We start from the raw sequence: 57671 nt of genomic DNA on the forward strand, positions 1-57671 counted from the left end.
CTGCGTTGGATTCGAACCAACGGCCCCCTCATTAAAAGTGAGATGCTCTACCGACTGAGCTAGCAAGACATGATTATTTAAAAAAGAATTGAGATTATACAAAAAACATTATTATATGTCAAGAAAAAATTAAATTTTAAATCAAATTAAAGCTATTTTGTCCGATATTTCTAAGCAAAAAATATAAAATTTTATTTTTAAATCTTCTAAATTTAAAGCCAAAATTTCTTAGAAATTCAAATCATTTTTACTTTATAATCCAACAAACAAAAACACAATAAAGCACACAATCCGCTTAGTGGCAAATTTAATCCCTGCCTAAAAATCTTACCACCATTTTTCTTGCTTTTTCTATCTTTTCAGAGTCTTGATTTTGGGCTGCGCTAGATGATATCCACTTTTTACCAAATAAATTTTGAGCCGCTTCTATCATAATTGCGCAGGCGTATGGCTCTTTTTCACTAGAGATGCCTTGCAAAAATGCAGCTTTTGTTTTATCTCGCAAGATTGCTTGGCTGACCCTGTGAAACGACATCTGCATAAGGCTAGCTGCCGCCCATGCTCTGCAAAGGCTATCCTTGCTTTCTAGCATCTCGCTTGTCAAAATTTCTACCTCGCTTAAAGTGCCAACCCAACCAAGCGCTATTATAAGCTTGCGGCGAAGTGCATCATTTGTCCCCAAAAAAGAGGTTATTTGAGGGATAAGGCGGTCACAAAACGCGGCATAAAAATCTCTATGCTTAGACTTAGAAAGAATTTGCGCTATAAGATAGATGGTTTCTATTTTTAGTTTTTGATCGCTCTCTTTGGCTAAGCGCTCAAACAAAAACTCCAGTCCAGCGCCTCCATGCCCATCAAAACTGCTTTCTAAATTTAGTTGCCTGCCCTCTTGCCACTCTTTGCAAATGAGCTCATAGTGATATGCTATCTCGTTACTAGCGCCTAAATTTGCTATAAATTTGATCCTTTTGCCATCCTGAAAATTCTCTTTTTTAAGCTCTAGATACTCTTTTTCAAGATCATTTAAACTTAGCACTAAATTTTACTTTATCATCTCAAGTTTGGCTTTGCAGGCATCTTTGTAAGCACTTGTGAAATTTGAGCCAACGCATTCGTTTAGATAGGGCTTAGCTAGCTTATACTGCTTTTGTCTGATGTAAATTTCACTTGCTAAATTTAGAGCATGCAAGCGGTCTTCTGGCTCAAGCTTCATATTTAGTATAAATTTCGCCTCATCAAGCGCCTCGTCAAGATTATCTGTCTTTAGCGAAGCCTCCGAGTAGTCAAAATTTAGCTTTGGTGAAAAGGTATTTATCTTGGCTCTAGTTTGCAGCTCAAGCGCCTTTTTAGCGTAGGTTGCAGCGATAGCATAGTCGTTGCTCTTCATCGCATAGTCACTTATAGCTGAGTATGCCTCGATGATCTTAAAGTCCTGCCCCCTTAGCTGCTCGATCGCACTGATCGTAGAGACCGCCTCGGTAAAGCGCTTTAGCGCAAGCAACGAGTAAAATCTATCAAAAAGCGATGGCGTAGGATCTGAGTACTCGACCGCTGAGCCAAGCGAGAGCGCGTCATTTGCCGCAGTGATCGCATGCTCGTAGTCTTTATTTTTATATAAAATTTTGCTCAAATTTACCAGCCACTCGACTCTATCTTCTAAATTTTCATCCTTTACATGCGCCTTGGCAAGCTCTAGCGCCTCATTGTAACGTGCCGTTCTAAAGTAGCAGTTAAATAGCTTAAACTGCGGCAAAGAGACCTTGCTCACATCGTAGTTTTCGAGTAAATTTACAACTGCCGTGCAGTCATCTTTGATGAAAAATTCTTTTGTTAGCTCAAGCGCAGCCTCATTTACTAGCTCCATCGCCCGGCTTAAATTTTCATCTTTTGCGAGGTTGTTATAAGCTAGAGCATCGGCAAATTTACGCTCTTTTAGATCAAGCTCGAGCTCGCTAATTAATGCCTTTTGGCTGATATTTGTGCCAGCATATTTTTCGATTAGATCTTTATATCTTGCGTGAAGTGCGGTGGCGTTTTTGTCGTCCTCTTCAAAAAATAGCCCATCCTTTGCCTTAGCGACCTCATCGATATAATCGCCATATTTAAACTCTTTTTCGTATCTATTTAGATACTCATACGCCTTTTTTTCATCTTTGGTCTTGGCTAAATTTAGCGCTAAATTTTTTAATGCTGCCTCGTAAAAGTCCTTTGTCCTGTCGCTATTGTTTACCAAAATTTCATAAATTTTAGCAGCCACGTCTGGCATATCTTTGCTGGCAAATGTATAGGCTAAATTCATCGATTTTGTAGGATCGTTCATGAAAAATTTTTCATTTGCATTTGCGATCTTTAGTACAAATTTCTTCGCCTCGTCAAATTTCTCTTTATCGATATTTGCGTCTGCTAGACTTAGTGCTGCCCTACTTGCAAGGTCAATGTCGTTTGTAGAGTAGAGCACCTTTTCATAGTCGCTTAGCGCCTCTTTTTGCCTGCCTATTTTATATAGGTAGTCAGCATAGTCAAGTGTGGCAAGCTTTGTAAATTTAGACTCCGCGTGCTCTTCGCTTAGTATGTCAAGCATATATTTTGCATCACTTGCGATGCTATCTTTGAGGTAAGCTCTAGCGATGAGATATAGCACCTCTGGGTAGTTTTCATCAGAAGGGAATTTTCTTATCCAAGCTCTGCCCTCGCTTACGATATCTTTTGGCTCCAGCCCCTCAAACTCGCTCTTTGTCTCAAAAATTTTATCAAGCGCTCTTAGTCTAAAAAGTAAAAACTCACTTGAGAAAAGACTAGCTGGGTGCCTTTTCATCGCTGTTTGCGTATCTTTTACCACGCTTTCATAAGCGCCCTTTTCGTAAGCTCTTTTTATATTTATGTAGATATCTATATCGTTGCTATCAAGCCCAGCGATAGGCGCTTTGTTAAGATCAAGCGCTCCGATGCTTGGGCTTAGCATATCTCTAAAATCAGGCGAGAAATTTAGCCCAGATACTCTTTTGTTATTTTCGCTAAGCGAAGTGTCGATGATGATGCTAAAGTGCTTTGAGATGGTCGTCTTTGGCGTATCTTGCACGCTTGAGCTGCTGTAAAGCTCGGTTTGAACATTTAGAAGTTTTGAAGGCGCCTTTGGCATGATGACGATGAAGAGTTTGCCGTCTTGCTTTTTATATTTTATGTCCATTAAAGGCAGCGTCGTATCTTCGATCTTTGGCAAGATCCCATCATCGAGCATACAAACGTAGCGCTTCGTGTCATAGGCTAAAATTTGCTCCACACATTCAAATTCTTTCTCGTCGCTTAGCTGAAGGACGCTATAAGGCTTATTTGCGTTTGCGCCGCTGTTTAGGCTAAGGCTAAAGGCGGATAGATAAAGCGGTAAAAATAAGATGGTTAAGAGCTTTTTCATGCCGCCATTATAGTTAAATTTTCTAAAATCCTGAAGCAAAGACAAAATGCTCGATAAATTCCAAAATCGCTCCAGAAAATAAAAAGGCAAAGACCGTGCCAGCAACGGCAACTCCAACGATCACTTTTAGCGCCATCGAGACGTTTGAGATGTAGATATTTTTATCTTTTACGATAGGCTCTTTTAAAAACATAAAGACGATGAGCTTTAGGTAGTAATAAATAGCAATCGCAGAGTTTATCATGATGATGAGGCTAAGCACGACGTAATCAGACTTTATGAGCGATGAGATAAGCACCATCTTGCCCCAAAATACGCTAAAAGGCGGTATGCCAGCAAGGGCGATCATGAAAATTCCCATTATCACGGCGTAACTTGGCAAAATTTTAATAAGCCCTGAAAATTTCTCATACGGATGTTTAAAGCGCTTGTCCCAGCAGACGACGTCGTCGCACCTTGCCACCCAAAGCATAGAAAATGCGCCCAAATTTGCAAACAAAAACATGATCCAGTAGAAAAACAAGGCGACATTTGCCTCGTGAGAATTTGCCACAAGCGCGCAAAGCACGACACCAGCGTGAGCTATCGAGCTAAAAGCGAGCATCCTTTTAACGTCTTTTTGCACTAGCGCCATGATGTTTGCAAGGCTCATCGTAAGCACGGCGATGATGTAGAGCATATCTTTTATCCATGAAATTCCAGAGCCCTCAAGCATCACAAAAATTCTTAACGCGACGATAAATCCCGCAACCTTTGGTACGATCGACATATAGCCAGCAAGCGGGGCATTTGAGCCCTCATAAACGTCTGGTATCCATGTGTGAAATGGTATGAGCGAGAGCTTAAAACCAATGGCAGAAGCTATGAAAACGCAGCCAAGAAGGATTATTAAATTTTGATTTAGGCTAAGATCTTTTATGACAACGCCTATACGAGCGATGTCTATTGAGTTTGTTGCTAGATAAAACATCGCTATCGCCATCGCAAAAAAGCCAGCTGAGAGCGAACCCATCGCGAAGTATTTGATAGCAGCCTCGACGCTTTTTGCCTTGTTGTGAAGGGCGATTAGGGTGTAGAGGCAAAGCGAGCTGATCTCAAGGCCTAAAAAGATGATAAGTAGGTTGTTTGAGCTCACCATAAATAAAAATCCAGCGATCATAAACAAAAATAGCGCGTAATACTCGTAAATTTTATACTCAAAATACTCTTTTGTGCTAAGTGCCAGTGGGATGAAAAGGGCTGAGGCGATTAGGATAATGATCTGCGAGATGATAGAAATTCCATCGACTAAAAGCATATCCCAAAAGCTTAGGCTAAGACCGTTAAAATCAAGCGTAATGCCTAAATTTACAAATATAGCGATGATGCAAAATACGCAGTAGAAATTCCTCGAAAGATCCTTTTTTATCGCTCCAACTATGAGGATAAAAAGCGCAAAAACCATCATGCTAAGCATCGGTGAGAGCGATTGCAAAGAGATCTCGTTTAGGTCTAAAAAGGCTATTTCGTTCATAGTTTGCTCCCGCCATTTAAAGATGAAATTTTATCTTTTGTGCTGCTATTTACAGCTCTAGTTTGCATTTTGCTTATGATATTTTGCACGCTTGGCTCAAGCGGTTTTAGTATCAAATTTGGTGCGATACCAAGAGCGATTATGAGCAAACAAAGTGGCGCAAGAGCTGCTAACTCTTTAAAATTTAGATCTTTTAGGTTTAAATTTTTCTCCTTGCACTCGCTAAAAAAGACCCTTTTATAAAGTACCAGCATATAAACAGCGCCCACGATGATACTAAAGCCACCAAGTAGCGCAAAGAGCTTGTTTAGCTTAAAGACGCCAAGCAGGCTCAAAAACTCGCCCACAAAGCCGATCGTTAGTGGCAGGCCGATACTTGCAAGCGTTGCTATAAAAAATATAAGTGCGTATTTTGGCATCACCTTGGCAAGGCCGCCAAATTCGCAAATTTCTTTGGTGTGAGCTCTCTCATAGATGACGCCAACTAACAAAAATAGCGCGCCACTTACGATGCCGTGGCTTATCATCAAAAATATCGAGCCGCCAAGGCCTATTAAATTTAGTGAAAAGATGCCAAGCATGATGACGCCCATGTGCGAGATTGAACTATAAGCGATCACTTGCTTCATATCGCTTTGCGCATAGGCAACAAGGGCTGCGTAGATGATCATGATGATGGCTATGACGCAGACAAAGCCGCTTAAAAGCAGGCTTGCGTCTGGAAAAAGTGGGAGTGAAAATCTCACAAATCCGTAAGTGCCCATCTTTAAAAGCACGCTAGCAAGCAGCACTGAGCCGATAGTCGGAGCCTGTCCGTGCGCGTAAGGTAGCCATGTGTGAAATGGAAACAGCGGAGTTTTCACGCCAAAAGCGAAGAAAAATGCTAAAAATAGCCAAATTTGAGCATTTTCTCCGATGCCAAGCTTGTACCAATCAAGCAGATTAAAGCTAAATACGCCGCTTTTTTGATAGCACAGATATCCGATAAAGATGATCGCCACTAGCATAAAGACAGAGCCTAAAAATGTGTAGATGAAAAATTTAATCGCAGCGTAAATTCTATTTTTACTGCCAAATGCGCCGATGATGTAAAGTAGCGGTATGAGGCTAAGCTCCCAAAAGCTGTAAAATAAGATCATATCAAGCGCGCTAAAGACGCCCATCATCGTGCTCTCTAAAAATAGTACGCTAATAACCAAGTGCTTTAAATTTCCATCATCGCTAAGGGCTGCGATAGAGATGAAGCTCATAAATGCGCTAAGGACTATAAGCACAAGCGAAATGGTATCGATGCCCACAAAATAGCTGATATTTAGGCTAGGTATGAGCGAGACTTGATGCGTTAAAACAAAGTCATAACCCTGAAAATCGACATTTACACAGATAAAAATGGCAAGCAAAAGCTCTATGAGAGCGATGCTTGCTCCATAAAATTTGATGCTTTTATTTTCTATCAAAAAGCCAAGTATTGCGCTTATTGCTGGGAAAAATATTATGACACTTAGCATTATTTGGCTCCGTTTAATAAAAATATAAAGCTTAAAAGCAAGGCAAATCCTGCGACCATAAAGCGAAGCATGACGCTAAGATCGCCACTTTGCATTTTGTTTGCAAGATATGCAAATTTAGTAACCAAAAGTGCGACAAAATCGACACTTTTATCAACTATCATCTCATCAAATTTTTTACAAATTTTAGAGATAAAAGCGTAGCCATTTATAAAAAATTTCTCATAAAATTTTGGTATAAAGTAGGCATTTTGCAAAATTTTGTAAATTTTACTTTCGCAAATGCTCTCTTTAAAAATTTCTTTTTTATAAGCAAATACAGCAAAGCCAGCGCTTGCAAGCACTAAACTAAGCGTTAAAACGAGTAAGAAAATTTCACTGCTGTGAGATAAATTTAGCTTAAAATCCCCAAGGCTAGCACCCAAAAACTCGCTAAAGTTACTCCAAAAAAAGCCGCTGATGACTGATAGAACGCCGAGCACACTCATGCCAACAAGCATGTAGTTTTTGGCTTCATGTGCGTGAGTATCGCTCTTTGGCTTTGCAAAAAAGACTAGCATGACAAGTCTAAAGCTATAAAATGCCGTAAGCACCGCGCCAAATAGCAAAACAAGCCACAAAATTTGATCTTCACTAAAGGCAACCTCTAAAATTTTATCTTTTGAAAAAAAGCCAGCAAATGGATAAAATCCAGCCAGCGCGCAGCTTGCGATGATAGAAAGTAGCGCAGTTGGCTTCATAAATTTATAAAGTCCGCCCATTTTTTTGATATTTAGCTCGTCATTCATCGCGTGCATAACGTTGCCAGCGCACAAAAAGAGAAGTGACTTAAAAAATGCGTGCGTGACAAGGTGAAAAAGTGCGATCTTGTACGCCCCAAGACCAGCTGCTACAAACATATAGCCAAGCTGCGAAAGCGTCGAGTAGGCGACTATCTTTTTAAGGTCGTTATGCACAAGTGCGATGCTTGCGGCAAATATCGCTACAAATGCGCCAAGGCAGGCGATAAAGTGCGAGACTTCAGGCACGTTTGCAAATATGAAATTTGCGCGTATGACTAGATAGACGCCAGCTGTTACCATGGTCGCAGCGTGTATGAGCGCAGAAACTGGAGTTGGACCCTCCATGGCGTTTGCAAGCCAAGTGTGAAATGGAAACTGCGCGCTTTTACCCATTGCGCCTATAAAAAGAAGCGTGGCGATGATGCCTAAATTTAGCCCAGAAAGGTCGCTTCTAGCGCTAAAAACCTCGCTAAATTTAAGCGAGCCAAAGCTATAAAATATATAAAAGATGCCAACAAGCATGGCAAGATCTGCCACTCTGTTCATCACGAAAGCCTCGTTTGCAGCGACATTTGCGCTAGGCCTTTTATACCAAAAGCCTATGAGCAGCCACGAGCAAAGCCCAACGCCCTCCCAGCCGATAAAGAGCCCTATGAAGTTATCGCTTGATACAAGGACGTTCATGCAAAAGACAAAGAGCCCAAGGTAGCTAAAAAAGCGGTTAAAGCTCGCGTCATCTCTCATGTAGCCAATGGAGTAGATATGCACGATGCTAGCGACCACGCCCACGGTGCTAAGCATCACAAGGCTAATCGCGTCAAGGTAGAAGCTAAAGCTAAGATCGAGCGAGCCTAAGTTTATAAACTCTTTTAGGGTTAAATTTAGTGGCTCATCTACGCTAAGACTAGCCGTTAGCATGAGTGAAGCTGTGGCGCTAACGATCATGAGAAGCGAGCAAAAAAGACCGATAAATAAATTCTTACTGCTATGCGAAAAGATGCCAGCTATGATGAAGCTAAGAAGCGGGAAAAATAGCGAAATACAAAATAAAATCATCTCTTAGCCTTTCATATTTGTCATCGAATCTAAACTGATGCTGCCAGTCTTTTTATACCAAAGCACGAGCAGCCCAAGCCCCACAGCGACCTCGCTAGCAGCGATGGCTACTATAAAAAAGGCGATGATCTGCCCAGTTAGATCAAAGTAGTATTTCGAGATAGCTGCAAGCGCGATGTTTGCTGAGTTTAGTAAAATTTCGCTTGAGAAAAATAGCATTATCAAATTTCTTCTTCTCATTATGCCAACAAGCCCTATGACAAAGACCAGACTTGCTAGGATGAGGTAGTGAGTAAGACCTATCATAGCATCTCCTCAACGCTGCTTTGTGCGTTCATATCTTTGTGTATCAAGATAATGCCAGCTACCATCGCCACAAGCAGCATGATGGCGCACATCTCAAAGGCTAACAGATACTTGCTAAAGAGCAAAATTCCAACCGCTTCGATGTTGCCAAGGCTAGCGAGGGTAGAATTTACCACCTCTTGCTTAGCGCTATAGATCGGCGCTAAAAAGATAAATATCAAAAGAAGCGCTATGAAGCTACTTAGAAGATAGATAATGATCTTTGCTTTTTTACCGCTTTTTGGCTCGCACTCCTTGCTGGTGTCAAAAAACATCATCGCAAATGCGTATAAAACGACCACGGCACCTGTATAGACGACGATTTGCACCACACCTAAAAACTCAGCCCCAAGCAAGAAAAATATAGCTGATATAAAAACCATGCCAGCAGCTAGCGCAGAGACCGCATTTAGGGCATTCTTGCAAAGCACGCTAAAAGAAAAACTAACCAATATAAGGGCGCTAAAAAGATAAAATGCAAAGCTCTCATACATCGCTTGACCCTTTTAAATTTATATCCATCGTTTCTGCCTTATCTTCATTTGTAAGCGCATTTGGCGTCTTTTTCACTAGGCTATCAGCATTTTTAGGTAGTGCGCCATAGCCCTCAAACTCGGTTTGATCTTTTAAAAATTTATCATCTGTTAAAAACTCAGCCTTTGTGCCAAAGAGGATTTTGTTTTCACTTGCGACCTCGTACTCTTGCCCGCAGACGATAGCGAGCTCAGGGCAGACATCAGCGCAAAATCCGCAATAGACGCACCTGCTTAAATTTATCGTATAGCTTGCGACCTTTTTACGACCATCTTCGCCAATAGAAGTCTTCATCGAGATGCAGTTGCTAACGCAAATTTTCTCGCATAATCCACAGCCTATGCAGCGCTCATTTTCGCTTTCAACAAATTTTAAAAGCCTATGAATTCCCCTATATCTGGCGTTTAGCTGCATCTTTTGCATAGGGTACTTTAGAGTGTGCGACTTGCTAAAGAGCATCTGCTTTAGCGTGATCTTTAGCCCCACCAAAAGATCAAGCTTAAAAGTAGCGGCGATAAAGTGCTTAAATTTATCAAATGCCCCTTTTGGCTCTATCTTTTCGTCTATCAAAATATATCTTTTCTCGCTCATTTTACGCCTTAGATAAGTAGTGCAAAGCCGGTGATTACGACATTTAAGATGCCAAGCGGAAGTAAAATTTTCCAGCAAAGCATACTAAGCTGATCGACCCTTAGATGCGGCCACGACGCCCTCGTCCAGAGAAAAAAGAAAAAGACTAGGCTTGATTTTAAAATGATCATCAAAGCACCAGGGATAAATAAAAACTCGTTAAAACCACCCAAAAACAGAAGCGTTATGATGATGCTAGCTGCGATCATGTTGGTGTATTCGCCGATGAAAAACATCGCCCATCTCATGCCGCTATACTCGGTGCCATAACCTGCTACGATCTCGGTCTCGTTTTCTGTTAGGCAAAACGGCGTTCTGTTGCACTCAACAAAGCTTGCCATCACGAAAAGCACGAAGGCTAGGGGCTGCTTGAAAATAAGCCAGTTAAATATGCCTTTTTGGTAGTTGTTTATATCAACTAACGAGAGTGAGCTAGTCACCATGACAACGCTTAAAAGCGCCATGCCAGCGACCACTTCGAAGCTAAGAAGCGCCACGACTGCGCGAGCAGCGCTGATTAGTGCAAATTTATTGTAGCTTGCAAGACCTGCTGCAAGTGGGGAAAAGACGCAAACTGCTGCCACACCAGCGATATATAAAACGCCCACGTTTATATCTGCAAGTATCGGTCTAATCGTATGCCCAAAAATTTCAAACTCAGGCAAAAATGGCACGGGCGCAAGCGCTGCAAATGCCGCGATAGCAGAGATTAGAGGGGCTATTAGAAAGATAAATTTATTTGCATTTGCTGGGACGATGTCCTCTTTTGTAAAGAGCTTTATCATATCAGCCACGATCTGAAGCACGCCAGCAGGCCCAACCATATCAGGTCCCACGCGGCGCTGCATGTAGGCTAGCACCTTTCTTTCGGCGTAGGTCGCAAGCCCTGCGAGGCTAGCCATGACGGCCAAGATGACGACTGCTTTAACAATAGTTGTTATCACAAAAAATAGCATTTCACTCATTCTCTGCCTTTATTATTTTTACGCTAGCGTAACTCTTGCCCTCAAAAATGGCGCTTACATCAAGCTTATCATCGTAGTCGCCAAGATAGGCTGCCACGCCTCCTAGCTCGCTATCAAGCTCCACGCAAATGGCAAGCTTTTGCCCATTTTTTTCTAAAATGACAGCTTCGTTTTGTGAAATTTCAAATTTAGCCATAAACTCGCCACTTGCGTAAAGCACTGCGCGTTTAGCTGTCTGGCTAGCATAGTTTGCAAAAAACGATGGCAAATTTATAGGATTTGCAAGGCTTATTAGCGCTTCGTTCTCTTTTAAATTTAGCCCATTTTGCTCTTTAAAAAGTGACTCTATGTCCTCTTTTGGCGCGAAATTTGAAATTTCAAGCTTGTAGCCTCTATGGCTTGTGCCGTCATTTGCGTAAAAATTTTCTAAATCATCAAATTTAACGCCCCTGTAGCCCTTCTCTTTTGGTAGCTGCGCGGTGTAATCGATCGTATTTTTAGCCGCTAGCCCAAGCGCATTTGCGATATCGTTTAAGAAGTAGCCGCTATGTGTCAAAGCCGCATTTGTCGGCACTACTTCGTTATTTATGCTTGTAAATGTGCCCTCTTGCTGATTTAGCGCACCAGCGTCAAGATCGCCCTCAAAAATGCTAAATTTAAACTCGCCCATTTCATTGTATCCTAGCGTCTTGCCAGGCTTTTTCTCGTGTGAAAGCGTGCAAATTTTAGCCACGCCAAGCGAGTTTGTGCGAGGCGGTATGAGCATCACAGCAAAAGGCGTAGCTTTTGCGATCACTCCAGCAAGGGCTGCAAGTAAATTTGCATTTTCATGAGCGTAAAAGTCACTACCTAAAATGAGCGTAAATTTAGCCTTGCCATCGCAGAGGGCAGCTACTTCTAAGTCAAAGTTTTCATCAAATTTTTCAACTCTTGCCTGAAGTGCTGCTGGTAAATTTTCGCCCCAGTTTTTAAGCAAAAAGAGTAAAATTTGCTCCAATTTGCCAGCCTCATAGCTCACACAGGCAAAATTCTTTGAAAATTTCTTCACCACCTCATCAGCGATGTGATGAAAGTAAATTCCAGCCGCTTTATTCATCTTAAGGGCGCTATTTAGCTTATAGCTAGTTACTGGGCTCTCGTGGCGCAAGAAGCTACCAGCCGTGATGATAAAGTCGCTATTTTTTAGGCTCTCATAGTCTGCGTTATATGAGCTAAGACCGCTAAATTCGCTAAAAATATTTAAGAAATTTTGAAATTTAAAAGCCTCATCGTTTAATAAATTTAGATCAAATTTCTCTCTTAAACGCTCCAAAATAAGCGCCTCCTCGTTTGTTATGAAGCTATTAAATTTTATATTTTTTATGTTGCCGTTTTTAAAATTTGAAATGAGCTCGTTAAATTTCGCCTCATTTTTGCGGGCATTTTCGTTGTGAAAGTCGTAGCCAAACCTTGCAACGCCGCTTATCTCACCAAAGTGAAAGTCGTTGCTAACGCGGTAAATTTGCTTGCTTCTATCGCTAGTGCTTTTTTCTTTTACGTCATAAAAAATGAGCTCGCAGTCGCTTTGGTGCGGATTTGCCGCTGGGACACGGCTTAGCTCCCAGACGTTTGAGCTATACTGAAAATTTGAGCTGACAAGCGCACCAACAGGGCAGACGCTGATGCACTCGCCGCAAAACGAGCAGTCCAAATTTTCGCCAGTGCTTGGGCCAATTAGGCTCTTTTGCATCTTGCTAAAGACGGCGTAGGCATCTTTTGGCATGCTCTCTTTTAGCTCTTTTGGCACTTCAACGCCCCTTGGCACCGTTTTTAGCGCGCTCTCGCCGATCTTATCTTTACAAACCGTCACGCACCTCTCGCAGACCACGCAAAGGGCTGGGTCGTAGTTTATTAGCCCCCATTTTTTGTGCGGTTTGTGCGTATCTGTAATGGCAAATTTTTGCTCATTTACATTTAAATGCGTCGTTAAATTTTGCAATTCGCACTCGCCGCTTTTGTCACAAACGCCGCATTGAAGGGGGTGATTGACGCAGTAGGTCTGCATGATTGCATTTCGCTCGGCAGCGATCTCTGGCGTATTTGTGTAAATTTGCATATCCTCTTTGGCTTTGGCGTTGCAGCTATAGACCACTTTGCCGTTTGCCTCGACCATGCAAAGCCTGCAAGCAAGCGTTGGCGAACAGCCGCTAAGGTAGCAAAGTGCAGGGATGTAGATGCCATTTGCCCTTGCGATGTTTAGGATACTCTCGCCCTCGTTTGCCTCTAAAATTTGATCGTTTATGGTGATTTTCATTTGCTAACTACTACTTGTTTAAATGCATATCCATCAAAATTTTTTGCGCCAAGCACGGCAACCGTGCCTTTTAGCGTTGGATCAAGCCTAAATTTAGCCCTCACGCTAAAGTCTTTTGCCTTTAAATTTAAAATTTCGCCATTCTTTGCCTTTGCCACGATGCCAAACTGCACGCCGCCAACGATCTCATCGCTTGCGTTTTTATTTAGATAGACGACCGCTCCGTCAAAATTGTCAAGCTCCCTTAGCTCGCCAACTTCGCCACCTGCTGTAAATTCTTTGACATTGCAGCCTGCTAAGACGACATTTTTACCTAAAATTTCAAGAAGCCAAAAGATCGCATCTTTATCTGGATGAGTAAAAAAAGAGTCATCAATGATCACGTTTTTTACGTCCTTTATCCACTCGCCAAGCTCTTCAAACTCCTCCTCGCCCACGTTGCACTCGCCACTTATGAGCCCATCATCAAGCTCGTCGAAAAACTCATTTTGCACCAAATTTGCATACTTGCAAAGAAGCGCTAAGACGTAACTTATCGATCCTATCTCGCAGCGGATCAAATTTTTATTGCCAAGTTCGTTATCTTCAAAGCATGAGATGTATTTAAACTCGTGCTCTTTTATCTTTTTTGCTAAATTTTTGTCGCTCAAACTTAGTAAATTTGCGATACTTAGGCTCTTGCCTGCTATTAGATCATTAAATTTCATATCTTGCCCTTTTTTATCGTTAATGCCCAATCGACTTGGTTAAATTTAAGCGAGTTCATCACCTCGCAGTTTAGGTTATAAGCCAAATTTACAGCCTTCTCCACGCCGCTGTAATCACCTATCTCAAACAAAAATATCACCACTTCACCTGGCTCGCTAGCCTTTATCTGCTGTCCAAGAGCGCTCAAAAACTCGTCCCTTAGATGCCTAAGATCGACCCTTCTCATCTATCAACCTCGCCTAAGATGATATTTGTGCTGCCAATTATTGCAGCCACGTCTGCCACATACTGCCCAACTAGCATATCTTCATAAATAGCGCAGTGCCAAAAGCTTGGCGTGCGAATTTTTAGGCGGTACGGGCTTGCGCTGCCGTCTGAGTTTATATAAATTCCAAGCTCGCCCTTTGGTGACTCGCTAGCAAAGTAAATTTCGCCCTTTGGTGGCTTTAGACCCTGAGTTATCAGCACAAAATGCTGCATTAGTGAGTAGTTTTGGCTCATTATCTGCTCTTTTGAAGCGCTAACATACTCTGGCGCGTCGGCGATGATAGCGGGGCTACTTGTCTGATACTTGCTAACGCACTGCTTTAAAATTTTCACGCACTCGCGCATCTCTTTCATATAAAGTAGGTATCTCGCGTAGCAGTCGCCCTTGGTAGCGTAAGGCACGTCAAATTCTAGCTCGTCGTAGATGAGATATGGCTCTTCTTTTCTGATGTCGCGCGCGATGCCACTTGCTCTTAGCATGACGCCAGAGCAGCCGCTACTAAGGGCTAGCTCTTTGCTAACTACGCCCACGTCTATTAGCCTTGCTTGCCAAATTCTATTTTCACTTAGCAGATCTTCGTAAAGCGTGATGTCGCTTGGAAATTTCTCGCAAAATTTAAGCAGCTCCTCGCACCAGCCATCAGGCAGATCAAGCGGCACGCCACCGATCCTTATGGAGCTATGCGTTAGCCTTGCACCGCAGTATTTTTCTATGAGATCAAGGACATATTCGCGCTCTCTAAATGCGTATAAAAAGACGCTCATAGCCCCCACGTCAAGGGCGTGCGTGGCTAAAAATAAAAGGTGCGAGCTGATGCGGTTTAGCTCCAAAAGCATCACTCTAATGATCTGCGCACGGCGAGGCACTTCTATAGCACAAAGCTTCTCCACGGCCGCGCAAAATGCGTAGTTATTCGCACTTGATGCGATGTAATCGACCCTATCAGTCACTGGGATAAATTCCTGATAGGTCATATTTTCAGCCATCTTTTCAACGCCTCGGTGCATAAAGCCAACCTCTGGCATAGCATGCACGACCTTTTCTCCGTCAAGCTCAAGCACAAGCTTTAGCTGTCCATGTGCGCTTGGGTGCTGTGGGCCAAAATTTAGTATCATCTTGCCGTCATTTTGCTCAAATTCTAAATTTTCAAAAAATGGTTTTAAGCGGTTTGGTGACTGGCTCAAGGTCTTTCCTTTACTATCTGGCTTTGGTTAAATTTAGCCTTTTTGACAAATCTCACGCCGCCTTCTTCTTGATACTCGTAGTCTTCATTTTCGTCAAATACTCTTGAAAATCCAAAGGTATCTTTCTCATCGACAAAGGCTGGGTCGCGGTTCTCTTCGCCGATCTGCTCTCTAAACTCACTCCCAAAAATTTTATCCACCTCGTACCATTTAGCAGCCTCGTCGCCAACTAGCGGATAGCTCTTTAAGAGTGGGTGCGAGTGCCAGTCATCAGGCATTATAAGACGCTTTAAATTTGGATGATCTTTGATGAGAACGCCACTTAGATCATACATCTCGCGCTCAGCCCAGTTTGCGCTTTTGTAAAGCTTGCAAACGCTTTTTAGCATTTCGTCCTTTTTGACAAAGCATTTTACTCGTGCGCGCCTATTTTTGCTAACACTTAAAAGCTGATAAAAGACCTCGTATCCGCCTTTTTGAGCTATATAATCAATCGCTGCTAGCTCACAAAGCTGCTCGTAGCCAAAGTTTTTTAACGCTTCAAGCGCTTTAAAATTTTCACTTGAATTTACGTAGAGAACAAGTTGGTCAAACTCCACATAGCTAGATAAAATTTGCACTCCGCTTTGCTCTAAAACAGCTAGCTCTTTGTCAAATTTAGAACCACTTGCCACTTCTTTTGGCGTCTGCTTGGCGATATAAAATTTCTCGCTGTAGTACTGCTTTTTTTGCAGGTCGTTTTTTGGTTTATACTCTCTCATATATCTAGCTTTCTTGGCTTTTGCACCCTAAATGCGCTCTGTTTTCTTATCTTTTTTTGAAGCATCATAAGTGCGTACTGAAGCGTCTCTGGGCGCGGGGCACAGCCTGGGATGTAGATATCAACAGGGATTATGCGATCGACACCTTGAACGGTTGAGTAGGTGTTAAACATGCCGCCAGTGTTTGCGCAGCTGCCCATCGAGATGACCCACTTTGGCTCAGGCATCTGATCGTAAAGGCGCCTTGTAAATTCAGCGTGCTTTTTAGTTAACGTGCCAGCTATGATCATCACCTCTGAGTGCCTTGGACTAGCGCGAAAAATGGTGCCAAATCTATCAAAGTCATATCTGCTCGCCCCACTTGCCATCATCTCGATCGCACAGCATGCAAGCCCGTAGCTAAGCGCCCAAAGCGAGTTGCTTCTGCCCCACTGCACGAGCTTATCAACGGTTGTCAAAACAACTGGCAGACCGCCATTTGCAGCGTAGTTTATCTGATGCTTTGCCATTTAAAGACTCCTTTTTGCCATGCGTAAGCAAAGCCGATGAGTAAGATCGCCACAAAAAGTAGCATCTCAATGAGCCCAAATAGCTCAAGCAGCCTAAAATCCACCGCCCACGGATACATAAAGATGACCTCAACGTCAAATAAAATAAATAAAATTCCATAAAAAAAGTAGTGGATATTTATCTTATTTGGCTGTTTTACAGTTGTCGGTCCGCACTCGTAAAAGCCCACTTTTAGGCGCTCGGTGTTGCGGTTGGCTAGCTTTTTGCTTATCTTTGAGGATAAAAATGTTATCAGACTAAATGAACAAGTAGCTAACAAAAGTATGATAAAAGCGCCAAGATAGGTGCTGTCAAGCTCTGAGTGTGACATACTTCGCCTTTTTTAATTTTTCAAAATTCTACTAAATTTAAATTTATTTGATCTTGAAATAGCTCAAGAGTGGCACACTCAAATCTCTTTTTGTGTAAAAAATACTCTTATTTTATCTTCTCAACGGCGTCTTTTGCGGCGCTGGCACGCTCACTCTCATCAAGCTCACGCACAAAGCCATCTTTTACTAAAATGATCCTAGTCGCAACGTCAAAGTAGCTATCATCATGGCTAACTGCGATGACGCTTATGCCCTTGCTTTGTAAAAACGGCAAAATTTCTTTGTAAAATTTACGCTTAAATAATGGGTCTTGATCGGCTGCCCACTCATCAAGGATAAGGATAGAGCGGTGCTCTAAGATGGCTATTAGCAGGCTTAGTCGCTTTCGCTGACCGGTTGAGAGCTGCGTGGTGCTAAGTTTATTATCCACCACACTTACCTTTTTATCTATCTCAAGCAGAGCCAAGAGCCCCTCTATATCGCTTTGGCTGGCAAAGCCATCACGAGATAGCGTTTGCGAAAATAGATAAAAATCAGCAAAAATAGCGCTTATTTTGGCTTGATAGCTTTGTAAATTTGCATCATCTATCTTTGTGCTATCAAGGTAAATTTCGCCGCTACTTGGGCGGATAAGTCCGCAAAGAATATTTATAAGCGTGCTTTTGCCGCTACCATTTTTACCGATGATAAATGTTATCTCGCCGCGTTTGATCTCTAAATTTACATCTTTTAGGCTAAATTTGCCATGAGCGTAGTTGAAATTTATATCTTTTAGCCTAATACTTTGCCACTCGCCACTTAGACTATCATCAAATTTAAAGCCTTGCTTAAATTCGTTTAGATTTAAACTCATGATCTTTTCTAAGCTCACCTTTGCGCTAAGTGCGGCTGGTATGGAGCCAACCATGCTCATAAATGAGCCTCTTAAAAATAGTATCGTAAGGCTGATACTTAGTGCTGTTTGCAGGCTCGCCCAGCCAAATGCCACGCACAAAAATACGCAAAGACCGACTGAGCCAAGTAGCATCACGTTTGTGAAATTATCACTTAGCGCGTGAAATACGTCGGCTTTTACCATGCTTTGGCGCTTCTTGTCGCCTGTCAAATTTAGCTCATCAAAGCAGATGCTTGCTCTTGCCCTGTTTAGACTAAGCTCTCTGTGTCCTTCAACGATGTCATCATAGTGCCTTTGCAGCGCGTCATCTTGCGTTCTTGAGTCTTTAAAATAAAAGTGGATCTTTTTCATCAAAAGCGTGTTTATAAAAAGCGTCACACCGATCCAAACGGCTAGAAATATAAAAACTTTTGGTGCGATGTAGGCTAAATAAAAGCTCGCGCAGATGATGAAAACTAGGCTTTGTATGAAGCCAGTAGCGCTCATAAAGGCAAATGTGATCGTTTTTATGTCGTTGTTTAGACTTGCTATGATCTTTGCCTTGCCGATCTCGTTTATCACGCTGTTTGGCGTGTCTAAAATTTGCTTTACGCTTTGATATCTAAGCTCGTAGATAAATTTATGTCCGAAATTTGTAAGTGAGATGTTTGCAGCGATGGCGCTTAGAAAAAAGAGGAGCAAAACAACTATAAATTTAGCTGCCAAGGGAGCGTTAAATTCTTTTAAATTTACAAGTTCATTGTTTATAAAAGAGAGCGTCCAGACGCCAAGCCCGCTAAAGGCAAGCGTCAGGATCACTATTTTGATTATTGAAAAAAGATTGCTTTTTATTAAATTTACAAGCATTACATCGCAGCACGTGGCTGAATGATGTTTTGATCAAATTTTTGCTCGGTATTTTCACTCATAATGTGAAGTACCTTGCTGCGTTTGATCTTCGCGTCATCCTTAAATATCGCGCGCACCTTGTCCATGCCAGCGTAGAAGTCGCGCATGAGCACGACGCAGATGTATTTGCCAAAAAATGTTGGCTTGATAACGCCATTTTCTTCGTAGATCGCATTTACAAGTTTTAGCAAGCTAAGCTCGACAAATAGGTCTTTGTTGATGTTTGCGTTGTTTTGCTCGTTGTAGGTTTTGATATCCACGGCACCGTCAAAAAGCCTTGTTAAAAATGTATATTTTAGTCTCTCTTTTTTGCTAAATGCGCATTTTGCGATGACTGGGCTTTGTCTTTCTTTGACCTTTCTGCCGTAGTCAAGTAGGTTAAAGGCATTTATCACAAGCTCGCCATTTAAGAAGCTAAACGCCCCGCTACCAACGCCCACGTACTCTAAATTTGAGCCTACATATTCGTCGCGAAGGTCTGCGCTTTTTTCATTTGAAAATGCCCAAGCGTTGCTTTGTCTATATCCGCCTTTGGCAAATTCGCTCACGATGATCTCGTAAAATTCGCGCTCATTATCGACGTTTGAGACGCCTAGTGCGCGAGCGATGTTCTCTCTTGTTAGCTCTGATTTCATGAGCGGATAGAAGGTTATTTGCTGCGGAGAGATCGATTTTGCGACGTTTATGTCGTTTATTAGCTGCTCTTTTGTTTGATTTGGTAGGTTAAAGATGAGATCTAGGCTGATAACTGGGATCTTGCCCAGAGCCTTCTCGAGCTTTCTTTTAGTCTCTTCAGCGGAGCCGAATTTCTCATACCTGCCGACTCTTTTTAGTGTCTCATCATCAAAGCTTTGCACGCCTACGCTTAAGCGGTTGATGAGCCCATCAAAACGGCTTAGGCTCTCTGGCGAGATGTGATTTGGGTCGCTCTCTGCTGAGATGTCCTCTATGCTAAAGAGATCTTTTGCTAGTTTTAGCGTCTTTTCAAGCTCTGGCTCGTTTATAAGCGTCGTGCCGCCACCCACATAAAGCGATGTAAAGTCAAAGCCAGCCTCTTTTATCTGCCTCATCTCCTCGCGTAAATTTTCAAAGTAAATTTTGGCAAGCTCATGCTCGTAGTGGTACTTGTGAAACGAGCAATACGGGCAAAATGTGTGACAAAATGGCACGTGAGCGTAAAGCATATACTTTTTGTCTTTTTTTGGAGTTTTGGTGTAAGTCGTGTTTAAAATGTCTATGTTAAATTCGTTATATAGCGATTTTTGTATAGAATTATGAGCGTAATTTACAGCAAAACTCTCAATGATATTTTTAAAAATCATAATTAATCGCCTTAAATAAGTTAATTTTAATTTAGTCCATTAGGATAGCCAAATTTTAATAAATTTAGCCTTGCATTAACGTAAATTTTGAGTAAAAAATGCAATCATTTTTTAAATTTTCTATTTTTACAAACCTGCTATTTTTACATATCTAGCTCGCTTTTGCTCTATAAATTTAAGCTTAGCCTACTTACTCTTTTACTCTTGAGATGACCTTGCTTGAGTCAAGCTCAAATTTCACTCCGTCTTTTGTCTGCAAGTAGTAAAATTTACCGATATTGCAAAGTGACTTCACATCATAAATTTTAACCGCCTTTTCATCTATCTCGCAAGGCGTTTGCTCTTTGCCTTTTGTCTCGCAAAGTGAGCTAGGTAGCGCTTTTAACGCACTTTTATCTACAAGCAAAAATTTATAATCCACATCGCCTATGTTAAAGGTTTTTGCTGTGTATTTGATAAACAAAAGTGAGTTTGAAACGATCATAAGCGAAAGCGCAGCGTAAAAAATAAATAAAAAGTCCCTTGTCTCTTTGATGCTCGCAACGCCCAGCATAAAAGAGAGCATAAACGAGCAAAAGAGTATCCAAAGTGCCAAAAATCCACCATCTTTTAAGACAACAACCGAAATGATAAAAAGCAAAAGCATGATAAGCGATAAAAGATAGATGATGAAATTTGATCTATCTTTAAAGAAAACTGCCAAATTTACCCCAGCATAAGAGAGCAAAAGTAGCGATAAAATGGCGCCCCAGCCGTAGTTTAGCTTGAATGCCGCAAAGGCTAAAATGGCAAATGAGATGAGCGTTAAAAAATAGATGAAATTTGAGCTATAAAAAAATAGAAATTTTGGCTTTTTAAATTTATATTTTTTATCATCATTTTGATAAAGGTAGGAGACAAAGACCAAGATAGCGATCTCAAAAGCTGTCACGATCGCGGTCGCACAAAAGAGCAAAATGCCTGTAAATATCATCTCAGCGCTATCTAAACTCGGAAAATAGCCGATCTCAAAGCCAAAATACAAAAAGTAGCAAAGCATGCTAACGACTGGAACGATGAAATTTGAGTGTTTAAAGAAAAAAGCAACACACTCTTTTATGAAATTTGCCTTTAAATTTGCCGAGTGCTCGCCAAGACGGCTCTCAAAATACGAATTAGAAAGCAGCTCATTTTTTATCTTTTCAAGGCGCTCCTCCTCGCTATCTGCTGCGCCTTTATAAATTTCATAGTTTTTGTCTTCAAAGTCCTTTGTGATCTCATCTTTGATATCTAAAATGACAAGAGTGATCTGCCCTTTTATCTCGCCAAGCCTTTTTGAAACTTCAGCAAAATTTGTCCTATTTAGCTTTAAATAAAGCTCGCATTCGCTTTCTAAAAGCGCTATTAGCCTACCTTGTTTGCTGCTTATGATATGAGAGTTTAAAAACCTAGCCTTAATAAAATTTATAAATTTACTAGCCTCTTTTACGCTCTCATCTTTTTCATCTAAAATGTCTTGATAACTCAAATTTAAATCCTAAAAATTTACACGAAATGCTATTTAAGCACCTTTGCGATTTCGCTCCAGCCTATTTGCTTAGCAAGTTCAGCTGCGGTTTTGCCACTTTTTGTGCGGGCGTTTTTGCTAGCGCCGTTTTCTAGCAAGAGATTTACGATCGTTAAATTCCCAGCAAGTGCCTCGTGGTGAAGCTGCGTAAAGCCAAGCTCGTCGGTGTCTGCGACCATGCTTGGATGCGCTTTTATATACTGCTCCACCTGGCCGCGCATATTTTTGCTCATCGGATGCTCTATCAAATTTTCTGGATGCTCTTTTTGCTCGAAAACTACCAAAATATCTTTAAAATCGCCAAAATCAAGCCCCCAAGCCGCGTCATGCTCGGCTAGCTCATCTTTTTGCATGCGTGAGCGCATCGCCTGCACGCTAAAGACGCCATAAGCGCGTCCGCCAATGGCAAAGAGCCAGTCGCTCATCTCGTCTATCTTCGCGCTTACTTGATCGCCAACTTTGACGTTTTGCACGCTATCAGGCTCATTTACGAGCGTGCCATATATCATCTCTCCGTCAAATTCCACATCATTTACCCACATGTGCTCGCCAACTTCTTCGCCGTTTATGACGTCTAAAAAGCAAATTTTTACCATCGCATAATCAAGCATAGGCACGATCCTGCGGCGCTCCCAGTAAAGCTCACGCCAAAAATACTTAAAGCTCTCTCTGGCTTGCTCAAATGCGTGCTGCATGTAGTCTTCGTCGCTACTTACAAAATAGATCGGCATCTGCTCACCAAGGTCTATTTGCTTACCAAGTATTTTCTCAAAAAAGCCCATTTTTACCCCTTTTTAGAATTTAGATATATCAAATTTAAATAAAACGATAAGGCGAAATTTCATCCAAGAACCAGATAAATTTCACAATTTTAGCCCAAAATCCTGTGAAATTTTAAATGTAAAAGTCACGCAGCTATTTCGCAAATTTAGCCTGCAAGTCTGCAAGATTTCACTATAAAAACCATACAATTATTTCGCAAAATTAGGCGAGGCGATTTGAATTTTTGTGACGGGAGTTACCGAGTTGGTAATGACCGAGCAAAAATTTGAATCAACGACGCATAATAAAGCGAAAAATGCGTTACTTAAGGTTTTTAAAGCTTATCGGAAGTTCTAGATTTAGCCCCCTAACGAGCTTTATACACTCCTGCAGATCGTCTATGCTTTTGCTTGTCACTCTGATCTCTTCGCCCCTGATCTGCGCGCTCACCTTAATCTTTGAGTCTTTGATCGCTTTGGTGATCTTTTTTGAGTTTTCGCCGTCAAGCGTGTCATTTAGCTTTAGCGTCGCTTTTAAATTTCCCCCGCTTGCTGGCTCTCTTTTTGCCTCTGTGATCGCTACTGGTGGGATGTTGCGCTTGATGAGCTTTGAGATCACGATATCTTTTAGCGCATCGATCTTGTTGTCACTTGAGCTAAGAAGCGTGATAAATTTCTCCTTTTCATTTAGCTCTACCTCGGCCGCAAGCCCCTTAAAGTCATACCTCGCTGCGATCTCTTTTTTAGCCGTTTCAAGAGCGTTTTTAACCTCCATCATATCGACCTCAGCGCTTATATCAAAGCTATGTTCGCTTGCCATTTTCTATCCTTTTATAAATTCTTCTATATTTTTAACCATGAGCGAGATCAGCCGTTTTCTAGCCTCCAAACTGCCCCATGCTACGTGCGGCGTGATGAGTAGATTTTCTTTGTTTTTTACGTTTAAAAATGGGCTATTTTTGCTCATTGGCTCGCTTTCTAAAACGTCGGTGCCAAAGCGTAAATTTCTCTCATCTATCGCCCTTGCCATAGCAGCTTCATCCACTATGCCGCCGCGTCCTAAATTTAGCACTATCGCATCATTTTTTAGTAAATTTATCTCGTTTGCGCCTAGTAAATTTCTAGTCTTTTCATTTAGCGGTGCGTGGATGCTGATGATGTCGCTGCTTCTTAGTAGCTCATCTAAGCTTTTTTGCGCAAATTCGCTATTTTTATTTGCTCCGCTTGTCGAGTAGTAGCTCACGTTTGCGCCAAATGCACGTGCTGCTGCCGCCACGCCGCGTCCTATCTCGCCAAGTCCGATGATGCCAAATTCTTTGCCGGCGATCTCGCTGATGTCTGCACCAAGATAGGTGAAAATTTCGCTCTTCACCCACTCGCCACTTTTTACGTAGTGATCATAAAATTTGATGCGATTTGTTAGCTCAAAAAGCAAGGCAAAAGTGTGCTGCACGACGCTTGGGGTTGAGTAGCCAGCGACGTTTTTCACAGCTATGTTTTTAGCTTTTGCATGCTCAAGACCTACGTTATTCATACCAGTTGCGCTTATGCAGATGAGCTTTAAATTTAGCGCGTCCATCACGGCTTTGTCGATGATGACCTTGTTTGTGATGACGATATCAACGCCTTTTAGACGTGGCACGACCTCTTCGCTCTTGGTTTTTTGGTAGCTGATAAACTCGCCAAATTTCTTAAAAACACTAAGATCAACGTTTTCTCCAAGCGTTGCCGCGTCTAAACAAACGATCTTCATCTTTAATCCTTAATGAAATGTCCTACAAATTTAGAGTAGTTATCTAAAATTTTGCCGCCTTTTCTATATCCAAGCGCGCACGCTTCATAAGCGTAAAATACCCCTGCTTGGTAGCTCTTGCCCCTCTCATCTTGGTTAAACTCGTAAAATTCTTGATAGATGGCTTTGTTTGAGTCGTATTCGCCATCACTGCTTGCTATTTGTGTGCCGTTTTCATCGTATATCGAGATGTTTGCTCCTTCTCTGCCAAATACCGGCTTTTTCACATATTTTTTGCCTTTTAGCGGCTCATTTGAGGTTTCAAGCAAGAGCGGGTGATTAGGATATAGATCCCAAAGGATTTTTAAGATCCCTTTGCTTTGGAAAAGCAGCGTGTAGGCTGGATTTATGATGATAGCTTTTTGGTTTTTGACGATGTTTGAGAGTATCAGAGCTAGCTCGCCCTCATCGATAGCTATACTCTCCCAAGGCACTAACTTGAACCAATACTCGAAATTTTCATCATTTTTAAAAATGCCCTCATTATCGTCAAAAACGACCTCATCAACGTAGGCAAAGTCTGTTTTAAAGCCAGCCTCTTTTGCGATGTATTGCAGTAGTTTTACGGTCTGCTCGTCCTCGATACTGCCAGCGATGCTGCTAAAAAGTATCCCCCAGCCCTCGTAAAGCTCGTCAAAGTCCGCATCCTCATCGCCAAGCGTAATGAGGCGTTTGAAATTTTGCTTTAGCGACTCGTAAAGGTCGTTAAACTGGGCTGCCTCGTCCATGTGATTTAGCTTTAGCATCGCCCACTGGATGATCGCCGTCTCAAAAACTGCCGTTGGCGTATCGGCGTTAAACTCAATGAGCTTTATAGGCTTGCCATCAAGCCCTCCGGCTAGATCAAATCTGCCGTAAAGATGCCAATGAACGTCATTTTCCCAGCTATTTTTTATGATATCAACAAGGTTAAATGGTATGCCTATCTCGTGAAAAAGGTTGTTGTCGATCACGTGCTGAGCAGCATTTACATACATATCATATAGCTCGTTTGCCGCCTCATAGTAGGCATTTGCCTCTTTTTCGCTTACCTGCACGATCTCATCTGCGATATACGAGCTGTTGTCGTTATCTGTATGCCATGCAAAACCGATCTTCTCCATAAATTCATTGTTTAATGGTTCTATCTTTTTTAAATTTATCATTTTTAGCCTCCAAAGCTTGATGAGCTAGAGCCTGACTTTGAGCCACCACCGAAAAATCCACTCTTACCGCCGCTGCTTCTGGCAGCAGAATTTGCCGCTTTTTGCTTGTTAAAGCTATCCACACTTCTTGTGTAGGCACTTGGATTTTTATATGTGCTTTGGCGATTTGCTTGGAAATTTTGGTTGCCAAAGAGCTTACTGCCTATCCAGCTACCAAGTATCGCGCCAGCTGCTGAGGCAAGTATGGTCTCGCCAAGGCTTAGCCCGCCGCTACTTAGCTGTGCATCGCTAGTTCTTGTCAAATTTGAAGTGTTGTTGTCGATCTTTGCGTTTGCTTGCGCTAGAAGCTTATCGATCTCGTCTTTACTTAGCACGCGCTCAGTGCCGTTTATATCTTTTAGCACGACCCTAGTTTCGGTGCTTGGGTACTCTTCTAAAATTTTATAAACGCCAGGCGCGCTCTCCTCGATGATGACGAAGGCGCCATTTTTTTGCGCAACTTCGTTTAGTGCGTTTTCATTACCGCCATCGTCGCTTCCACAACCAGCAAGTCCAGCCATGATAATGGCACCAAATCCTCCAACCGCAGCATAAGTTGCTATCTTTTTAATGTGTTTCATATCTCTCCTATCAACTCTTTTAAATTTTTATGTCTTCTAACAAGTATCACGCCGCGTTTAAATTTGATAAATTTGGAGTGATGTATCGCTTTTATTATCTTTTCACTGATCTTTTTTGTCGCTTTTGGCTTTAAATTTAACTCCTTTAGATATTCGCTTAAATTTATCCATTTTGACTCGTCCTCTATCTGCGCATCTATCGCCACTTCACTTGCGGCACTTTCGTTTTTAGGCGCTAAAAGTGGCCTTTGCATAGCATTTAGAAACTGCATGAGCTTCTCGTCTCTGTCCTTGTAAATTTGCAAAATTTCATTTTTGCGCTCGATGAGCATCTGCTCTTTTTCTTTAAAAAGCCTATCTTTATCGGCTTGCAAATTTAAATTTAAGCTCTTTAGCTCATTTAGCTCATTTAACAAATAGCTTACAAACTCGTCGTTTTGGGATTTAGTTTTTGTGCTTTTTGGGGCGGTTTTTGTGGATTTTTCGCTACTTGGCTCCTCATCAAGGATGACAAATTTTGTGCCATTTTCAATGACTGTTTTTAACGAGCCTCGGCGAATTCTATTATAGACTGCTTCTTTTGTTATGCCTAAAATTTCTGCAGCTTCATTTACAGCTAGCTTTTGCATCGGATTTCCGTTTAAAATAAAATAAAAAAATTGCTTTGATTATAAAAAAATAAGGCTAAAAGAAGAGTTAAACAAAGAGAGCAAAGCCCTCTTTGTCTTGGTTTTAGAGTCTTGACTCGTAGCGTCTAAGCATATAAAGACGTTTAAGCATTTTCTTGCGAGCTGCAATTTTTTGTTTCTTGCGGATCTCAGTCTTTGGCTCAAAGAAGCGTCTAGCTCTTGCTTCAGTAACGACTAAATTACGGTCAGTTTGTTTTTTAAACTTTCTGTAACCCTCGTCAAATGACTCGTTAGGATGTACCTTAATACCAGGCAACGTCCTCACCACCTTTCAGATTAAAATAAGCCGTGAGTATAGTTTAACTTTCATAAATTTAAGCTTTTAGGCAAAATTATTTAATGCACTTTTAATGCCCCAAAGCCTATAATCAACAAAATTTTAAAAAAGGTTTATTATGTCTAAAAATTTAAATTTTACCTATGCCAAGAGGCGTTACATTTTTTTTGCCTGTATCACGTTATTTGTATTTATTTTGCCATTTATCAGGATAAATGATGCGCAGCTATTTTTGCTGAGCTTTGATAAGAGCAGGGTTGATCTATTTTTTACAAAATTTGATATGCAAGAGCTATATTTGATGCCGTTTTTGTTTATCACTTTGTTTTTGACTATATTTTTCCTAACGACGCTTGCAGGGCGCGTATGGTGCGGCTGGAGCTGTCCGCAGACCATTTTTAGAGCGGTCTTTCGTGACCTTTTACAGACTAAAATTTTAAAGATCAGAAAAAATATCCAAAACAAACAAAATGAGCCACAAGGTCAAATTTTAAAAAGTGCATTAGCAGTTGGAATTTGGTGCGTTTTAGCCCTTATCATAGCTGCAAATTTCATGTGGTTTTTTGTGCCGCCATTTGATTTTTTTGCCTATATAAGCGAGCCAAGCGAACATAAAATTTTACTTGCATTTTGGCTTGGTATCGCTGCTTGGCTAGTCTATGACGTGGTCATTTTAAAAGAGAATTTCTGCGTCTATGTCTGCCCGTATGCGAGGGTGCAGTCAGTTATGTTTGATAGCGACACGATACAAGTTATCTACAATCAAAAACGAGGCGGCGTCATATATGAGGGCCGGGAGAAATTTAAAAAGCCAAAAGAAGATGGCGCGCTTTGTACTGGTTGCGAGGCCTGCGTGAGGATATGTCCGACGCACATAGATATAAGAAAAGGTATGCAGCTTGAGTGCATAAACTGCCTTGAATGTAGCGATGCGTGCGCTAAAGTGATGGGGCACTTTAACGAGAGCTCGCTCATCGAGTGGAGAAGTATAAATTCTCAAAATGAAAATAAAAAGGTGAAAATTTTTAGATTTAGAACGGTTGCCTATCTTGTCATTTTATGCGTTGTCTTAGTAGCTGCTGTGCTGATGAGTGGTAAAAAAGAGAGCATGCTTTTAAATATAAATAGAACTAGTGAGCTTTACAAGGTTTTAGATCAAGGTGAAGTTGAAAATTCTTATGTATTTTTAGTGCAAAATACCCAAAATAAAGAGCATACATTTTTCTTTGAGATAGATGATAAAAGTATAGAAATTTCGCGTCCAAATAGGCCTTTTACGCTAAAAGCTGGTGCAAAACAAAAGGTCATCGTCACACTAAAATCAAAAAATGAAAACACGAGCGAAAAAGATCTTTTAAAACATATAAATATAAGAGCTTACGCCACTGACGAGCCAACTATCAGCGTGCAAAGAGCCAGCACCTTTATCTATCCTAAAAGATGATAAAATGGCAAAAATTTAGTGGGAAGTAAAATGGCGATCTCAGAAAAAGGAAAAAAACGATACGAACTCATCGTAAAAACAGCGCTTGATCTATTTTTAAAAAATGGCTACGAAAAGACAAGCCTTAGCGATATCGTCGCAATTAGCGGCGGCTCGCTTGCTAGCATTTACACATTTTTTGAGAATAAAGAGGGGCTTTTTAAGGCGATCATCGAGCAAGAGATAGATAGCTTTATAAGCGAGATCGATGAGAGGATAGATCTTAAAATTTCTCATAGCTTGGAGGAGTTTTTAACCAAATTTGCAACTATCATCTTTTCTATCGTCTGCACCAAAAAAAGTGTCTTGCTTAGCAGGACTATGATAAGCGAGAGCTCTAAAAATGGTGGCAAGCTTGCTAGGGTATTTTTGGATCAAATTTTAAATAGGATCGACCTTGTGCTTATAAATTTCTTTGAAAGAGATGAGATAAAATCCCAGCTTAATCCAAAATTTCCAGCCAAATTTGCAGCAAAATGCTTTATAGAAAATGTAAAGGGGTCACATTACTACAATGCCCTCATATTAGACGAGGAGCCAAAACTAAGTAAAAAAGAACGCGAAGAGCACGTTGCTTTGTGTGTTGAGCTATTTTTAAATGGGATTGTTAAAAGATAAAATTGACTTTTAATTTATTTTTGGTTATATTCATGGCATTTAAAATTTGTAATTAAGATTACAAAACTAAACTTGGGATTAAAATTTAAAATTAAGAGAGGTTTTTATGTTGAAATTTAAGAGTTTTCTTGTGCTCTCAGCTGCCGTTTTTTTATTTTCTGGCTGCTTTGAAAGTGGCGACAAAAAGGCTGCTGCAGGCCGTCAAATGCCACCATCTCACGTTGATATTTTCGTTGCACAAAAAGCAGATGTGCCTATTAGCTTTGACTACACGGCCACAGTTACTAGTAACCAAGATGTCATCATCTATCCAAAAGTTAGTGGCACGATCATAAAGCAGTTTTTTAAGCCAGGTGATAAGGTAAAGGCTGGAGATAAGCTATTTCTCATAGATCCAGAAAAATATCAAGCCAGCTTTGACTCGCTTGATGCAGCTGTTGGCGTTGCAAATGCAAATTTAAAAAATGCCGAAACTGAGTTTAAAAGAATTTCTACCCTTTATAAGAAAAACGCAGTCTCTCAAAAAGACTACGACGCAGCCGTTGCAGCTTATGACATCGCAAATGCAACTTTAGTAAGCGCAAAAGCAAATTTAAAAAATGCCAAGATCGATCTTGGCTATACAACTATCACAGCTCCATTTGGCGGCGTTGTTGGCGATAATAAAGTAGATGTTGGCTCACTTGTAACAGCAAGCCAAACCCAGCTTGTAAGACTAACAAAGATAAACCCGATCGAGGCTGACTTTTACATCGCAGACGTGGATAATCTAAGTAGAAAAGCAAATTTAGATAGTGGCGCTTGGCAGCAACTAAATAGCGAGGCTATCTTAAATTTAAACAATGAAAATTTCACTGGCAAAGTGACATTTATAGATAACGTCGTAAATACCGCAACTGGCAGCGTTTTGGCAAAGGCTAGCTTTGATAACAGCGATGGCAAAATTTTGCCAGGTGCGTTTGGTCATATAAAGATGAGCGGATTTGTGCAAAAAAGTGCCTTTAATATCCCGCAAGTTGCCCTTCAACAAAGCGCTACAAACACTTATGTTTTAGTAGTAAAAGATGGCAAAGTAAGCCAAAAAAATGTAAAAACTAGCTACCAAACAAAAGATATGGTCGTAGTGACTGATGGCCTTGAAGAGGGCGATAAGATAATAGTTAATAACTTCCTTAAAATCGGAGTTGGCGCACCAGTTGAAACTGATAAAGACTTAAGCGCAAATTTCTTAAACAAAGACGCAAACGCTACAAAAAGCAAGTAAAGGCAGATAGATGTTTTCAAAATTTTTCATAAATCGCCCGATATTTGCGACTGTTATATCTATCATCATAGTTATAGCAGGTCTTATGGGTATCAAAGGGCTTCCAATAGAGGAGTATCCAAGTCTTACTCCGCCTGAAGTATCAGTAAGTGCGTCATATAGCGGTGCTGATGCGCAGACTATCGCTGACTCAGTCGCAAGTGCGATCGAAGATCAGATAAATGGTGTCGAAAATATGCTTTATATGAAAAGTACATCAAGCTCTGCTGGTACAATGAATATAAGCGTATATTTTAAGATCGGCTCATCGTCAAAACAAGCTACGATAGATGTAAATAACCGCGTCCAAGCTGCCCTTTCAAGGCTACCTCAAGAGGTGCAAAATATGGGTGTAACGGTGCGCGAAAGAAGTGGCTCGATCCTTCAAGTAGTTGGCTTTTCAAACCCAAATATGAACCTAGTTGAGCTATATAACTATGTAAATTTAAACATCGCCGACGAGATCAAAAGAGTAAATGGTATCGGCGATACAGCGCTCATTGGCAGCAAAGAGTACTCAATGAGAATTTGGCTAAAGCCAGATAGACTATCTCAGTTTAAACTAACTCCAAGCGACGTCATCTCTCAAGTAAAAATTCAAAACTCACAATACGCCGCTGGTAAGATCGGCGAGCAACCATCAAAGGGTGAAAATCCTTATGTTTACTCGGTCGTTTCTGAAGGTCGTTTTAAAGATCCAAAGCAGTTTGGTGAAATTTTGATAAAAAGCGAAGATGGCACAGTTGTTAAGCTAAAAGAGGTCGCCACAGTCGAGCTTGGAGCTGCTAGCTACGCATCAGATGCTATGCTAAATGGCAAGCCAGCAGTGCCACTTTTGCTATTTTTGCAAAACGACGCAAACGCTCTAGCAACGGCTGAAGCGGTCAAAGCAAAGCTTGAAGAGCTAAAGAAAACCTACCCAGTTGGCCTAGAGCACACGATAGCTTACAATCCAACTGAATTTATCACCGTCTCAATAGACGAAGTCATAAAAACTTTTATCGAGGCGATGGTGCTAGTTCTTATCGTAATGTACTTCTTCTTAAAGAGCTTTAGAGCTACCATCATACCAATGCTCGCCGTGCCAGTCTCTATCATAGGCACATTTGGCGGGCTTTATGTGATGGGCTTTAGTATAAATTTGATCACACTTTTTGCCCTGATCCTAGCCATCGGTATCGTCGTGGATGACGCGATCATCGTTATAGAAAACGTCGAGAGAATTTTGCACGAAGATAAAGAGATAAGCGTAAAAGACGCGACATTTAAGGCGATGGAGGAGGTGCAAACTCCGGTTATCTCTATCGTGCTCGTGCTTTGCGCGGTTTTCGTGCCAGTTTCATTTATGGAGGGCTTTGTCGGCGTTATACAAAAGCAGTTTGCACTAACGCTTGTCGTTGCTGTTTGTATCTCAGGCTTTGTCGCTCTTACGCTTACGCCGGCACTTTGTGCGGTTATGCTTAAAAAGCAAGAGAACAAACCATTTTGGATAGTTCAGAAATTTAACGACTTCTTTGACTTTAGCACTAGGCTCTTTACAGCTGGCGTGGCAAAAATTTTAAAACACGTCATTATCAGCTTTATAGTCATTGGCATAATGGGATTTGCTACGTATGGCCTATTTCAAAAGGTGCCAAAAGGACTTGTGCCTTCAGAGGATAAGGGCGCTTTGATGGTTATCACCTCACTTCCACCTTCAACAAATATGCTAAAGACTAAAGAAGAGGTAAAATCTATTAGTAACGCCATTTTAAGCAATCCAAATGTCGAATTTACCATGGGTTTTGCAGGATATGATATGCTCGCTAGCTCACTTAGAGAAAACTCAGCCATTAGCTTTATCAAGCTAAAAGACTGGAGCGAGAGAAAAGGTGCAACGGACGGCGCAGATGCTTTGGTAGGTCAGTTTAATGGCATGCTTTGGGGCTCTAAAAACTCAATGACCTTCGTCGTAAATGTGCCACCTATCATGGGTCTATCAATGACTGGCGGCTTTGAGATGTATCTACAAAACAAAAGTGGCAAAAGCTACAACGAGATAGAAGCAGACGCTAGAAAGGTAACTGCAGCAGCAAACGCAAGACCCGAGCTAACTGGTGTAAGAACGACTCTTGAGACAAACTACCGTCAGTTTAAAATAACTGTTGATAAAGAGAAAGCAAAGCTATTTGGCGTAAGCGAGAGTGAAATTTTTAGCACGATAGCGGCTACTTTTGGCTCTTACTACATAAATGACTTCAACCTTGCTGGTAAATCTTACCGCGTATATGCAAGGGCGAGCGATAACTTTAGAAACAACCCTGAGGATCTAAGAAAGATTTTCGTCCGCTCAAATGAGGGTGGCATGGTGCCATTAAATTCAGTAGCGACGCTTACAAGATCGATCGGACCTGATATCGTTGATAGATTTAACCTCTTTCCAGCGGCTAAAATCATGGGCGATCCAAAACCTGGCTACACATCAGGTGATGCGATAAGGGCGATCCAAGAGGTCGTAAATGACACACTAAACAGCGAGGACTACGCTATAAGTTGGGCTGGAACTGCGTATCAAGAGGTAAATTCTCAAGGAACAGGCACGGTTGCCTTTATCTTTGGTATGGTCTTTGTCTTTTTGATCCTTGCTGCTCAGTACGAAAGATGGCTTATCCCACTTGCAGTCATCACTGCTGTGCCGTTTGCGGTATTTGGCTCGTTGCTAGCTGTTTGGATAAGAGGGCTAACAAACGACATCTACTTTGAGATAGGGCTCTTACTACTCATCGGTCTAGCGGCGAAAAACGCCATCTTGATCGTAGAATTTGCTATGCAAGAGCGCGAGAGCGGAAAGAGCATATTTGAATCAGCTGTAAATGCGGCAAAACTTCGCTTTAGACCTATCGTTATGACATCTATCGCATTTACCTTAGGTGTTTTTCCAATGGTTATAAGCACAGGCGCTGGCGCTGCATCTCGCCACTCACTAGGAACTGGCGTGGTTGGCGGCATGATCGCTTCTACTACGATAGCGATATTTTTCGTGCCTATGTTTTACTATTTGCTTGAAACTTTAAATGAAAAATACTGGAAAAAGGGGGCAAAAAAAGATGAGAAATAAGGCGTTTATACTTATAACAGCGGCGTTTTTGGCTGGTTGCTCGTTTCGCCCAGATATGCCAAGCGTGGATACAAATTTCACCTCAACATACACTTTCGAGACAAGCGATATAAGAGATCTTTGGTGGAAAGAATTTCGCGATGAATATTTAAATTCTCTAGTCGAAAGCGCGCTTGAGAAAAATACAAATTTACGCATTGCATATTTAAATTTACAAAAAGCAAAGGCAAGTCTTGGCATTGCTGAAGCTGATTTGCTACCGGGGGTAAATTTAAACGCAGGTGCCACAAGAACTAGAAATAGTGCCGAGACTGCCACACACATGCCTCAAACTACTTCAAAAAGCTATGAGATAAATTTAGGTCTTAACTACGAGATAGATCTCTGGGGCAGAGTAAGAAATAGCGTGCTTGCAGCTAATGAAAATTTAAATGCGAGCAAATTTGACTACGATAGCGCTAGACTAAGCCTTAGCTCAAGTGTGGCAAAAAGCTACTTTGCTCTAGTATCGCTAAATATGCAAGAAGCGGTGCTAAAAGAGACTCTAAAAACCTACGAAGATACGTTAGCACTTCGCAAAACGCAGCTTGATCTTGGTGGCATAAATGAGATGACCTATCTGCAAAGTAAGGCTGAAGTAGAAAGGGCAAAAACAAGCCTAACTTCAGTGCTAAACTCAAAGTCGCAAGCGCTTACTTCGCTAGCCATCCTAACTGGCAAGAGCAATGATGAAATTTTAAAAGGAGCCGTTGCTAGTGCGCAAAATTTACCAAGCTCACCTGAGATAAAGGCTGGCATCAGCTCAGATGTTTTGCTTAGAAGAAGTGACGTGGCAAAGGCGCTAGCAGATCTAAAAGCTACAAATGCCCTTGTTGGCGTAGCGCGCGCTCAATATTTCCCAACGCTATCCCTTACAGGTCTTTTTGGCTTTGCAAGCGACGAGTTTGATAGAATTTTTATGGGTAGCGCAAGCGTTTGGAGCTTAGGAGCAAATTTAACACAGAAAATTTTTGATTTTGGCAGGACAAAAAACAATGTCCGTGTTGCTGAGACAAACGAGCAAATCGCAGCTATCACTTACGAAGCGACTGTTAGATCGGCCCTTGGCGAGGTCAGAGATGCCCTTATCTCAAGGCAAAATGCAAAACTCTCTTTGGATCAGGTAAAAAATTTGCTACAATCGCAGCAAAAAATTTATTCACTTGCTAAAGATCAGTATAATGCTGGCTATATCGGTCACTTAGAGCTTCTTGATGCGGAGAGAAATTTGCTTCAAGCAAAGCTTCAAGATGTCTCTGCAAAGCTTGATGAGGTAGATAGCGCGGTCGAAGTTTATAGAGCACTTGGCGGCGGATTTAAGGTAGATAAATAAACTCAAAAAGGAGAAAAGTTGATGACTAAGATTTTAAATTTCTTATTTTCTTGGGGATTTTTTGTTTTTGCTATCGCTCTTGGCGTGGCATTATGGTTTGCGATAAATTACGTGGATACTATTAGGCTTGAGTCAAGCTTTTATGATATCGGCGAGATATTTATGATGGCAGCTGTCTTTGGTATCGTTTTTTACCTTATCGCAGCGATATTTGTTATACCTATTAGGGCTATGACAAAAAAGGCCTAAAACCTCTTTTCATCTAAGAATTAAATTTCTTAGATGACCCCTCAAAAATATCTTATAAATTTCTTTTTACTTATTTAAATTTTTAGAAGTAGAAAGGGCGAAGATCGCCCCTTGAAGTATAAAATTTGATTATTTTGCGCTTTTGCAGCCGCATGTGCAGCCTAAAATCCTATAAATGATAGCTCCTATGATCGCTCCAACGATAGGCGCAACCCAGAAAAGCCAAAGCTGCTCTAGTGCCCAAGTACCTTGAAATATCGCAACGCCAGTTGAGCGAGCTGGATTAACCGATGTGTTTGTGATAGGTATCGAGATAAGGTGGATCAGCGTCAAACCAAGGCCAATAGCGATCGGTGCAAAGCCTTTTGGAGCACGCTCATCAGTCGCACCAAGGATGATGATAAGGAAAAACGCAGTTAGAACTATCTCTGCAACAAGTGCTGAGACTAGACTGTAGCCATTTGGTGAGTGCTCTCCGTATCCATTACTAGCAAAACCGCTTGCAGTAGCGTCAAATCCAGCTTTGCCTGAAGCGATAAGATATAACACAGCAGCAGATGCGATCGCTCCGATAACTTGTGCGATGACGTAAGGCACGAAGTCTTTTTTATCAAATCTTCCGCCAACTAATAGGCCAACTGAGACAGCAGGGTTGAAGTGTCCGCCACTGATGTGACCAACTGCGTAAGCCATCGTAAGAACTGTAAGACCAAAAGCAAATGCAACACCTACAAATCCAATGCCAAGCTCTGGAAAAGCTGCTGCAAATATCGCACTACCGCAACCTCCAAAAACTAACCAAAATGTGCCAAAAAACTCGGCTAAATATCTCTTCATTTTCTCCCTTTTAGGTAAATTAAAAGGGGCGATTTTAGCAAAAACGTGTGACATTACAAAAATATTCTAAAAATAAATTTTAAAATATATATCTTTTTATAAAAGCAATCAAAGTTTGTTTTTATGTTTTTATTTTATGTCCAGCATATTAATAATTTTACTTTATAATAATCAATCCTTAAGAAAAAGAATTAATATTAAGAGTAAAATAGGCTTTTTTAAGCGAAATTTCGCAAATGGCGTATCTGACAAATATTGATAAAGAATTTCAATATTTTTTACTATCAAAATGAGCCAAATATTGAAAAACTAAAGCATTTTTTTAAACTTGCTTTTAACTTTTTTGTTATAATATCCCATCAAAAATAAAAGGGATATTTTTTATCCGAATTAAGGTTTTAAATTTGAGAGTATATTTAGACAATAACGCCACAACGATGGTTGATCCAGAGGCTTTTGAGCTTATGAAGCCATTTTTTTGTGAAAAGTACGGCAACCCAAACTCACTTCACAAATTTGGCTCAGAGACCCACCCAGCACTAAGAACAGCACTTGATCAGCTCTACGCCGGACTAAATGCAAAAGATAGTGATGACATCGTCGTTACATCATGCGCGACCGAGAGCAACAACTGGGTCATAAAAGGCATCTACTTTGACAAAATAGCAACTGGCGAGAAAAAGCGTATCGTAACAACCGCAGTCGAGCATCCAGCCATTTTGGCAACTTGTAAATTCCTAGAAAAATATGGCGTGGATCTTACGGTCTTAGACGTAAATAGCGATGGCATCGTCACTCCAGACCAGCTAAGAGCCGTCATGGACGAAAATGTCGCGCTTGTTGCCATAATGAGCGCAAACAACGAAACTGGCATGATCTTTCCTATAAAAGAGCTTGCCAAAGTTGCTCACGAATACGGCGCTTTATTTCACACTGACGCCGTGCAAGCAGTCGGCAAGATAAAGATAGATGTTCAAGACTTAGACGTTGATTTTCTAAGCTTTTCAGCACATAAATTTCACGGACCAAAGGGCGTTGGAGCATTATTTATAAAAAATAGCATGCCACTAAGCAGCTTGCTTCACGGCGGCGAGCACATGGGCGGACGCAGAAGTGGAACACTTGATGTACCGGGCATCGTTGGCATGGGTAAGGCTCTTGAACTGGCAAATAAATTTATGGATTACGAGCATTCGCACGTTCGTCGTTTGCGTGACAAACTTGAAGACGCGCTACTACAAATTCCTGACGTTAGCGTAGTTGGCAAAAAAGATCAGCGCGTGCCAAACACCATCCTAGCTTCTATCAAAGGTGTCGAGGGCGAGGCGATGCTTTGGGATCTAAATAGAGCTGGCATAGCGGCCTCTACTGGCTCTGCCTGTGCGAGCGAAACGCTTGAGAGCAACCCTATCATGGAGGCGATCGGAGCTGACAAAGAGCTAGCCCACACCGCGCTTAGACTCTCTCTTTCAAGGTTTAACACAGAAGAAGAGATCGACTATGCGATCGAGCAGATAACAAAGGCCGTAAATAGACTAAGAGGCATATCAAGCACATTTGCATACGCCCCAGAGTGGCATAAGAGTGGATTATAAAATTTAAAGGAAAAACATGGCAAAAAATAACTTAATCGGCGGCTCTATCTGGGATGAATACTCAAAGGTAGTGCAAGATAGGATGAACAATCCTAAATTCATGGGCGAATTAACCGAAGAGGACGCCAAAAAAGCAAACGCAAAACTTATCATCGCTGACTTTGGCGCAGAGAGCTGCGGTGATGCGGTCAGGCTCTACTGGCTCGTTGATGAGAAAACTGACAAGATAATAGACGCTAAATTTAAAAGCTTTGGCTGTGGAACGGCGATAGCTAGCTCCGATACAATGGCTGAGCTTTGCATCGGCAAAACAGTCGATGAGGCGGTCAAGATAACAAATTTAGATGTTGAAAGAGCTATGCGTGACAACCCAGACACACCAGCTGTGCCACCTCAAAAGATGCACTGCTCGGTTATGGCGTATGACGTTATCAAGGCAGCTGCTGCAAGCTACAAGGGCATAGACCCAGAGCACTTTGAAGATGAGATCATCGTTTGCGAGTGCGCTAGAGTGAGCCTTGGCACGATCAAAGAGGTGATAAGGCTAAACGACCTTCACACAGTTGAGGAGATCACGCAATACACCAAAGCAGGCGCATTTTGCAAATCATGCGTTAGACCTGGCGGACACGAGAAAAAAGACTACTACCTTGTTGATATCTTGCGCGATACTAGGGCTGAGATGGAGCAAGAGAGGCTTGAAGCTCAGGCCAACGCTCAAGCAAACAACACCCTAAGCGACGTTAGCTTTGAGAGCATGACGATGGTTGGTCAGCTAAAAGCGATCGAATCGATCATCGATAAAGAGATCCGCCCTATGCTTATGATGGACGGCGGAAATTTAGAGATCATAGACATCAGAAACGATAACGGCGAAAATATCGACGTTTATATCCGCTATCTTGGCGCTTGCTCAGGCTGTTCAAGCGGCTCGACTGGCACGCTTTATGCGATAGAAAATGTCTTACAAGAGAGCCTAAGCCCAAAAATCAGGGTTATGCCTATATAAATTTATCGAACGGCTTCTTTTGGAGCTGTTCGCCCCCCCCTGCTAAATTAAATTTACCGCCTAGACAATTTAAATTTACTCTTTTAAAAATTTCAAAATTTCGCTTCTAGTCTGCGTCAAATCGCCCACAAATTTCTTCTCAAACTGCGATCGGTTAAAGGTTCGCTGACGTTTAGCAAGCTGGGCTGTGTGCGTGGCGATGAGCGTTTCAAGCTCACTTTTTGAAATTTCACCCTCCAAAAACTGCTTGCACTCTTTTAGACCTATCGATTTTAGGGGTTTTGGCTCACTTTTATACTTGTTAAATAAAAACTTCGCCTCATCTATCAAGCCCTCATCTAGCATATTTTTCGTTCGCTTTGCGATGCGAGCTCTAAGCTCCTCTTTATCCCACAAAATTTCAAATATCGCAAGCTCTTTTATGACGCTCTCTTTGGTATTTTGCTTTAGCCAGATGCTTGGGATTTGGCCGCTAAATTTATAAATTTGATACCATTTTTCGAGGCGATAAGAGTCGTTTTGGCTAAATTTACTTGCAAACTCAGGGTCATTTTGTAAAGCTAGCTCGTAAATTTCTTCGTTGCTTAAATTTAGCTCGCATTTTGGCACGTCTGGCGCAAGACCGCTAAGCATCGCCTTTAGATAAAAGCCGCTTCCCCCCGTGATGATGAGCAGGCAGCCTTGTGAGCGCGCAAATTCCTTTGCATTTTTATAAATTTCAAAAAACGCCCCAACGCTAAATTCCTCATCAGGGTAAATTTCATCCACCCCAAAGTGCCTCACAGCCCCCAGCTGCCAGGGCTTTGGCTTTGCGCTGGCGATATCTATCTCTTTATAAAGTGCTAGCGAGTCAAGGCTTAAAATGACGCCACCAAATTCCTTTGCTAGCTCAAAGGCTAGATCGCTCTTGCCGCTTGCCGTGGTGCCAATTAGTGCTAGCTCGCCAAACAAGCTTAGCCCTCGTAAAATGAGCTAAATAGCAAAATTTCATCGCTTTGCTCGTTACTTTTGCCCTCTTTTATAAGATCAGCCAAAACGCCCGCAAAGTGCGGTGCAAAGCTTAGTTCGTTTAGCCCGTATGCTTGGTTGTAGAGTAAATTTTGATATGTCTCGTCGCGTCCGATCGCTGGCTTGTCGTTTGAGCTAAGAAGGACGAAATTTGCCCTAAAGCTAGGCTCTTTTAGCTCGCTTATGCCAAGGTGTCTTTTTAGCTCGTTTAAAAATGCGTTGATCTTCTCTGTTTTAACGAGCGTATCGATCGCGCCCACTTGTAAATTTGTGATGATCGTGACGCCATTTTTCGTTGGATAAATTTTGGCAAACATATCATTTAAAATGATCGGTTTTTTAGGGATCTGACCCTCGCTTAGCACAAGATCGATCGTGTAAAATTTAGCCAAAATGGCGCTTAAATTTGACCCAAGCTTGCTTGAAAGCTCCAAATTTCTACTAGCCACGACAAAGCTATCGGCCTCGTATTCGCCAGCACTGCCAACAGCCTTTTGAACGGTTTGCCCCTGCGTTTTTAGCTCATAAATTTCATCGTTTATAAACTGCACTCCAAGCTCATTTAGTTCGCTAACAAGCGCCTTTTTTAGCTCTCCAGCGTCGATGCTAGCGTTTTTGCTTAAATTTAGCGCCCCTTTTATATTTTTATTTATCAGACCAAAATTTGCAAGCTCACTATCCACGCTTAAAATTTCTTGCTCGCTATCAGCGACCCTTGTCTCATCAAGCCTTTTTTTAAAGCTCTCGTCATCGCTAAAAACGAGATAAACGCCACTCTCATCAAATTTTATCTGCGGATATTTTTCGCTTAGCTCTCTTAAAATTTCAAAGCTCTTTTGTCCAAATTTTTTAAACAAAATTCTCATCTTTTTGTCGTGAGCCTTTGTTGATTTAAGCGTGAAATTCGCCATCCAAGCTCTAAAGTTTTCATTTAAGCAAAGCGCTATATCAAGCTCGCTTTTTTTACTAACCAGCCCCAAAAACGAGCTAGATATCGCTCCATCTCTTGCAAGTGCTGGGGTGTTAAATGGGGTTAAAATTCCGCTCTCAAACTCATCTTTTTGGCTACTAATAACTAAAATTTCTTCACCCTTTTTAGCTAGCTCAAGCGCCGTAAATAACGCACTAAAACCATCTCCGATAATCGCTATTTTACTCATCATAACCCTTCATTTTAAATTACTCTCGCAATGATAATATAAATTTAGATTTAAAGCAAAATGGTGTAAAATCAGACACTTTTTAAAAAGATGGAAATTTATATGATCAAAAAGCTAAAAGATATCGCAGAACTCATCGTTTTTAAGCACTCGGTTTTTGCCCTGCCATTTATCTTTGTGGCGATGATAGTTGCGAGCAAGATAGAAAATGGCTCAGCTTGGTTTGGCTTTAAACTGCTTATCTTAGGCACTCTTTGCGCGGTTAGCGCTAGAAATTTCGCTATGGCGTTTAACAGATACCAAGACGAGGACATCGACAAGCTAAACCCACGAACCGCAAGCCGTCCAAGCGTAGATGGGCGCATCGGCAAGGGCAATATGCAGCTTTTTATCGTAGCAAACGCGTTTATCTTTATCATCTGCGCTTATTTTGTAAATTCGCTCGCCTTTTGGCTAAGCTTCCCCATACTTGCCGTGCTTGGCGGATACTCGCTATTTAAGCGATTTAGCGAGCTAGCGCACTTGGTGCTAGGCCTTAGTCTTGGACTTGCTCCGATCGCTGGAGTAGTCGCGGTAAGCGCTGCTATACCGCTTTGGAGCGTGCTACTTTGCCTTGGTGTGACATTTTGGGTGGCTGGATTTGACCTGCTTTACTCGCTTCAGGATATTAAATTTGACCAAGAAAACAAGCTCTTTAGCATACCAGCCATTTATGGCGACAAGGCGACACTGTTTTTATCAGCCATTTTTCACGCCTTAGCTTTTATACTTTGGCTACTTTTTGCTTGGGCGGCTGGGCTTGGGGCGATGGCATTTTTTGGCATTGTGGTAAGTGGCGTGATATTATTTTTCGAGCATAGGATCGTAAGGCGCGACTTTAGCAAGATAGATCGGGCGTTTTTCACGCTAAATGGCTACTTGGGAATTTTATTTTTCATCTTTGTTTGGATAAGTGTATTATGAGCGAAGTAAGGCTTTTTAAAGCGCCTCTTAGCATGGTTTATGAATGCGACAGAAGTGGAGATGAGAAATTTTTAAGAGAATTTAACTCTATCTTACCAGGCGACGAAGATGCGCTTGGAGCGTGGCTAAAACGAGCCAAATCACGCGGCGAGACAAAAGAGAGCGACCAAGTCTTGCTAACGCTTGTCATCGAGCTTCATAGAAAGATCGACGCGCTTAGTGATTATATAAAAAATGAGCATAAGCAATACTTGCCACTAAAAGAGAGCGCAGATATCGATGAGATCGGCTTTACGCATATAAAAATAAGCGAAGATAAATTTAAAAAAGATGAAATTTACTACGCAAGGATCGCGATGCCTATCTTTCCAAAGAGAAATTTGAGCCTTTATCTAAGGGCGCAGGACGAGAGGCTAGCAAAGATAGAGAACATGCACGAAGAGGACGAGGCCGACTGGAACGCTTACGTGACGGCTAGAGAACGTGTGATGATAAGAGAGCTTAGAGCGAATTCGTAAAGGAAAAATATGGAAATTTACATTTTTTTAGGTTTTGGCATCGTTTTAGCGATAATAATAGCTTTGATATTTATAAAAGATAGCGAGACAAATAAGAAATTTACAAGATATGAGCGTGCCATAGAGAGCGCCATACAAGAAAACTATAATCTCAAAAAACAGCTAGCCGCACTGGCAAGCTTTAAGCCTGATGATGACGAGCAACTAAAAGATGTAAAAGATGAGTTAAAAGAGCAGATAAACGAGCAGATAAATGAAAAAATCGTGCCGATAATCCGCGCTATAAAGAGCATCGAGCGAGTGATAGATGACTTTGCAAACGAGCAAAAAGATAGGATGTTTAACCTTGAGGAGCGAACAAGAGATATCAATAAAATCGCCCCAAGCGTCATCAACGAAGAAGAGCAGATATTAAAGATGTTTAAAGATGGCAAAAGCGCAGCCATGATCGCTAAAGATCTTCACGTGGGTATGGGGCGAGTTGAGTTTGTGCTTAAATTTCATAAATTAGCCTAAATTTGGGCTAATTTTAAAAGACAAAACTACTCTTAAACTACAAAAATTAGCTTAAATTTTTATTTAAATTTAAATCTTTTAACATATAATTGAAAATTAAAAAAGCTCTAACCAAGCTTAAAAAAGGTGCTTTATGCTAGTTGATAAATATGGTCGGGTTGTTGATTATTTAAGAATTTCTGTGACGCAGCGTTGCAATTTTAGATGTAGATATTGCATGCCTACGACGCCATTTAGTTGGACACCAAAAGAGAATTTACTGACATTTGAAGAGCTGTTTTTATTTGTAAAAGTAGCTATCGATGAGGGTGTGAAAAAGATCAGGATCACAGGTGGCGAACCACTCGTGCGCAAGGATCTGGACGTCTTTATAAAGATGATAAGCGATTACAAGCCAGACATCGATCTAGCGCTTACGACAAATGGCTTTATGTTGCCACACTTTGCCAAAAGGCTAAAAGACGCTGGTCTAAAGCGCATAAATATGTCGCTTGATACGCTAAATGAGCAAAAGGCTAAATTTATCGCTCAAAAGAGCGTCTTACACGAGGTTTTAGCTGGCTTTGAAGCAGCACTTGATGCTGGGCTAAAGGTCAAGATAAACACGGTCGCGCTAAAAGGTTTTAACGACGATGAGCTCGTAAATTTGCTTGAGTTTGCTAAATTTAGAAACTCTCAGATCAGATTTATCGAATATATGGAAAATTCGCACGCCAAAGAGGATCTAAAAGGGCTAAAAAGCGATGAAATTTTAAAGATCATCTCGCAAAAATATAATGTCACAAAAGATGAAAAGTTACCAAACGCACCTGCGTCTATTTACAGGCTCGATGACGGCTATAAATTTGGCATCATTGACCCTCACAAACACGACTTTTGCGAGAGTTGCAACCGCATCAGACTAAGCGCTGAGGGGCTTTTGATACCTTGCCTTTACTTTGAAGATGCACTAAGTATCAAAAAAGCAGTTGCAAATGGCGACATCGTCGCAGCAAGCGAGATCTTAAGGCAAGTGCTAGCTAACAAGCCAAAAGAGAACAAATGGGCTCTAGGAGCTGAAAACGAAACCTCTTCAAGGGCATTTTACCAAACTGGTGGTTGATGAGCAAAGAGCTAGAATTAGTTGAGGCATTTTTAAGCATCCAAGGCGAGGGCGCTTATCAGGGCAGGCTCGCTGTGTTTTTACGCTTTTTGGGCTGCAACCTAAACTGCTCTGGCTTTGGCGTAAAGACAAGGTCTTTAAAAACAGGCGAAGAGCTTTTGGGATGCGATAGCATAAGAGCCGTTTTTAAGGGACATTTTCACCACAAAAGATATAGCACAGATGAAATTTTAAGCCTAGTTGATGGGCTTTGTAAAGGCTTAGGGCAAAAGCCGATCATCGTCTTAACAGGTGGCGAACCACTCATCTGGCATCAAAATGAAAATTTCATAAATTTGGTAAGAAATTTGCTTATAAATTACGAGGTGCATTTTGAGACAAATGGCACAATCTTGGTTGATTTTACTAAATTTGAAATTTATAAAAATTGCCATTTTGCACTTGGCGTAAAACTAGCAAATAGCGGAGTTAGCGAGCAAAAACGCATAAATTTAGATGCCATTTTAGCTATCAAAAATAACGCGAAAAGCAGCTTTTTAAAATTTGTCCTCTCGCGCTTTGACAAAAGCGAGCTGGAGGAAATTTTATATATAAAAGATAGAGCAAATTTGCCAGTTTGGTGCATGGCGATGGGCGCAAATAAGGACGAGCTAAGCAAAAATGCTCTAAAAACAGCGCAATTTGCCATAAAGCATGGATTTAACTACTCAGAGCGTATCCACATCAGGCTTTGGGGCGACAAAGAGGGTGTTTGATGATTATTAGAAAACTTTTTAGATTTGAAAATGCGCATATCGTGAGATTTTGTAGCTCAAAGCGCTGCAGGACGAGCATCCACGGTCACAGCTACGTGGCAGAAATTTTACTTAGCTCAAATTTTCTTGATAACGCTGGCATGGTCTATGACTTTGGGTTGATGAAGCAAAACATAAAAACGATCATTGATAGCTTTGACCACGCTACGACCATATATTCAGGCGATAGCGACGAATACAAAAACGACCTTAAAAAGCACTCTGCAAGGTGGATCGAGATTCCGCTAAATCCCAGCGCAGAGCAGTTTTGCCGCATATTTTTTGTAATGATCGAGCGACTGCTTGAACTTAGCGTGATGAACAACGGCGAGCGCGAAGTGAAACTTCATAGCGTCATCGTCCATGAGACCGACACTGGCTATGCGCAGTGCTTCAAAGAGGACGCCGTAAATGCGCAAATGGGCGAGATAAAGCTTAGTGATATAAAATTTTCAGAGGCGGTTATGGACGAATGGGAAGATAAAAATTTACTTGAAAAGATGATAAATAAGATAAAAATAGAAAATCCAAAGGACGTTTAATGAAAAAATTTATAACCTCTTTTTTGCTTATAGCTGGCGTATTTTTGGGATGTGGAGATAAAGAAGAGGCCAAAAGTGACGTTAGTGAGCCAGTCCCTAGTGATGTTACGATAGCTCAGCCTGATGCAAATGTAACTATCGACGAGCAGCTGCCACCTGAGCCAGTCGTCGAAGAAAACGAGCCTCCTAAAGATAAAAAATGAACGAACACTTAAGCTCGCTTTATGCTTATACTTTGCCATTTCACGTGACATTTTTTTATGCGCTACTTGCTTTAGCGGTGCTTTATCTAGCGCTTACTCAGTTTGGAGTGAGGAGTAAAAACTACGTGCTTCGTATAAGGTATTTCTTGCCTATTTATCATATGCTGCTTAGCTTTTTGGTGCTAACTGGGCTTATTTTGTGGGCATATTATAGTTACGAGCCAAAATTTAACGCTATAAAAATGCTTCTTATCTTGATAGCCTTAATCGCACTTAGCGCCGTTGGATACAAAAGACTAAAGAGATATGCCGTTGCTGGCGAGCTAGAGAAATTTAAAAAATTTGCCCTTATTAAAGGCATTTGCGACATTATTTTGATCATCATAGCAGGGATTTAGATGAAATTTTTATATGATAAAAACGCTGGCGAAGAGCGCTTAAAGATAGTAAATGAGGCCTTTTTGCACCTAAAAGCTAGAAGGGTTGAAGCAGGTGAGCGCATAAGTGTTAGAAATTTACGTGATGGCAAAGAGTACATCTACGAGATCGATGAGATAGAGCGCAGAAGCGTAAATTTAAGTCTTGTTTTTGCCAGCCTAAACTGCGAGCATAAATTTGACTTTACCATCGCTTGGGCGGTCGTTGATCCAAAGACTATCGAAAAGGCGCTGCCATTTTTAAATGAGCTTGGCGTTGGCAAGATCGCCTTTGTCTATACTAAATTTTCTCAGGCAAATTTCAAGATCGACCTTGAAAAACTAAACTACATAAACGCACTTTCATGCGAGCAGTGCGGGAGAACGTCGCTAATGGAGTTTGAAATTTACAAAAATTTAGACGAGCTAATGAGCGTTTATAAAAATGTCTCGGCGATAAATTTTGGTGGCAAAAATTTAAATGAAAAAAGAGATGATGAAATTTTGATAATTGGTCCAGAGGGCGGATTTAGCGAGGATGAGACGGCTAAATTTAAAAATATCTACGGCCTAAATACAAAAAATATCCTAAGATCACAGACCGCAGTCATATCTGTGGCGGCAAAATTTCTTGCTTGATTTATTTGATTTTTAGATTAGTTTTTATATAATCAGCAACTTTTAAGGTAACAAATAGCCCAAAATAATAAAGGAAAGATGATGAAAAAAGAGATCCATCCAGAGTATGTAGATTGCACCGTAACTTGCGCGTGTGGCAACACTTTTAAGACAAAGTCAAACAAAAGCGAAATCAGAATTGACATTTGCGATAAGTGCCACCCATTTTTCACAGGCAGCGAAAAGATAGTTGATAGCGCTGGCCGTGTTGAGAAATTTAAGAAAAAATACGCTCAAAAATAAGCCTTGCTCTACTTTGTTCCTACTCCAATAGGAAATTTAGAAGATATCTCGCTTCGTGCGATCAAAATTTTGCGTGAATGCGAGATAGCTATCTGCGAAGATACAAGAGTTTGCAAAAGCCTTGTAAATCTACTAAACGAACGCTTTGACGCAAATATAAATATCTCAAATTTTATCCCGCTTCACACCCACAACGAAGATGAATTTTTCGCAAATTTAAGTGATGAAATTTTAAGCAAAAATATAGCTTATATGAGCGATGCTGGCATGCCAGGCATAAGCGATCCAGGCGTTAGCCTAGTAAGATACGCTCAAAATAATGATATCAAATACGAAATTTTAAGTGGGGCAAACGCCGCACTTTTAAGCGTGGTCGCAAGCGGACTTTGTGATAAAGAGTTTGTTTTTTTAGGCTTTTTACCAAATACTGGCAGAGACAGGGCTTTAGCTATACAAAATGCTCTAAGCTTAGCCTATCCAGCTGTGATCTATGAAAGCCCAAAACGCATATTAAGCTTAGTGCAAAGCGTTGCAAATTTAGAGCCAGAAAGAGAAATTTTTGCTATAAAAGAGGCCACTAAAAAATTTGAGACCAAATTTAAGGATAGAGCCAAAAATTTAGCCCAAATTTTAGAAAAGGCAAATTTAAACGGCGAGTGGGCGGTGGTCATCTCAAAAAGTGCGAATATAGCCACTCAAAACATCACAAAAGATGAGATCATCTCGCTTGACATCGCCCCAAAAGCAAAGGCAAAACTACTTAGCAAAATAACTGGCAAGGACGTCAAAAAGATCTACGACGAGCTCATAAAAGCATAAATTTAAAAGCTCAAATTCCCTCAAAAAGTTTCAAAAATTCACTCAAATTTAGAAGCAAAATAAGTTAAATTTTACTTGACTTTAGCTACCATAAGCAACCATGATAATATACGGAAAACAGCTATTTTTACATATTTTGAACAAGCACCCACAGATCCTAGAAGAGATCTATCTCTCAAAAGAGTGTGATAAAAAACTCTTCTCTAAAATTTGTGGTACTGGCAAGAAGATCATCCGCGTGGATAATCAAAAAGCTCAGTCGATGGCGCATGGTGGCAACCATCAAGGCTTTTTAGCAAGCGTTAGCGAATTTGAGTTTTCAGACTTTAGCGAGCTAAAAAAGCTAAATTTCATCGCCGTGCTTTATGGCATAAGTGATGTCGGAAATATCGGCGCCATCGCTAGAAGCGCCTATGCTCTAGGCTGCGAAGGACTTGTCATCGTTACAAAAAGTGTAAATATGCAAGGTGTTTTAAGGTCAAGTAGCGGTGCTGCTTACGAGATACCAATAGCGATCTTTGAAGACGGACTTAGCCTGCTAAACGAGCTAAAACAGTGTGGTTTTAGGCTCTACGCGACGGCAAGCAACGGCAAAAATATAAAAGAGATGAAATTTGCTGGAAAAAGGGCTTTGGTGATGGGCTCAGAGGGCGAAGGCATACCGCAAAAAGCTCTAGCAAAGTGCGATGAGTGCGTCGGTATCAAGCTAAAAGACGGCTGGGACTCCCTAAATGTAAGTGCAGCTTTTGCGATAATTTGTGATAGGATGATAGATGAATGAACTAGAAAATTTAAAAGAGATAGGCATAAAGGAAATTTCGCGTAAAACGCACATTGAACCCACATTTTTACAATACATTTTTGACAAAAATTTTGAGAAATTATCACGCTTAAACATCAAAGGCTACGCCAAAATTTTACAGCGTGAGTATGGCGTAGATCTTAGCGAACTTCTCGCCGAATACGACGCATTTATGCAAGAAAACACCCCTGATGATAGCCATAAAACCAAGGTCAGTCCAAAGATCGCCTCATATACGCCTGATGATATAACAAACCAAAGGCAAGGCGGTGGATCTGGCTTTTTCTTCTGGATCATCATCCTAGCTATCATCGGCGGTGGGGCTTATTATTTTGACGCCTACAAATACGTCCAAAATTTCATCGCAACCTTAAACGAAGATAACACAAGCGTGAGCTACTCGCAGTCAAGCATCGTAAATGAAGTGAAGAAAAACATCATCGACACAAACGTAACGATCTCTCAAAACACTCCAAAGATCGATGCAAATGCTTCAAGCGTGAAAATTTCAGCTCCAGCCGAGCAAAACGTGACTGTAAGTCCTGCTAGCGTTGATCAAAACGCCCTAAAACCTAGCATGGCAGCCCAACCAGCTCCAAAAGTAGAACAAAACGTGACAAAACCGCTAAATGAGGCGGTCATCACACCAAAACAACGCGTTTGGATAGGTATCATCAACCTTGAAAATGGCCAAAAAACATCAAGCGATACAAGCAAAAGTGTCAATATAAATTTAGACCAAAGGCAGCTAGTCGTTTGCGGAAATGGCAACATCGAGCTTAAGATCGGCGACAAAGTAACAAAGTATAACCCAAGCCGTCCAGCTAGATTTTTAGTAGAAAATGGCGATATGAAATTTTTAACTTATGACGAGTTTGTCGAGATGAATAAGGGCAAATCTTGGTAAAAAAACTAGCCATATTTCTTCTTTTTAGCGTTTTTTCATACGCTTTTGATCTAAATAGCAGTGCAAATGCACTAAGCAGCGGAAAAGATCTGCAAATTTCTTTAGAAAATTTAGACACTAACAGCTCGCTAAACGTTGGCGAGCTGGTCTCAAGACTAAAACAAAGCTCAAACTACGATGCTCTCTCATTTAGCTCAAATAGTTTAAATTTAAAATTTATAAGCACGCAAAAAGTCCCCTCAGCACTATTTGTAAAATCGATAAATTTAGCTCTTGAAGATGCAAATATAAGCGTAGCAAGGGTAAATTCTCTAAAAAATGGCAATGAAATTTCTTATGGGATTTTAGCCCTAAAAAGTGGCGGCATAGATCCAAATTTACTAAATTTCACGCTTAGTAAAAGCGGCTTTAAGATCATGGGATTTGATAGGCTTGATGGAAATTTAGCGCTTTATTTGGATGCTAACAATATGAGCCTTGATGCGTCAAAAGTAAATTTTAACGAAGAGACCCCGCTTGTAAAGAGTGGCGGCGTCTATATCGTAGATGTAGCAGGTGCAAGTAGCCTAAATATCATCTCAAACGAGCCAAACAAATGGGTGCCACTTGTTAGAATTTATGATAAAAATTTAAACCAAATCGATCTAAAAAGAGAAAACGAGATAAAAACTAACTACACCATAAATTTAGCTAACGACGCAAAATACGCGTTAATTAGTGACAACAACGACATAACTAACATTAAAAACGAGATAATTATCAAGCTTATAAAATAGGAGCAAACAGTGTTTGATGAGATAAGATTTAATACAATTGAGCGTTTGCCAAACTACGTTTTTGCCGAAGTAAATGCTATAAAAATGGCAGCACGCAGAGCTGGCGAGGACATCATCGACTTTTCTATGGGTAACCCAGAGGGCAGAACACCACAACATATCGTCGATAAACTATGCGAAAGCGCGCAAAAAGATAAAACCCACGGCTACTCAGCCAGTGCTGGAATTTATAAGCTCCGCCTTGCCATTTGCAACTGGTATAAGAGAAAATATGGCGTAAATTTAGACCCAGAAACCGAAGCAGTCGCCACCATGGGTAGCAAAGAGGGCTTTGTCCACCTAGCCCAAGCCGTGATAAACCCAGGCGACGTGGCTATCGTGCCTGACCCTGCATATCCGATACACACGCAGGCCTTTTTATTTGCTGGCGGAAGTGTCGCAAAGATGCCGCTTCACTACAACGATAAATTTGAGCTAGATGAGAATAAATTTTTTGAAAATTTGATCCAGACGATACACGCAAGCTCGCCAAAGCCAAAATATGTGGTTGTAAATTTCCCTCACAATCCAACGACCGTGACCGTGCAAAAGAGCTTTTACGAGCGCCTTGTAAGCATCGCAAAGCAAGAGAGATTTTACATCATCTCAGACATCGCCTACGCTGATCTTACCTTTGATGGCTACAAAACTCCAAGCATCTTTGAAGTAGAAGGCGCAAAAGACGTTGCAGTCGAGTGCTACACTCTCTCAAAAAGCTACAACATGGCTGGCTGGAGGGTTGGTTTCATGTGCGGAAACAAAAGGCTTTGCGCCGCTCTTAAAAAGATAAAATCATGGGTTGATTACGGCATGTTTACGCCGATACAAGTCTCTGCCACAGTCGCGCTTGACGGCGATCAAAGCTGCGTTGAAGAGATACGCCAAATTTATGAAAAAAGAAGAGACGTGATGATAGAGGCCTTTGCTCAGGCTGGTTGGGAGCTTAAAAAGCCAAATGCCAGCATGTTTATCTGGGCAAAACTTCCACCAAAGGTTAGCCACTTAGGCAGCCTTGAGTTTTCAAAGCAGCTTCTTACAAAAGCCTCTGTCGCCGTTAGTCCGGGTATTGGTTTTGGCGAGGGCGGAAACGACTATGTTCGCCTAGCTCTTATCGAAAATGAAAATAGGATAAGGCAAGCGGCCAGAAATATAAAAAAATATTTGAAAGAATTTGAATGAATGTAGCGATATTAGGCGTTGGAACCGTTGGTGAGTCGGTTGCAAAAATTTTACTAAAAAACAAAAAGCTAATCGCAGCAAGATGTGGCGAGGAGATAGTGCCAGTCGTTGGAGTGGTCAGAAATTTAAATAAAAAAAGAGACGCTGGCATCCCTTTGACTGATGATATAAATAGCGTCATAAACCGCGATGATATCGACGTTTTTGTCGAGCTTATGGGCGGCGTTGAAGAGCCTTTTAGAGTGGTGAGCGAAATTTTAAAGCGCAAAAAAGCGGTCGTCACTGCAAACAAGGCACTTTTGGCCTACCACAGATATGCTTTGCAAAGTTTGGCCAAAAACACGCCATTTGGCTTTGAAGCAAGCGTGGCTGGTGGCATACCAATCATCAGAGCCTTAAGAGAAGGGCTTAGTGCCAACCACATCTTAAGCATAAATGGCATACTAAACGGCACTAGTAACTATATCCTAACCTCAATGATGAACGAGGGCTCAAATTTCAAAGATGCACTTAAAAAGGCACAAGAGCTTGGATATGCTGAGGCTGATCCTACCTTTGACGTGGGTGGCTTTGACACAGCTCACAAGCTTCTCATCCTTGCAAGCATCGCTTATGGCGTGCATGGCGATCCAGAGGATATCTTGATCGAAGGAATACAAGGCATCACGCCAGAAGATATATTTTTCGCAAAAGATTTTGAATACTCTATCAAGCTTCTAGCCATCGCCAAAAAAAGCGAGGGCAAGGTCGAACTACGCGTGCATCCAGCGCTTGTACCACAAAATAAAATGATAGCAAAGGCAAGTGGTGTAACAAATGCGATAAGCGTCGTTGGCGAGGTTGTTGGCGAGACTATGTACTATGGGCCTGGAGCTGGCGGCGACGCAACAGCAAGCGCGGTAATTAGCGATCTCATCGACATCGCAAGAGATAGCAAGTCGCCGATGCTTGGATATAAAGCGCCATTTGAACTAAATACCTTAGAGCTTCTTGACCGCGACAGGATAAAGACGAAATATTACTTTAGGCTAAAAGTCGAAGACAAAATGGGCGTGCTAGCAAAGATAACAAATTTAATGAGCGAAAACAACCTTTCAATCGACAGCTTGCTGCAAAAGCCAAAAGATGAGAGCGAGTATGCCGTGCTATTTTTCACGACGCACACAAGCTTAGAGGCTGATGCGAAGCGAACGATCGAGCTTTTAAAAGAGCAAGAGTATATAAAAGAAGAGCCATTTATGATGAGGATCGAGGAGTAGTTTGGGACTAAAAGAGTATCTCTTTGGTAAGAGCTCCGAGGATAAGGCTTGCGAGTTTTTGCGTAAGCTTGGTTTTGTCATTTTAGAGAGAAATTTTCACTCTAAATTTGGTGAGATCGATATCATCGCGCTAAGTAGCGATAAAATTTTACATTTTATAGAGGTAAAAGCAACCAGCGGAGGATACGAAGCGGAGTATAGGCTAAACAAGGCAAAATATATGAAAATTTTAAAAACTATAAATTTTTATATGATGAAAAATGAGCCAAACAGAGACTTTCAGCTTGATCTGTTTGTTGTTAAAGATGAAAATTTTGAGCTGATAGAAAATATTAGTTTATAATAAAATTTATTATTTAGCTAAAATTTAAATTTGATTTTGTATAATTGCCACATCTTGAAAATAAGGAGAACAAATGGGAAAATACATCGAACTCACAAAAGAAAATTTTGATGTAACAAAAGAAGGCGTTGCTCTAGTAGATTTCTGGGCTCCATGGTGCGGACCTTGCCGTATGCTAGCTCCAGTGATCGAAGAGCTTGCTGAAGACTTTGAGGGCAAAGCGAAAATTTGCAAGGTAAATACTGATGAAGTGCAAGATCTTGCGGTTGAGTTTGGCATCAGATCGATACCAACATTGCTATTTTTCAAAAATGGCGAGCTAGTTGAGCAAATGGTCGGTGCGCAGTCAAAACAAGCCCTAACTGACAAACTAAATTCGCTTCTTTAATGAGCGAAAAAAGAAGAGGAAGTCTGCTTCCTCTTACCTATATATTTGGTTCATTTTTTGGTGCAGCTATGATAGCGGCTGCATTTGCGTATAGCAACTATCGTTTTTCACAATATAAATTTGTTGATTTTGCGAAGCTAGTTTTTTACGAAAAAAGCGAGATTTTCACTCCAAAAGAGCCAAAATACACGCTTTTAATCTTTAGTTCAAATCAATCAAAATTAGACGAAATTTTACCAACCAAAAATGAAACAGTTGTGGCGATCGATATCTTTCAAAAAAGATATGAGTCAAACTCAACACTAAAATATATAAGCTCAGATATAAATACGGTTTTGGAGCTTATGCGAAATTTAAGTATCACAAAGCTACCTAGCAGTGTTGAGATAGTTCATCAAAGGGGCGAAATTTACAAACAAAATTCGTCCATAAATGTTTTAGAATAAAGGAAATTTATGCTTGATTTAGCGATCATCGGAGGCGGTCCAGCAGGACTAAGCGCCGGACTTTACGCCACTAGAGGCGGATTAAAAAATGTTGTAATGTTTGAAAAAGGCGAGCCTGGCGGTCAGATCACCTCTAGCTCAGAGATAGAAAACTACCCAGGCCAAAAAGCCCCTGGCGAGAGCGGCTTTGACTTTATGAGCACTTGGTGGAAGCAGTGTAGTGCATTTGGACTAGTTCACAAGTGGGCAAACGTCGTTGGCGTTAGAAAAAATAGCGATGGAAGCTTTGAAATTTTGCTTGAAGGCGGTAAGAGCGAGCAGGCAAAGGCTGTCATCGTAGCGACTGGCTCAACTCCAAGACGTGCTGGCTTTAAAGGCGAGGACGAGTTCTTTGGCAAAGGCGTTAGCACATGCGCAACATGCGATGGCTTCTTTTACAAAAACAAAGAGGTAGCCGTTCTTGGCGGTGGCGACACAGCTGTTGAAGAGGCACTTTATCTAGCAAATATCTGCTCAAAAGTTTATCTTGTACATAGACGTGACGAGTTTAGAGCAGCGCCAACAACCGTTGAAAAAGCTAGAAAAAATGAGAAGATCGAGTTTATAACAAGTGCGACTGTAAAAGAGGCGCTTGGCGATAATATGGGTCTAACAAAGATCGTGCTTGATACCAAAAATGGCGAGCGCGTGCTTGATGTGCCGGGCATTTTTACCTTCGTCGGACTAAATGTAAATAACGAAATTTTAAAAGATGAAAACGGCAAATTTATCTGCGAAATGGCTGATGGCGGACAGGTCAAGACTAACCTTAAGATGCAAACTAGCCTAAAAGGGCTATTTGTAGCAGGCGATATCAGAGAGGACGCTCCAAAACAAGTCATCGTAGCAGCAGGTGATGGCGCAGTGGCTGCACTTAGCGCTATGAGCTACATAGAAAGCTTGCATTAATACTCAAAATTTAGCCAAATTTTTTGGCTAAATTTCTCTTTTAAAATAAACCATTTTTAACAAAATTTATATTTTTAAAATGCTTAATTTTTAGGCTAATCAGAACACCTCTTTTAAAGAAAATAACTCTAAGACAGAGCTTAGTCGCCTTTTGGCACAAAACAGGCAAAAGTGGGCGCGTCTAATAATTACCAAAATGCTAATTTTTAATTAAATTCTAGCCTCAAGTAGCTCTTTGCAAAAGCCATTTCGTAATCTCTCTATAATAAATTTTATGTTAAATTTCAACCAAAAATCAAAGGATAAATTTTGGTAAAAATAGGACTTTACGGCGCTAGCGGCAAGATGGCTCAAAGTATCATCTCTTGTTTAAAAGATGAAAAAGACGCCACTTTAAGCGTCGCTTTTAGCCAAAAAAATGAGGTTGAAAATTTAAGCAGTGAGCTTTTGACAAACGACTTTGCTAAATTTTTTGAAGCGTGCGACGTCATCATCGACTTTAGCCAAAAAGAGGCGACCGTAGCACTGCTAAACTACGCTAGAACCAACCCAAAACCACTAGTTATCGGCACGACTGGACTAAATGACGACGAGAAAAACTTGCTTCACCTAGCATCAGGCACTATGCCAATACTCTACGCAACAAACATGAGTCTAGGCGTAGCAGTGTTAAACCGCATAGCAAGGATAGCTTCAAAAGTTTTAAGAGAATTTGATATAGAGATAGTCGAGCAGCACCATAGACACAAAAAGGACGCTCCAAGCGGCACTGCGATGACTTTGGCAGGCTGCGTGGCAGAGGCAAGGGATCTAAATTTAAAAGATGTCTTAGTGACTGGCAGAGCTGGCATGGTGGGCGCAAGAAGCAAAGACGAGATCGCAGTTATGGCGCTTCGTGGTGGCGACGTGGTCGGTCGTCACACGGTTGGCTTTTACAATGACGGCGAATTTATCGAGTTAAACCACACCGCAACTAGCAGAGCGACCTTTTCAAAAGGTGCGATAAAGGCTGCTATCTGGCTAAAAGATCAGAGTAGTGGCCTATACTCAATAGACGATAGTTTGGGGCTTGATGATTAAATTTAGTCTTGATGACGCGCAGAGCTACAAGCTAGAATTTGGCGATAAATTCTACCTGCCAGAGTGTGAAAAATGTCAAAATTTAAGAGCTGACGAGTTTGATTTAAGATGATGAAATTTAGTTTTAGCACATGTGGACTATTATAAATGGTGCAAATAACGGCAAATGTGCCAGAATTTTGGATAACAAGCCACTTACAAAAAGTGCTTAGCGTTGGCTATGAAATTTAACTGCAAAGATGAAATTTAAAAAGATGAAAAGAGGATAAAAGATGTGTGCGATAGTAGGTATCATAAATTCTAAGGATGCGGCGAAAACGGCGTATTATGCGCTATTTTCTATGCAACACCGCGGTCAAGAAGCAAGTGGCATCAGCGTTTGCGACGATGGCGAGATCTCTACCCACAAGGGCAGCGGCCTAGTCACAGAGGTCTTTAACGAAGAGATCTTAAGCTCACTAAAAGGCGACATGGCGATCGGTCACAACCGCTACGCAACAGCTGGCAAAAACTCAGGTCGTGACGCCCAGCCAATAGCCGCCAACTACGCCCTAGGTCAAATCTCGATCGTTCACAACGGAAATTTGGTCAATAAAGACGAGGTTAGAGACGAGCTCATCAAAGATGGCGCGATATTTCAGACAAATATGGACACAGAAAACATCATCCACCTCATCGCAAGAAACCACGACGAATACCTACAAGATCGCATCATCGCAGCACTTGATAAGATAAAAGGCGCTTACTGCTTGCTCGTGCAGTCACGCCACAAGACCTTTGCCATAAGAGACCGCTGGGGCGTTAGGCCACTAAGCCTTGGTAGGCTAAAGGATGGCGGATATATCGTAGCTAGCGAGACTTGCGCGTTTGACCTTGTGGGAGCGACATTTATAAGAGATGTTAGACCTGGTGAGATGATAGTTTTTGAGCATGGCAAGAGCGAGTTTCAAAGCTTGCAGATCTTCGAGCCAGAGCCTAGAATTTGCGCCTTTGAGTACATCTACTTTGCGCGCCCAGATAGCGTCATAGAGGGTAAAAGCGTCTATGAAGTGAGAAAAAAGATGGGCGAAGTGCTAGCTAGAAAGAGCAAGGTAAAGGCTGACTTTGTAGTGCCTGTGCCAGATAGCGGCGTGCCAGCAGCGCTTGGATACGCAAACGAGAGCAAAATTCCATTTGAGCTAGCCATCACCAGAAACCACTATGTGGGCAGAACTTTTATCGAGCCAAGCCAAGAGATGAGAAATTTAAAGGTCAAACTAAAGCTAAACCCAATGTCAAGCGTGCTAGCTGGCAAAAGCATCGTCGTGATCGATGATAGCATCGTTCGTGGCACCACTTCTAAAAAGGTGGTCGATCTCTTAAGACACGCAGGGGCGAAAGAAATTCACTTCAGAGTTGCGTGCCCTGAGCTCAAGTATCCTGAGCGATACGGCATCGATACACCAAGCTTTGAGGAGCTAATAAGTGCCAAAAAAAGCGTCGAAGAGGTCAGAGAGTACATAGGAGCTGATAGCTTGGAGTTTTTGAGCATCGATGAGCTTAAAGAGAGCATCGGCAACGAGAGAAAATACTCACTTGTAAGCTTTGATGGTGATTATTTCATAAAATGAGAAATTTAGTAGTTTTACTGCTTGCAGCACTTTTTTTTGTGGGCTGTTCGCAAAAGACACCTAGCAAAAAGGATGAAATTTCCATCATGGTGAGCTACTTTGAGCTAAATGGCAAAAAGCAGCAACTACTCATAAAAAGCATGCCAAGCTTGGCTGATAAAAATGCCAGCGTGCCATTTTTTGGCATGGTAAATTTCCTTGATCAAAATAAAACGACAAGTGCTTATTCTCTCGCAAAAGGCGTTATAAACGTTGTTGAAGCAGACAATGCCTCTATAAATTTAAACAAAACTAGTGACGTTTTGACCCTTAAAAAATCTAGTGAAATAAGGTTTTATGAGATAAGGCCTGATGTGGTTGAGAGTGTTAATTTTAGATCAACAAATGGCGTTTGTGGTGAGTTTTTGGCTCAAAAGCCAGTTTTTGTAAATGCGAGCACCAACTACTACTTAAGAGATGATAGCTTTTTTGCAAGCTTTATTGAGGCAAAATTTGTTTATAAAAAGGGCGCAAAGATCCTAAAAAAGGAGTTTGCTTATAGCATTGCTGAGCATAAAATCCTAGAAGAAGCCAAAGAATTTACACAAAAATCAA

60 protein-coding genes (1 of these 60 running past the window's edge) are annotated in these 57671 nt (G+C 41.2%); 31 read left to right on the top strand and 29 right to left on the bottom strand.

Features of this window, described 5'->3' with window-relative positions:
* Positions 1-307 precede the first annotated feature (307 nt).
* The 26 genes from CVS91_RS01375 to rpsU form a co-directional block, all read right to left on the bottom strand.
* Positions 308-1036 carry a HEAT repeat domain-containing protein gene (locus CVS91_RS01375; RefSeq protein WP_107829781.1) on the bottom strand — a complete coding sequence of 243 codons (729 nt, stop codon included), beginning with the start codon at positions 1034-1036 and terminating at the stop codon, positions 308-310.
* A gap of 6 nt (positions 1037-1042) precedes the next feature.
* Positions 1043-3412 carry a tetratricopeptide repeat protein gene (locus CVS91_RS01380; RefSeq protein WP_107830153.1) on the bottom strand — a complete coding sequence of 790 codons (2370 nt, stop codon included), beginning with the start codon at positions 3410-3412 and terminating at the stop codon, positions 1043-1045.
* Positions 3413-3434: 22 nt separating this feature from the next.
* Positions 3435-4925 carry an NADH-quinone oxidoreductase subunit NuoN gene (nuoN, locus tag CVS91_RS01385; RefSeq protein WP_107829783.1) on the bottom strand — a complete coding sequence of 497 codons (1491 nt, stop codon included), beginning with the start codon at positions 4923-4925 and terminating at the stop codon, positions 3435-3437.
* Entirely contained in the window at positions 4922-6433 is a 1512-nt protein-coding gene (locus CVS91_RS01390; RefSeq protein ID WP_107829785.1) for an NADH-quinone oxidoreductase subunit M, read from the bottom strand. Before CVS91_RS01390 ends, nuoN begins: the two co-directional genes overlap by 4 nt.
* Entirely contained in the window at positions 6433-8271 is a 1839-nt protein-coding gene (gene nuoL, locus CVS91_RS01395; RefSeq protein WP_107829787.1) for an NADH-quinone oxidoreductase subunit L, read from the bottom strand. The genes CVS91_RS01390 and nuoL overlap by 1 nt, the downstream gene beginning before the upstream one ends.
* Before the next feature lie 3 nt (positions 8272-8274).
* Positions 8275-8577, bottom strand: a complete 303-nt coding sequence (nuoK, locus tag CVS91_RS01400; protein WP_004317991.1) for an NADH-quinone oxidoreductase subunit NuoK — start codon at positions 8575-8577, stop codon at positions 8275-8277.
* Positions 8574-9110 carry an NADH-quinone oxidoreductase subunit J gene (locus tag CVS91_RS01405; protein ID WP_107829789.1) on the bottom strand — a complete coding sequence of 179 codons (537 nt, stop codon included), beginning with the start codon at positions 9108-9110 and terminating at the stop codon, positions 8574-8576. The genes nuoK and CVS91_RS01405 overlap by 4 nt, the downstream gene beginning before the upstream one ends.
* Positions 9103-9741, bottom strand: coding sequence for an NADH-quinone oxidoreductase subunit NuoI (gene nuoI / locus CVS91_RS01410; RefSeq protein ID WP_107829791.1), 639 nt, complete (start codon positions 9739-9741; stop codon positions 9103-9105). The genes CVS91_RS01405 and nuoI overlap by 8 nt, the downstream gene beginning before the upstream one ends.
* Before the next feature lie 8 nt (positions 9742-9749).
* A complete protein-coding gene (nuoH, locus tag CVS91_RS01415; protein ID WP_107829793.1) occupies positions 9750-10745 on the bottom strand; it encodes an NADH-quinone oxidoreductase subunit NuoH in 996 nt (331 codons plus the stop codon).
* Positions 10738-13038: an NADH-quinone oxidoreductase subunit G gene (locus tag CVS91_RS01420; RefSeq protein WP_107829795.1), complete on the bottom strand. Its 2301-nt coding sequence runs from the start codon at positions 13036-13038 to the stop codon at positions 10738-10740. Before CVS91_RS01420 ends, nuoH begins: the two co-directional genes overlap by 8 nt.
* On the bottom strand, positions 13035-13745 hold the full coding sequence (locus tag CVS91_RS01425; protein ID WP_107829797.1) for a hypothetical protein: 711 nt from the start codon (positions 13743-13745) through the stop codon (positions 13035-13037). The genes CVS91_RS01420 and CVS91_RS01425 overlap by 4 nt, the downstream gene beginning before the upstream one ends.
* Positions 13742-13972 (bottom strand): NADH-ubiquinone oxidoreductase subunit E family protein, encoded by a 231-nt coding sequence (locus CVS91_RS01430; protein WP_107829799.1) that lies wholly within the window; start codon positions 13970-13972, stop codon positions 13742-13744. Before CVS91_RS01430 ends, CVS91_RS01425 begins: the two co-directional genes overlap by 4 nt.
* Positions 13969-15198, bottom strand: coding sequence for an NADH dehydrogenase (quinone) subunit D (gene nuoD, locus CVS91_RS01435; RefSeq protein ID WP_107829801.1), 1230 nt, complete (start codon positions 15196-15198; stop codon positions 13969-13971). The genes CVS91_RS01430 and nuoD overlap by 4 nt, the downstream gene beginning before the upstream one ends.
* The gene (locus CVS91_RS01440) at positions 15195-15959 is read right to left on the bottom strand and encodes an NADH-quinone oxidoreductase subunit C (RefSeq protein WP_107829803.1); all 765 of its coding nucleotides are present in this window, start codon (positions 15957-15959) and stop codon (positions 15195-15197) included. The genes nuoD and CVS91_RS01440 overlap by 4 nt, the downstream gene beginning before the upstream one ends.
* A complete protein-coding gene (locus CVS91_RS01445) occupies positions 15956-16468 on the bottom strand; it encodes a NuoB/complex I 20 kDa subunit family protein (protein ID WP_107829805.1) in 513 nt (170 codons plus the stop codon). Before CVS91_RS01445 ends, CVS91_RS01440 begins: the two co-directional genes overlap by 4 nt.
* Entirely contained in the window at positions 16450-16839 is a 390-nt protein-coding gene (locus CVS91_RS01450) for an NAD(P)H-quinone oxidoreductase subunit 3 (protein ID WP_107829806.1), read from the bottom strand. The genes CVS91_RS01445 and CVS91_RS01450 overlap by 19 nt, the downstream gene beginning before the upstream one ends.
* Positions 16840-16946: 107 nt before the next feature.
* Positions 16947-18581, bottom strand: coding sequence for a multidrug ABC transporter permease/ATP-binding protein (locus CVS91_RS01455; protein ID WP_107829808.1), 1635 nt, complete (start codon positions 18579-18581; stop codon positions 16947-16949).
* Positions 18581-19945 (bottom strand): coproporphyrinogen III oxidase family protein, encoded by a 1365-nt coding sequence (locus CVS91_RS01460; RefSeq protein ID WP_107829810.1) that lies wholly within the window; start codon positions 19943-19945, stop codon positions 18581-18583. The genes CVS91_RS01455 and CVS91_RS01460 overlap by 1 nt, the downstream gene beginning before the upstream one ends.
* Before the next feature lie 190 nt (positions 19946-20135).
* Positions 20136-21452: a hypothetical protein gene (locus CVS91_RS01465; RefSeq protein ID WP_107829812.1), complete on the bottom strand. Its 1317-nt coding sequence runs from the start codon at positions 21450-21452 to the stop codon at positions 20136-20138.
* A 29-nt stretch (positions 21453-21481) separates the two neighbouring features.
* Positions 21482-22273, bottom strand: a complete 792-nt coding sequence (locus CVS91_RS01470) for a DUF2314 domain-containing protein (RefSeq protein ID WP_107829814.1) — start codon at positions 22271-22273, stop codon at positions 21482-21484.
* 301 nt (positions 22274-22574) lie between these two features.
* Entirely contained in the window at positions 22575-23072 is a 498-nt protein-coding gene (locus tag CVS91_RS01475; protein ID WP_103586391.1) for a YajQ family cyclic di-GMP-binding protein, read from the bottom strand.
* 3 nt (positions 23073-23075) lie between these two features.
* Positions 23076-24005, bottom strand: coding sequence for a D-2-hydroxyacid dehydrogenase (locus CVS91_RS01480; protein ID WP_107829816.1), 930 nt, complete (start codon positions 24003-24005; stop codon positions 23076-23078).
* A gap of 2 nt (positions 24006-24007) precedes the next feature.
* Positions 24008-25189 carry a glutathionylspermidine synthase family protein gene (locus CVS91_RS01485; RefSeq protein ID WP_107829818.1) on the bottom strand — a complete coding sequence of 394 codons (1182 nt, stop codon included), beginning with the start codon at positions 25187-25189 and terminating at the stop codon, positions 24008-24010.
* Positions 25190-25191: 2 nt separating this feature from the next.
* Complete coding sequence (locus tag CVS91_RS01490) at positions 25192-25809, bottom strand: UPF0323 family lipoprotein (RefSeq protein WP_103607312.1); 618 nt, start codon at positions 25807-25809, stop codon at positions 25192-25194.
* The gene (locus CVS91_RS01495; protein ID WP_107829819.1) at positions 25806-26438 is read right to left on the bottom strand and encodes a DNA-binding protein; all 633 of its coding nucleotides are present in this window, start codon (positions 26436-26438) and stop codon (positions 25806-25808) included. The genes CVS91_RS01490 and CVS91_RS01495 overlap by 4 nt, the downstream gene beginning before the upstream one ends.
* 103 nt (positions 26439-26541) lie before the next feature.
* Positions 26542-26754 carry a 30S ribosomal protein S21 gene (gene rpsU, locus CVS91_RS01500; RefSeq protein ID WP_009294994.1) on the bottom strand — a complete coding sequence of 71 codons (213 nt, stop codon included), beginning with the start codon at positions 26752-26754 and terminating at the stop codon, positions 26542-26544.
* A gap of 139 nt (positions 26755-26893) precedes the next feature.
* Between rpsU and ccoG the strand changes: the two genes are divergently transcribed.
* The 6 genes from ccoG (at position 26894) to CVS91_RS01530 (ending at position 34897) form a co-directional block, all read left to right on the top strand.
* Positions 26894-28219: a cytochrome c oxidase accessory protein CcoG gene (gene ccoG, locus CVS91_RS01505; protein WP_107829822.1), complete on the top strand. Its 1326-nt coding sequence runs from the start codon at positions 26894-26896 to the stop codon at positions 28217-28219.
* Positions 28220-28249: 30 nt separating this feature from the next.
* Positions 28250-28876: a TetR/AcrR family transcriptional regulator gene (locus tag CVS91_RS01510; RefSeq protein WP_107829824.1), complete on the top strand. Its 627-nt coding sequence runs from the start codon at positions 28250-28252 to the stop codon at positions 28874-28876.
* A 106-nt stretch (positions 28877-28982) separates the two neighbouring features.
* Positions 28983-30140 carry an efflux RND transporter periplasmic adaptor subunit gene (locus tag CVS91_RS01515; protein WP_107829826.1) on the top strand — a complete coding sequence of 386 codons (1158 nt, stop codon included), beginning with the start codon at positions 28983-28985 and terminating at the stop codon, positions 30138-30140.
* Between the two features lie 10 nt (positions 30141-30150).
* Complete coding sequence (locus CVS91_RS01520; RefSeq protein WP_107829828.1) at positions 30151-33276, top strand: efflux RND transporter permease subunit; 3126 nt, start codon at positions 30151-30153, stop codon at positions 33274-33276.
* On the top strand, positions 33266-34648 hold the full coding sequence (locus tag CVS91_RS01525) for an efflux transporter outer membrane subunit (protein WP_107829830.1): 1383 nt from the start codon (positions 33266-33268) through the stop codon (positions 34646-34648). The genes CVS91_RS01520 and CVS91_RS01525 overlap by 11 nt, the downstream gene beginning before the upstream one ends.
* Before the next feature lie 21 nt (positions 34649-34669).
* Positions 34670-34897, top strand: a complete 228-nt coding sequence (locus CVS91_RS01530; RefSeq protein WP_004318043.1) for a hypothetical protein — start codon at positions 34670-34672, stop codon at positions 34895-34897.
* A 129-nt stretch (positions 34898-35026) separates the two neighbouring features.
* Here CVS91_RS01530 and aqpZ read toward each other — a convergent pair whose 3' ends face one another.
* A complete protein-coding gene (gene aqpZ, locus CVS91_RS01535) occupies positions 35027-35734 on the bottom strand; it encodes an aquaporin Z (protein ID WP_107829832.1) in 708 nt (235 codons plus the stop codon).
* A 404-nt stretch (positions 35735-36138) separates the two neighbouring features.
* On the opposite strand from aqpZ, the gene CVS91_RS01540 reads away from it, so the two are divergent.
* Positions 36139-37329: a NifS family cysteine desulfurase gene (locus CVS91_RS01540; RefSeq protein WP_107829834.1), complete on the top strand. Its 1191-nt coding sequence runs from the start codon at positions 36139-36141 to the stop codon at positions 37327-37329.
* A 16-nt stretch (positions 37330-37345) separates the two neighbouring features.
* Positions 37346-38338: an iron-sulfur cluster assembly scaffold protein NifU gene (locus tag CVS91_RS01545; RefSeq protein WP_004318029.1), complete on the top strand. Its 993-nt coding sequence runs from the start codon at positions 37346-37348 to the stop codon at positions 38336-38338.
* 75 nt (positions 38339-38413) lie between these two features.
* Here CVS91_RS01545 and miaA read toward each other — a convergent pair whose 3' ends face one another.
* Together miaA and CVS91_RS01555 are read right to left on the bottom strand one after the other, a co-directional pair.
* Entirely contained in the window at positions 38414-39289 is an 876-nt protein-coding gene (gene miaA / locus CVS91_RS01550; RefSeq protein ID WP_107829837.1) for a tRNA (adenosine(37)-N6)-dimethylallyltransferase MiaA, read from the bottom strand.
* 2 nt (positions 39290-39291) lie between these two features.
* Positions 39292-40506: an NAD(P)/FAD-dependent oxidoreductase gene (locus tag CVS91_RS01555; protein WP_107829838.1), complete on the bottom strand. Its 1215-nt coding sequence runs from the start codon at positions 40504-40506 to the stop codon at positions 39292-39294.
* Positions 40507-40608: 102 nt separating this feature from the next.
* Here CVS91_RS01555 and mqnP point away from each other — a divergent pair, with 102 nt between their 5' ends.
* The 23 genes from mqnP to CVS91_RS01670 all read left to right on the top strand — a co-directional run.
* On the top strand, positions 40609-41469 hold the full coding sequence (gene mqnP, locus CVS91_RS01560; protein ID WP_413784148.1) for a menaquinone biosynthesis prenyltransferase MqnP: 861 nt from the start codon (positions 40609-40611) through the stop codon (positions 41467-41469).
* On the top strand, positions 41466-41987 hold the full coding sequence (locus tag CVS91_RS01565; RefSeq protein ID WP_002942437.1) for a hypothetical protein: 522 nt from the start codon (positions 41466-41468) through the stop codon (positions 41985-41987). Before mqnP ends, CVS91_RS01565 begins: the two co-directional genes overlap by 4 nt.
* A gap of 9 nt (positions 41988-41996) precedes the next feature.
* Entirely contained in the window at positions 41997-42503 is a 507-nt protein-coding gene (locus tag CVS91_RS01570) for a DUF6115 domain-containing protein (protein WP_004318037.1), read from the top strand.
* A 133-nt stretch (positions 42504-42636) separates the two neighbouring features.
* Entirely contained in the window at positions 42637-43605 is a 969-nt protein-coding gene (moaA, locus tag CVS91_RS01575) for a GTP 3',8-cyclase MoaA (protein WP_107829840.1), read from the top strand.
* Positions 43605-44360, top strand: coding sequence for a 7-carboxy-7-deazaguanine synthase QueE (locus CVS91_RS01580; protein ID WP_107829842.1), 756 nt, complete (start codon positions 43605-43607; stop codon positions 44358-44360). The genes moaA and CVS91_RS01580 overlap by 1 nt, the downstream gene beginning before the upstream one ends.
* Positions 44360-44941 carry a 6-pyruvoyl trahydropterin synthase family protein gene (locus tag CVS91_RS01585; RefSeq protein ID WP_107830155.1) on the top strand — a complete coding sequence of 194 codons (582 nt, stop codon included), beginning with the start codon at positions 44360-44362 and terminating at the stop codon, positions 44939-44941. The genes CVS91_RS01580 and CVS91_RS01585 overlap by 1 nt, the downstream gene beginning before the upstream one ends.
* Positions 44941-45144: a hypothetical protein gene (locus CVS91_RS01590; RefSeq protein WP_004318036.1), complete on the top strand. Its 204-nt coding sequence runs from the start codon at positions 44941-44943 to the stop codon at positions 45142-45144. The genes CVS91_RS01585 and CVS91_RS01590 overlap by 1 nt, the downstream gene beginning before the upstream one ends.
* Positions 45141-45542 (top strand): hypothetical protein, encoded by a 402-nt coding sequence (locus CVS91_RS01595; protein ID WP_107829844.1) that lies wholly within the window; start codon positions 45141-45143, stop codon positions 45540-45542. Before CVS91_RS01590 ends, CVS91_RS01595 begins: the two co-directional genes overlap by 4 nt.
* Positions 45543-46199 (top strand): 16S rRNA (uracil(1498)-N(3))-methyltransferase, encoded by a 657-nt coding sequence (locus CVS91_RS01600; protein WP_107829846.1) that lies wholly within the window; start codon positions 45543-45545, stop codon positions 46197-46199. It abuts the gene before it with no gap.
* A gap of 81 nt (positions 46200-46280) precedes the next feature.
* The gene (gene rpmE / locus CVS91_RS01605; protein ID WP_009295018.1) at positions 46281-46481 is read left to right on the top strand and encodes a 50S ribosomal protein L31; all 201 of its coding nucleotides are present in this window, start codon (positions 46281-46283) and stop codon (positions 46479-46481) included.
* 3 nt (positions 46482-46484) lie between these two features.
* Complete coding sequence (gene rsmI, locus CVS91_RS01610) at positions 46485-47300, top strand: 16S rRNA (cytidine(1402)-2'-O)-methyltransferase (protein WP_107829848.1); 816 nt, start codon at positions 46485-46487, stop codon at positions 47298-47300.
* 100 nt (positions 47301-47400) lie between these two features.
* Positions 47401-48081, top strand: a complete 681-nt coding sequence (gene rlmB / locus CVS91_RS01615; protein ID WP_107829850.1) for a 23S rRNA (guanosine(2251)-2'-O)-methyltransferase RlmB — start codon at positions 47401-47403, stop codon at positions 48079-48081.
* The gene (locus CVS91_RS01620) at positions 48074-49009 is read left to right on the top strand and encodes a phosphatidylglycerophosphate synthase (RefSeq protein ID WP_107829852.1); all 936 of its coding nucleotides are present in this window, start codon (positions 48074-48076) and stop codon (positions 49007-49009) included. Before rlmB ends, CVS91_RS01620 begins: the two co-directional genes overlap by 8 nt.
* Positions 49003-49785 (top strand): hypothetical protein, encoded by a 783-nt coding sequence (locus tag CVS91_RS01625; RefSeq protein ID WP_107829854.1) that lies wholly within the window; start codon positions 49003-49005, stop codon positions 49783-49785. Before CVS91_RS01620 ends, CVS91_RS01625 begins: the two co-directional genes overlap by 7 nt.
* A 9-nt stretch (positions 49786-49794) precedes the next feature.
* Positions 49795-51003, top strand: a complete 1209-nt coding sequence (locus CVS91_RS01630; RefSeq protein ID WP_004318025.1) for an LL-diaminopimelate aminotransferase — start codon at positions 49795-49797, stop codon at positions 51001-51003.
* A complete protein-coding gene (locus CVS91_RS01635; protein ID WP_107829856.1) occupies positions 51000-52262 on the top strand; it encodes a homoserine dehydrogenase in 1263 nt (420 codons plus the stop codon). The genes CVS91_RS01630 and CVS91_RS01635 overlap by 4 nt, the downstream gene beginning before the upstream one ends.
* Before the next feature lies 1 nt (position 52263).
* Positions 52264-52605 (top strand): YraN family protein, encoded by a 342-nt coding sequence (locus tag CVS91_RS01640; protein WP_107829858.1) that lies wholly within the window; start codon positions 52264-52266, stop codon positions 52603-52605.
* A 73-nt stretch (positions 52606-52678) separates the two neighbouring features.
* Positions 52679-52993 carry a thioredoxin gene (gene trxA / locus CVS91_RS01645; protein WP_021092602.1) on the top strand — a complete coding sequence of 105 codons (315 nt, stop codon included), beginning with the start codon at positions 52679-52681 and terminating at the stop codon, positions 52991-52993.
* Entirely contained in the window at positions 52993-53439 is a 447-nt protein-coding gene (locus tag CVS91_RS01650; RefSeq protein WP_004318021.1) for a hypothetical protein, read from the top strand. The genes trxA and CVS91_RS01650 overlap by 1 nt, the downstream gene beginning before the upstream one ends.
* A gap of 9 nt (positions 53440-53448) precedes the next feature.
* The gene (locus tag CVS91_RS01655; RefSeq protein WP_103594428.1) at positions 53449-54387 is read left to right on the top strand and encodes an NAD(P)/FAD-dependent oxidoreductase; all 939 of its coding nucleotides are present in this window, start codon (positions 53449-53451) and stop codon (positions 54385-54387) included.
* Positions 54388-54696: 309 nt separating this feature from the next.
* The gene (gene dapB, locus CVS91_RS01660) at positions 54697-55467 is read left to right on the top strand and encodes a 4-hydroxy-tetrahydrodipicolinate reductase (protein ID WP_012001050.1); all 771 of its coding nucleotides are present in this window, start codon (positions 54697-54699) and stop codon (positions 55465-55467) included.
* A 272-nt stretch (positions 55468-55739) separates the two neighbouring features.
* Entirely contained in the window at positions 55740-57077 is a 1338-nt protein-coding gene (gene purF, locus CVS91_RS01665) for an amidophosphoribosyltransferase (RefSeq protein ID WP_107829860.1), read from the top strand.
* Positions 57074-57671, top strand: partial view of a hypothetical protein gene (locus CVS91_RS01670; RefSeq protein ID WP_107829862.1) — the 5' portion only. It continues 65 nt past the right edge of the window; the window shows 598 of its 663 coding nt (coding positions 1-598); its start codon is at positions 57074-57076; its stop codon lies off the right edge, out of view. The genes purF and CVS91_RS01670 overlap by 4 nt, the downstream gene beginning before the upstream one ends.

Source organism: Campylobacter concisus (assembly GCF_003048985.1).
In the GTDB taxonomy this organism is placed as follows: Bacteria; Campylobacterota; Campylobacteria; order Campylobacterales; family Campylobacteraceae; genus Campylobacter_A; species Campylobacter_A concisus_AY.

What these genes read in the sequence shown, in the direction of transcription:
- CVS91_RS01380 (WP_107830153.1), bottom strand. Translation starts at nt 3,412, where the DNA reads ATGAAAAAGCTCTTAACCATCTTATTTTTACCGCTTTATCTATCCGCC.
- nuoN (WP_107829783.1), bottom strand. Translation starts at nt 4,925, where the DNA reads ATGAACGAAATAGCCTTTTTAGACCTAAACGAGATCTCTTTGCAATCG.
- CVS91_RS01390 (WP_107829785.1), bottom strand. Translation starts at nt 6,433, where the DNA reads ATGCTAAGTGTCATAATATTTTTCCCAGCAATAAGCGCAATACTTGGC.
- nuoL (WP_107829787.1), bottom strand. Translation starts at nt 8,271, where the DNA reads ATGATTTTATTTTGTATTTCGCTATTTTTCCCGCTTCTTAGCTTCATC.
- nuoK (WP_004317991.1), bottom strand. Translation starts at nt 8,577, where the DNA reads ATGATAGGTCTTACTCACTACCTCATCCTAGCAAGTCTGGTCTTTGTC.
- CVS91_RS01405 (WP_107829789.1), bottom strand. Translation starts at nt 9,110, where the DNA reads ATGTATGAGAGCTTTGCATTTTATCTTTTTAGCGCCCTTATATTGGTT.
- nuoI (WP_107829791.1), bottom strand. Translation starts at nt 9,741, where the DNA reads ATGAGCGAGAAAAGATATATTTTGATAGACGAAAAGATAGAGCCAAAA.
- nuoH (WP_107829793.1), bottom strand. Translation starts at nt 10,745, where the DNA reads ATGAGTGAAATGCTATTTTTTGTGATAACAACTATTGTTAAAGCAGTC.
- CVS91_RS01420 (WP_107829795.1), bottom strand. Translation starts at nt 13,038, where the DNA reads ATGAAAATCACCATAAACGATCAAATTTTAGAGGCAAACGAGGGCGAG.
- CVS91_RS01425 (WP_107829797.1), bottom strand. Translation starts at nt 13,745, where the DNA reads ATGAAATTTAATGATCTAATAGCAGGCAAGAGCCTAAGTATCGCAAAT.
- CVS91_RS01430 (WP_107829799.1), bottom strand. Translation starts at nt 13,972, where the DNA reads ATGAGAAGGGTCGATCTTAGGCATCTAAGGGACGAGTTTTTGAGCGCT.
- CVS91_RS01440 (WP_107829803.1), bottom strand. Translation starts at nt 15,959, where the DNA reads ATGAGAGAGTATAAACCAAAAAACGACCTGCAAAAAAAGCAGTACTAC.
- CVS91_RS01445 (WP_107829805.1), bottom strand. Translation starts at nt 16,468, where the DNA reads ATGGCAAAGCATCAGATAAACTACGCTGCAAATGGCGGTCTGCCAGTT.
- CVS91_RS01450 (WP_107829806.1), bottom strand. Translation starts at nt 16,839, where the DNA reads ATGTCACACTCAGAGCTTGACAGCACCTATCTTGGCGCTTTTATCATA.
- CVS91_RS01455 (WP_107829808.1), bottom strand. Translation starts at nt 18,581, where the DNA reads ATGCTTGTAAATTTAATAAAAAGCAATCTTTTTTCAATAATCAAAATA.
- CVS91_RS01460 (WP_107829810.1), bottom strand. Translation starts at nt 19,945, where the DNA reads ATGATTTTTAAAAATATCATTGAGAGTTTTGCTGTAAATTACGCTCAT.
- CVS91_RS01470 (WP_107829814.1), bottom strand. Translation starts at nt 22,273, where the DNA reads ATGGGCTTTTTTGAGAAAATACTTGGTAAGCAAATAGACCTTGGTGAG.
- CVS91_RS01475 (WP_103586391.1), bottom strand. Translation starts at nt 23,072, where the DNA reads ATGGCAAGCGAACATAGCTTTGATATAAGCGCTGAGGTCGATATGATG.
- CVS91_RS01480 (WP_107829816.1), bottom strand. Translation starts at nt 24,005, where the DNA reads ATGAAGATCGTTTGTTTAGACGCGGCAACGCTTGGAGAAAACGTTGAT.
- CVS91_RS01485 (WP_107829818.1), bottom strand. Translation starts at nt 25,189, where the DNA reads ATGATAAATTTAAAAAAGATAGAACCATTAAACAATGAATTTATGGAG.
- CVS91_RS01490 (WP_103607312.1), bottom strand. Translation starts at nt 25,809, where the DNA reads ATGAAACACATTAAAAAGATAGCAACTTATGCTGCGGTTGGAGGATTT.
- CVS91_RS01495 (WP_107829819.1), bottom strand. Translation starts at nt 26,438, where the DNA reads ATGCAAAAGCTAGCTGTAAATGAAGCTGCAGAAATTTTAGGCATAACA.
- ccoG (WP_107829822.1), top strand. Translation starts at nt 26,894, where the DNA reads ATGTCTAAAAATTTAAATTTTACCTATGCCAAGAGGCGTTACATTTTT.
- CVS91_RS01510 (WP_107829824.1), top strand. Translation starts at nt 28,250, where the DNA reads ATGGCGATCTCAGAAAAAGGAAAAAAACGATACGAACTCATCGTAAAA.
- CVS91_RS01515 (WP_107829826.1), top strand. Translation starts at nt 28,983, where the DNA reads ATGTTGAAATTTAAGAGTTTTCTTGTGCTCTCAGCTGCCGTTTTTTTA.
- CVS91_RS01520 (WP_107829828.1), top strand. Translation starts at nt 30,151, where the DNA reads ATGTTTTCAAAATTTTTCATAAATCGCCCGATATTTGCGACTGTTATA.
- CVS91_RS01525 (WP_107829830.1), top strand. Translation starts at nt 33,266, where the DNA reads ATGAGAAATAAGGCGTTTATACTTATAACAGCGGCGTTTTTGGCTGGT.
- CVS91_RS01530 (WP_004318043.1), top strand. Translation starts at nt 34,670, where the DNA reads ATGACTAAGATTTTAAATTTCTTATTTTCTTGGGGATTTTTTGTTTTT.
- aqpZ (WP_107829832.1), bottom strand. Translation starts at nt 35,734, where the DNA reads ATGAAGAGATATTTAGCCGAGTTTTTTGGCACATTTTGGTTAGTTTTT.
- CVS91_RS01545 (WP_004318029.1), top strand. Translation starts at nt 37,346, where the DNA reads ATGGCAAAAAATAACTTAATCGGCGGCTCTATCTGGGATGAATACTCA.
- CVS91_RS01555 (WP_107829838.1), bottom strand. Translation starts at nt 40,506, where the DNA reads ATGAGTAAAATAGCGATTATCGGAGATGGTTTTAGTGCGTTATTTACG.
- mqnP (WP_413784148.1), top strand. Translation starts at nt 40,609, where the DNA reads ATGATCAAAAAGCTAAAAGATATCGCAGAACTCATCGTTTTTAAGCAC.
- CVS91_RS01565 (WP_002942437.1), top strand. Translation starts at nt 41,466, where the DNA reads ATGAGCGAAGTAAGGCTTTTTAAAGCGCCTCTTAGCATGGTTTATGAA.
- CVS91_RS01570 (WP_004318037.1), top strand. Translation starts at nt 41,997, where the DNA reads ATGGAAATTTACATTTTTTTAGGTTTTGGCATCGTTTTAGCGATAATA.
- moaA (WP_107829840.1), top strand. Translation starts at nt 42,637, where the DNA reads ATGCTAGTTGATAAATATGGTCGGGTTGTTGATTATTTAAGAATTTCT.
- CVS91_RS01580 (WP_107829842.1), top strand. Translation starts at nt 43,605, where the DNA reads ATGAGCAAAGAGCTAGAATTAGTTGAGGCATTTTTAAGCATCCAAGGC.
- CVS91_RS01585 (WP_107830155.1), top strand. Translation starts at nt 44,360, where the DNA reads ATGATTATTAGAAAACTTTTTAGATTTGAAAATGCGCATATCGTGAGA.
- CVS91_RS01590 (WP_004318036.1), top strand. Translation starts at nt 44,941, where the DNA reads ATGAAAAAATTTATAACCTCTTTTTTGCTTATAGCTGGCGTATTTTTG.
- CVS91_RS01595 (WP_107829844.1), top strand. Translation starts at nt 45,141, where the DNA reads ATGAACGAACACTTAAGCTCGCTTTATGCTTATACTTTGCCATTTCAC.
- CVS91_RS01600 (WP_107829846.1), top strand. Translation starts at nt 45,543, where the DNA reads ATGAAATTTTTATATGATAAAAACGCTGGCGAAGAGCGCTTAAAGATA.
- rpmE (WP_009295018.1), top strand. Translation starts at nt 46,281, where the DNA reads ATGAAAAAAGAGATCCATCCAGAGTATGTAGATTGCACCGTAACTTGC.
- rlmB (WP_107829850.1), top strand. Translation starts at nt 47,401, where the DNA reads ATGATAATATACGGAAAACAGCTATTTTTACATATTTTGAACAAGCAC.
- CVS91_RS01620 (WP_107829852.1), top strand. Translation starts at nt 48,074, where the DNA reads ATGAATGAACTAGAAAATTTAAAAGAGATAGGCATAAAGGAAATTTCG.
- CVS91_RS01635 (WP_107829856.1), top strand. Translation starts at nt 51,000, where the DNA reads ATGAATGTAGCGATATTAGGCGTTGGAACCGTTGGTGAGTCGGTTGCA.
- trxA (WP_021092602.1), top strand. Translation starts at nt 52,679, where the DNA reads ATGGGAAAATACATCGAACTCACAAAAGAAAATTTTGATGTAACAAAA.
- CVS91_RS01650 (WP_004318021.1), top strand. Translation starts at nt 52,993, where the DNA reads ATGAGCGAAAAAAGAAGAGGAAGTCTGCTTCCTCTTACCTATATATTT.
- CVS91_RS01655 (WP_103594428.1), top strand. Translation starts at nt 53,449, where the DNA reads ATGCTTGATTTAGCGATCATCGGAGGCGGTCCAGCAGGACTAAGCGCC.
- purF (WP_107829860.1), top strand. Translation starts at nt 55,740, where the DNA reads ATGTGTGCGATAGTAGGTATCATAAATTCTAAGGATGCGGCGAAAACG.